Genomic DNA, 57,671 nt, shown 5'->3' with positions numbered 1-57,671 from the left:
GTTCCGAGGTGACTGTATTCGCATTCTCTGATCCTGTCTTTTATCAAAACAAACAATATGCTCTGTTTGCGAAATCAGAAACCACGACTAAAAAACAGTTTATTAAACCTATTTCCATAGTAATTATGAAAGCGGAAAAAGGTAAATGGATATATGTCAAAGAAATAAACGATGGAAATTATTATTGATAAGGAGAATTTTATACAGATCAGATTAAAAAGAATAGTTTTTAGATTGATAAAAAAATTGTTCAAACTCGATCAATAACAATTAAAAATGACTTCTCTTAATTCCCAGCTTCTGCATTCTTGAAGCCAATGTAGTAGGAGGCAAGCCCAATATTTCTGACGCTCCGCCAGCGCCTCTGATTCTTCCATTGCATTTTTCTAGTACATTGATAATGTGTTCTCTTTCGTTTTCCTGAATGGTCTTAAAAAACCATTCGTTGGAGTTATTGGTAATCCTATTTTCTTCAAAAGAAGGAAGCGGAATATGTTCAATCGTATCGGTTTTTGCTAAAAGAATGCTTCTTTCGATAAGATTTTCAAGTTCACGAATATTTCCAGGCCATTGATATGATAAAAGACTTTTTAAGGCATCTTCGGCAATTTCCGTTACATTTTTTCCCGTTTTAGAGCTATAAACAGCAATAAAGTGACGCGCTAGTAGTCCGATATCTTCTTTACGCTCTCTTAAAGGTGGTAATTGAATTGGAAAAACGTTAAGTCTATAATACAAATCGAGTCTAAAACGACCTTCTGCGACCTCTTTTTCTAGTTTGCAGTTTGTCGCGGCAATGATTCTCACATTTACTTTGATTGGAAGATTTCCTCCAACACGTTCAATTTCTTTTTCCTGAATGGCGCGAAGTAATTTTGCCTGCATTTCCAGAGGCATATCACCAATTTCGTCCAGGAAAAGAGTTCCGTTGTTGGCTTGTTCAAATTTACCAATTCGTTTTTCTGTGGCGCCTGTAAACGAACCTTTTTCGTGTCCAAACAACTCAGATTCGATAAGACTTGGAGGTAATGCCGAGCAGTTAATTTTTACAAACGGCTGATCTTTTCGATCCGACAATTGCTGAATGCTATTGGCAATACTTTCTTTTCCTGTACCACTTTCTCCAGTAATCAGAACGGTTGTATCGGCAGGAGCGACTTGCAAAATATGGTCAAATAATTTTAATAAAGCGGGACTTTTACCAACAATCGATTCAAAGCCAGAAAATTTTGTATTTTTTCCGTTATTAGATTTTGCAGCTGTATTCGTTTTAGTATCTAATTTTTTATCAGCATTAACTAAATTTTGAATAGCATAAATCAAAGGTTCCTGAAGTCTTTCACACAAGGTAATATGGTTTTTGTTGTAATTATCAGCTTGTCTGCTAAAAAAAGACAAATAGAGACCACCATTTTCATATAAGGTTAAAGGAACTGGCAACATCAGATTCGATTTCATATTCATCGAATTAGCAATCATTTTTTTGATCGGTGTTTTATCACAAATTTTAATAAAATCCTGACCGTTATAAAAAGTAGCTTCTTTTTCTACTTTGCTTCTGTTTCTTAATTCGTTAATTTCAGATTCTTTTAAAGCGGTAATATTTTGTAATTCTTCGACTCCAATTTTCTGATATTCATGCAAACCTGTTCTGGCATAACCAAGAACTCTGTTGGTCAGTTTGTTGTCCATGTAAAACACAGCCATAACCAGATCGAAAGAAATGAGCGATTGTAAAGAAGTAATAATATTCAAGACTCTGTCATCCCAATTACCGCTTTTTTTAACGATTGTTTTCAGTTGTTTTTGAAACAAAAGTTCTTTTCTAATAGAAGATTCAATACCGTGCTCCTGATGGTATCTGGCAATTTCGATGGTAACCAATAAATCCTGTTCTCTAAAAGGCTTCACTAAAAAACCGTACGGATGCGTTAATTTGGCTTTATTAAGCACTTGTTCATTAGAATTGGCAGAAAGATAAATAAAAGGAATGTTGTCTTCTTTTAATATTTCGGCAAGATCGATTCCGGTTTCTTTTCCCGAAAGGAAAATATCCAATAAAACCAGTTCTGGTCTTTCTTGTGCAATATAATATTTGGCATCTGGAACAGAACGCGCCATTCCCGTAACAGTATGACCGGCTTTTTTGAGCATCAGCCGCAAATGATTTGCTTCTACAAATTGATCTTCAACTATCAGAATTTTTAATGATTTTGACATTTTGTGCAATTAAATTAATTGAGATTATTTTCGATGAAAGTAAATTCCAAAGTTATTTTGGTTCCATTTACATTCGTAATTAAAAACTTTCCTTCTATATCGGCAGATAAGCCGTGCATTAATTTTACACCTAATGAAGGATTGTTATAAGGATCAAAATCGGGTGGAAGTCCAACACCGTTATCATGAATGATTAGTTTGTATTTTTGATTTTCAGCTGTTTTAAGCGAAATAGTGATAATTCCTTTTGCATCATTTGGGAAAGCATATTTTATGGCATTGGTAACAGCTTCATTGAAAATTAACCCAATCGGAATAGAATGCGATAGCGGTAGATTAAAACTGTCAATATCGAGTACGAAGCGAATTCTATTTCTGATTTCGAAAGAATCCTTTAAATATTCGGTCAATTCAAAAATATAGGAAGGCATATCAATAAGCGATAAACTTTCAGACTGATACAACTTTTGATGAATCAAGGACATAGATTGGATTCTGTTCTGGCTGTTGTTAATAGCCTGAACAGCTTCTTCATTTTTTAAAAATTCAACCTGACTTGCCAATAAACCAACAACCATATGCAGATTGTTTTTTACTCGATGATGAATTTCACGAAGCAGCCATTCTTTTTCGATTACTAGATTTTGAAGTGCATTGTTTTTTTTATTGATTTCATTTTGCTGCATTTCAAGCATCTTATTTATTTTTTTCTTGAAAATAAAACTTTTATAAAGCAGTGCCAGAATAATAAGTAACAGCACTACAAATGTGATCATTGAATTACGCAAAAACACTTCGTTTTTGAGTTTGCTTTGTTGAAAAAGCGTTTTGTTTTTAAGTTGGATAATATCCTTATTTCTTTTTTCAGCTTCATAAATAATATGAAGTCGGGAAGAAATAGGTAAAATAGAGGTTTCATCCAGATTGGCAGCTTTATAATAAAAGAGAGCTTTTTTTAGAAAGTCCAAAGCATTTTTAAAATCGGATTGAGAAAAATACAGTTCACTAATTTGGCTGTAGCAGTCGCCAATTCTTTTGTTGTTTTTTGTTTTTTCGAATAAAGATGCGGCTTTAAAAATTGGTGACAATTTTTCGTTTATTGGCGCTCCAGTTCTCATTTTTGCCGACCAGATCATGACCCAAGATTCTGCCAGATCATCGATCTGATCGGTTCCTGTCAATGCGGTGATGGCTCTTCTGGCGCAGATTTCGATCATCGGATTATTATCTTTCAGCTGATAAACCATGGAAAGCTGTAGATAAGATTTACCAACATAAATATTAGAATGCAAAATCTCGCTTATTCTAAGGGCATCGTGACCATATTTACAAGCCTTTTCTAATGTGGTCGGATTCTCATAGGAGATCTCGTACCAGTTGCTTACCTTTAATAGAATTTTGATTTTATCGATGTTTTCCGGTAATGATGCCAATGTCTGCTCTGCTTTTTTGACCTCTTGAGCGGTATAAGGAGTATCATCATCACTATTTTTTTTAGGAATAGACAGGCTTTTTTCTACCGTCTCAATCTGATCTTTATTTTTAAAGGAGACGAAAGCATTTAAGTCTCCAATTGTAAATAATACAAGGAGAAACAAAATGATCTTTGTTTGCTTAGAAAACATTTTTTGGTATGGTTAAACTGGCAATACGAAGGTATTGATAATTATGCATCTAACTTTAAAATAAAGCAAAATTGATTGCCAACGATATATCGTTGGTATATTTTATTGTTTGAAATATATAAAAAATGCTAACCGTTTGAGGTTAGCATTATTATGAGTGAAATTTTAAAAGTTATAAAGCTTCATACCAGTTCAAAATATAATCTGCTACACTTTCCCAACCTGGTTCTCCGCAAATAAAATGACTTTTTCCGTCGAATATTTTAAGGTCGACACGGCCAGCATTGGCTCTATATTTTCGAGCGATTGTTTCTGTCAGATTAGGAGGAAAGATATGATCGTTGCCACCGCCAATAAAAAGAATCGGTTCGTGAGGCTTTTTGAAATTAATGTTAGAAAAAGAATTTAGAACTAATTCACGACTGACTTTATAACTTTCTGGAACTGCAAATTTTTCAAAGGCAATTTTTTTCTGTGTTTCAGGAATAGTATTGAAAAAGGCATAGTCGTACCATTCGCGACTTCCCATAAAATATTTTTTAGAAGAAAAGAAACCAAAAGCAGGCAATACCGTTTTTAAAGTCTGAAATGGCGGAAAAACATTTTTCGGCGGAGCGCCATCAATACTTACTCCTGCAGCTGCTTTTCCTAATTCTACCAATTTTAAAGCAGCCATACCCGCCATCGAATGACCAATTACCAAAGGTTTTTCAGGTAAAGAATCAATTAGCTTGGCAATATTATGAACAATAGCTATAAATCCGGTTGTAGTTAGTTCTGGATGCACTTTTGCTCTTAAATCAGCTGGATTTCCGTCGTGTCCGGGATTTGCCGGAGCGTAAACAGTATATCCTTTTCTTTCATAGTACTCTTTCCATTCTGCCCAAGTTTTTTCGTTGACAAAATTTCCATGAATGAGCACAATATTTTTTGATTTTGACATGTTTTTTTTATTTGATTAATGTTAGAATTTCTTTGAAGATGTCTCGTCTAGAATCTTTTACAAGTTCATAAAGACACATTTCAAGACTAGTTAAATAGGCTCCTTTATTCTGAAGTTTTTGCAAAGCAATAGCAACACTTTCTTTTGCTCTTGAAGAAACACAATCCGCTACAATTTCAACGTCGAAATTATTTAACAAAAGTCCCATAACGGTTTGATAAACACAAATATGAGCTTCTATACCGCATATTAACCATTGTTTCCTCCCAGAATCTAAAACTGTTTGTTTGAAAGTTTCATCATCAAAAGCATTAAAAGAATATTTTTCTATTGGTTTTTGATGCACTAATAACTTTTCCAGTTCCGGTATTGTCGAACCAAGACCTTTCGGATTTTGTTCTGCCCAAATTATCGGAATTGAAAGTATTTGACAGCCTCGAATTAATTTTTCCAAATTTGTGGCTAATTTTTCGCTTTCATTTACAATCCGAGCCAATTTGCCTTGAACGTCAATTAGAATTAATCCAGTATTTTCTTGTATTAACATAGTTCTAAATTTGAAATTAAATTTACAAATTTATTTTTGTAAAATACTGTTTGTTAGTGTGTTGTGTTCTTTTGTCTTTCAAAGAATGAGAATTATTTCAAATATTTTTTAAGTTCCGCAGCAGCCTGAAGAAACAACGCTTTAGTTTGCGGAATTTCAGCAAGACCATTCAATAACCCAAAATCGTGAATGACATCATTGTATCGAACTGTTGTTACCACAACTCCCGCATCGCTTAATTTTCGTCCGTACGCTTCTCCTTCGTCTCTTAAAATATCATTTTCAGCGACTTGAATTAAAGTAGGAGGTAAACCTTTCAATTGAGATAAACTGGCTTGTAACGGAGAAGCATAAATTTCTTTTCTTTTAGATGGATCAACGTATTGATTCCACATCCATTGCATTAAAGTATCAGTAAGGAAACGTTGTTTACCGTACTTTTTATACGATTCTGTTTCAAAATTGGCATCGGTTACAGGCCAAAATAAAATCTGGACTTTATACAATGGAGTTCCTTTTTCTTTCGCCATTAAAGCGCTTGCCGTTGCCAGATTTCCGCCGGCACTGTTTCCTACAATTCCTAGTTTGCTTCCGTCTACATTGATTTCGTTTCCATGTGCTGCAATCCATTTTGCGGCAGCATAAACCTCATTTACAGGTTGCGGATATTTGGTTTCTGGAGCTAAAGAATAATTAACAAAAACACCAACATAACCTGTAAGTACAGTTAAATCGCGAACCATGCGTTTGTGTGTTGGATAATCTCCTAAAACCCAACCACCGCCGTGAATGAACATAAAAACAGGCAGTTTTCCTTTTGCACCTGCCGGACGAACAATATTGAGTATAATTTTATAACCGTCTGCTGTGATTTCTTTTTCAGATTCCTCAATTCCTGATAAATCTACTTTAAAAGCATTTTGAGCACCAACCAAGACGTTGCGTGCATCTGCAACGGGAAGTGATTCTAATGGAGCTCCACCAGCATTTAGTGGTTTCAAAAATGCTTTAACAGCCGGAGTCAAATGTGGATCTGTGGCGTAGTCTGCCTGTGCGTAACTTTTCATTGTCATATTGGTTAGAATTATATAAGGAATCAGGATCATTTTTAAGAAAGTTGATTTTTTCATGATGTTTAAACTTTAGGATTAATTACTTTACAGAATAGGGTAATGAAAGATTACCACTCGCGACTGTATAAACTTTGTAAACGCCAAGCATTGGTTTTGAACCTTCAGCATCATGCGAACCTCCTGCACCAGTGCTAACCTCCATATAACAGCTAACAGCATCAAACTTAAAATTGGTTTTATTGTTGATTCTAAAATCGGGTACAATTACTTTTATGGAGTTTCCTTTGGCGACGATATTAAAACCAGGGCTGTCCATATACATTGCCATTCCTGGATTTGTTGGTGGTAAAACTACTTTTGGATCACCTTTCGTAAATTCTTTCACAGAAAGTCCGCCCGCTACACGTTGGTCTTCAACTAATAAAACCCAGTGGGCATGCCAGATTAAACCGTCATTTAGATAGTTTCCATCTAGATTTTCATCCCAAAGTGGAGTGTCTTCAAAATCAGGGTGAGAAGTTAGGGCCAATGCCACAATTCCTTCGGCTTGACCGAAACCAATATCAGAAGATTTTAAGGTTGTTGGAAAAACATAAGCTAAAACGGGAGCACCATTTAACTGTCCGACTGGTTTGGGCATTGTTTTTCCGGCTGTTCCTTCTACTTTTATATCCCACACCGTTAAGCCCAAATCTGCTTTATGCGTAATTGAGGCAGACTTTATTTTAAAATCGGAATTGTTGTAAGTACTGCATTTATCGCAAGCTTTTATGATACTGTAGTTTAAGAATAAAAGTACTGATAATACTATTGACTTTTTCATAAAAAAAATGGTTTTAAAGATTAGTATTTCTTTAAAACCAATTTATATGCCATGCCAAAAAAGCACCTGTTTATAGTGTTTTTAGCGTTTTTTATGCATTTAAAAGTGCTATATTTCGCTAAATGGATTTAGATTAGTGAGATTTCGCCATTTCGATTATCTTCTTTTTTCGCTGATTGGAAATTCTTTAGAAAATTCAATTTTCAAGATGGTTCCGTCTTTATTTTCCATTGAAAAAGTAGCATCTAAGTCGTCGCTTAAACCTTTGATCAGGCTTAAGCCAAACGAATTGATTTTCTTGGCACTAATATCAGTATCAAACCCAACTCCATTATCAGCAATTGTCAATAGATATTTGTATTCAGAAGTTGCTTGTAGAGTCACGTAAATCATTCCGGTTCTATCTTCCGGAAAAGCGTATTTAATTGAATTGGTAATCGATTCATTTAAAATAAGTCCAAGTGGAACAGCCTGCGCAACGTCCAATTCTAACGGATCAATTTTTAAGTCAAAACGAATTCTTTGACCAAGTGAGAAAGATTCTCTTAAATATTCCACCAATTCTTTGATATAATTGGGCATATTGATTGTCGAAATATTTTCTGAATTGTATAATTTCTGATGAATCAGTGACATAGAATGAATGCGATGCTGACTGTTTTTAATGGCCGACAATGCCATGTCATTTTCCAAATAAGCCGATTGCGAATTTAAAAGACTAATAACGGTCTGAAGATTGTTTTTTACACGATGATGAATCTCTTTTAAAAGCCATTCTTTTTCATCCAGTAAATGTCTAAGATTGATATTCTTTTGATTGATTTCTTTTTCTTTTAGTTCTAGTTCAGCATTGTTTTTTTGTTTTAAACGGTATCTGTTGTACAACAAAGCAATTGTAATTAGCAATAAAACCAAACTCCAAATAGAAACGGTATTCAATAATTTTGATTTTTTTAAAGCACTTTCCTTTAAACCAGATTCGTGGTTTAAAAGTTTGATTTTTTGCTCTTTGTTTACGGTTTCATATTGAATTTGAAGTTCTTCGATTTGTTTGTTTTTAGCATAATTCATCAAAGAGTCACTTAACTTCTTATACAATTTATGATGTGCTAAAGCAGATTTAAAATCGCCCTTTAAAGAATCCATTTTATATAAAGATACCTGTAGCGCTTCAGAATTGTATACTTTATTATACTTTTTTGAAAGTGCTTCTATTTTATCGACATATAATTTTGTCTTTGCCAGATTTTTGCGATTACCATAAAACAAAGCGATAGAAGCGTATGTGTTACAGACATCACGATACGTGATAGGAGAATCCAAAGCATCTGCAGCAATTCCTGATTTAACGAAATAGTTCTCCGCATTTCCATAATTTTTTAGTCTCCAGTAACAATTCGCGTAAGCAAAATTAATTAGCATTAAATCTAATGTATTAGAAGGTGCATATTTACTGGTAACAGTGTTCATGTAGGCAATGGCTTCTTTATTTTTTCCTTTCATCGACAATGCTGCTGCAGCTGTTATAAAGCTTTTGTACCAACTACCGCTGTTATAAGTATCTTGTCCATGTTTTATACTTTTTTCGGCCATTTTTGATGCCTCGTCAAGATGTCCCATTTGGAGATACACTAACCCTAATCGCATATAAAAAATATCTGCAAAAGTATAATCTTTAGTGTTTTCCATGGTTTCTACACTTTTTAAAGCATAGTAAAACGCACTTTTCATATTAAATTGAACACCTTCTACATAAGAAATCGTGGTTTCGCCATATTGCTGCTGTCTAAAACCAATTTTACGCATGGCAGCAATATTTTGATACAGAATTTTTTTAGCATCGTTTATTTTTCCATGCCAGAAGTAAATTGTGCCTATTTTCATTTTGGCTTCAATCCTTTTTTCTTCCATGCCGAGCGCTGCGTATAAAGATTCTGCTTCTTTGAGGATTTTTTCTTTTTCAGGATCTAAATCATACTGGTAACTCGCCTGATTCAGCAAAGCATAAGCGAGTGCCGCTTTATCATCTTGTTTTCTGCATTGTGCCACAACTTGTGAAAAACAGTTTTTACTTTCTGGATACTTATTGATTTGAAAATTAAACTTCCCTAAAAGCATTAAACTTTCATCCTGCCACTTTTTGATTTTTAACTGATTGCTGATTTTTATTGCTTCCTGGATATAAAAATCAGCATTTTTTAAATCATCAGGTTTGGCAAAAGATTTGAATAAATAATGATTTGCTAACTGAAAAGCCAATTTCAATTTATTCAAATCTTTTGATTTTGCAAAAAGTTGTTTCGCAGCCTCAATATTTCCTTTTTCTATTAAATCACTTCCAATTAAATAAGATCCGTCATTAAAACCTTCGTCGTAAGCTAAAGAAACGGGAAGTTTATAAGCTTTGCAGGTTAAAACTACAGAACTGTCAGCATCGATTTGTCCTTGATTGGAATTGTATAAATAAGTAGAACAGGTCTGAATTAATAAACGTTTCTTCTTTAAATCATAATTTGCAGTCGCAGGATGATTTTGTGCTTCAGAATTAAGTACAATAAAGAATAGCAGACAAAAAGAGTAAAATAATTTCATTGGTTATTAAAATTAAATTTTAGTAAGTTTTGGATGAACAAATATAAAAACAAACAATTTTGATTCGTTGATAAATTAATATGAAAATTAATATTAAATGTGATTTTTATTTAGCTATTTTTGAAAAATGATAATTTTAAATATTATAATTAACTATTTTTGTATCAATAAATTAAGTGCAATATAAGATAAAAATTACTCACTTATGAAAAACTCTGCCGATAACGGATATGATGTTGCCCCTCCAGTTTTGAAGAAACGAATTTTAATTGTAGAAGATCAGTTTATTGAAGCGCACGATTTGCAGTTAATTCTCGAAAAAGCGAATTATGAAGTAACAGGAATTGCACGTTCGGTAGAGCAAGCATTGGAACAGATTGAGATCGAAAAGCCAGATTTGGTCTTCCTCGATATCATGCTGAGAGGCACGCGAAACGGAATTGAACTCGCGCATTATCTTAAAGAAAAATATATTGGTTTTATATTTATTTCGGCAAACTCAAGTAAAAGTATTTTAGATCAAGCCAAAACGACTCATCCTTATGGGTTTATCGTGAAACCATTTCGAGATCAGGATGTTTTAACAACCTTGGAAATTGCATTTTACCGTCAGCAATACAGTTTAGAATCGCAGCTGATACAGCAATTTCAGCTTCAAAAAGAAATTACAGAAATCATCAATTCTAATTTAAAAACGGATGAGGCATTACTGGCATTTGCCAAAACAATTCAGACTTATATTCCGTTTGATTATTTGGAAGTTGGTTTTGCAACGTCAACTCATTACGACAAAATTGGAATTATCCGTAAAAAGATAGATTTGTATCAAATTATTGATTCTAAAAAGCTTTCTCAAATTGCGGTAGTTTCTGAAAAAGAACTGAATGAAACCTACAGAAAATCGAAACTGGATAAAGAACCTGTTATTTACAGTGAGGAATCCTTAATCAAGAATCTTCAGGAGTCACCAATAAAAGCTTTAATTACGCATAACTTTGGTATAAAATCTTATCTGGTTTTTCCGATTTCTGTAGCAACGATTCAGAGCTATCATTTTACTTTTTATAATCGAAATCTAAATGTTTATTCTCAGGAAAATTTAAAATTAGTTCGTTCACTCGAGCATATTTTTTCTCAGTTTATCAATAAAATTTATTCCAAACAAGATGTTAGTTTACCCGTTGAGAAAGTAGAAATTAAAAGTAAAAAAACAGTAAGTAATACAGAAGATTTCGAAGGAATTATCGGTAACAGTTCGCAAATGATTTCGGTCTTCAATTATATCCGAAAAGTGGCGCCATCAGACACTTCTGTTTTGGTTTTAGGAGAAAGCGGAACAGGAAAAGAAAAAATCGCCCAAAGCATTCATGCTTTATCACCAAGAAAAGACAAACCTTTGGTAATCATAAATTGCGGAGCTATTCCTGAAAATCTGGCGGAATCTTTACTTTTTGGTCATGAAAAAGGCGCTTTTACAGGAGCAATGGACAGAAGAATCGGTAAGTTTGAACTCGCAGATGGTGGCACTATTTTTTTAGATGAAATTGGAGAAATGTCGCTGGAACTTCAAGTAAAGTTATTGCGTGTTTTACAGGAAAGAGAAATTGAACGCGTCGGCGGAATGTCGTCTTTAAAAATAGATGTTAGAATTATTGCCGCTACGAACAAAAATCTCGAAGAAGAAGTGGCTGCAGGAAGATTTAGAATGGACTTGTATTATCGTTTGCACGTTTTCCCAATTATGGTTCCGTCATTAAAAAAACGAAAAGAAGATATTCCGGATCTAGCGCATCATTTTATAAAGGTGTACAGTGAAAAAATGGGCAGAAAAGCACCAAATCTTTCTGATTTTGCTTTACAGCAAATTATGAATTACAATTGGCCTGGAAATATAAGAGAACTTGAACATGTCATGCAACGTGCTATTTTGCTGACCGACGGCAACACTATCAAAGAAATAGAGCTTTCGATGTCTTCCAAAATGCATCCGGAGCAGGTTTCCGAGTCCTTTTCAATCAAAACAATTTTGGAAAACGAAAGAGATTATATACTTTATATCCTAAAAAAATGCAACGGAAAAATCTCAGGAGCAGGTGGTGCAGCTGAGATTTTAGATATTCATCCTTCTACATTGAATTCTAAAATTAAAAAGCTCGAAATCAAAAGAGAGATCAGTTAACCTATTTTGTCTAGACAATTTGCAATAAAATCGGCAATACATTCCCAGTTGTATTGCTTTAAAACCAAATGATTGTTGTCTCGAAATTCTTTGTAACACGTTATAGAATGAACATTTTTATATTTTTTAAAGTTAGAATATTGAATGTCGGCCGATACAAAATGATCTTCTGAGCCAGATAAAAATAAAAGTGGAGCATGTTTTTTCTTAAAATTGATTTTAGCAGCAGCAGAAAAAATATCACGAATAACTAATTGCGATTCTGGAATTACAAAGAGTTCATAAGTCTCTTTTTGACTTTCAAAACACATTTGATTGGTAAAACAATCCTGCCATTTTTTAAAAGGTAGTAAAGTGATTTTTTTTCTAGCATTAAAGTAGCCAAAAGTGTTTAAAATCTTTCTGTAGAAAGAAAAATTAAAATAAACGAGGTTGGCAGGCGGAATTGAATGTATACAAATTCCAGCATGTGCGAGATCTTTTTGAAGCAATAACTGCGTTAGAAGACCTCCATAAGAATGTCCGATAAGAATAGGTTTTTCGGGAAGTTTTTGGATAATTTCAGTATAATAATCCAATAAATGAGTTAGCCGTATGGTGGCGATTTTTGGATTGGGTTGCTGTCGCAAAGTTTCAGTTGTTTCATTTTTATAGGGCCAGGGCGGTGCTACAGTTTTATATCCTTTATTTTCGAAAAAAACAATCCATTCGTCCCAGCAAGAATGACTCATAAATGCCCCTGTAATAAATATAATCGTTTTATTATTAGATAAATACATACTATTTCATCTTTAAGATTATTTTTCAGAAAAGCGGAAGTGGTTAGAAAAGTAAAAACAAAAGGAATGCCCTTTTTGTAATGTATTGATTATAAAAGCATTCTTTTACTTAAAGATTTTATAATTATTAAATATCGTTAAAAACAAGTTCTAATTATTGAAATATCATAATCTAGAACAAAGATTAAAGGAGAAATGCTTTGTTTTTCAGTGTTTTATGTTTTGGTTTAATCTTTGTCTCCCTCAATCTAAAGAAAGTAGTTGAAACCAATCTTTTAAATTATAGTTATGAAAAAAATTTATGATGCAGAGACACGTTTTGCCGATGTAGGTGATCGTAAAATTGCGTATCGTTCTTATGGGAAAGGAAAGGCAATATTTTTTGTGAATCGTTTTAGAGGAACTCTTGATACCTGGGATCCGCTATTTGTTGCCTTAATGGCTAAAAAGTTCAATGTTATCGTATTTGATTATTCAGGAATTGGTTCTTCTACAGGTAACTTAGTGCCAGATATTATAATTGTAGCCAAGGATGTCAAAGACCTTGCAGATGCTTTAAAAATAGATTCAATTGTAGTTTTAGGTTGGTCTTATGGGGGATTGGTGGCACAGGCAGCCACTTTGTTGTATCCTAATCTAGTAACACACGCTATTTTGGTCGGAACAAATCCTCCGGGAAAAAATGAGATTCCGATCGAGCAGGCTTTTTATGATGCCGCTTTGAAACCGGTAAATGATTTTGAAGATGAAATCGTTCTTTTTTTCGAACCTAAATCGGAGTCTAGTAAAATTGCCGCAAAAGCTTCTCATGAGAGAATTCATAAAAAAATAGATGTGAAAAAGATTCCTTCAACGATGGATGTTTTTCAATTGTATTTTGGAGGAGGCGACGGTTTTAGAGAAGATATTTTAAATTTTAGAGAACAGATTAAAAAAACTAAAACACCTATTCTGATTATTTCAGGAGATCACGATATTAGTTTTGCTGTCGAAAATTGGTACTCTTTTTTCAATCAGATGACCAATGCGCAAATGGTCGTTTATTCTGGAACTGGGCATGCACCGCAACATCAATATCCTGAACTTACTTCAAGACATATTATCAATTTTGTAAAATACACATACTAGAATTTAGAATTTTAATCACGCATAGTAATTTTCTAAAAAGATATTATGTGTTAAAAGGAATAGTGTCAGCAGCTATTCCTTTTTTTATGAAAAAAAAATTAGCGATTGGTGTTTTTAATTTTGGGCATAATGATATTTCGCTAAAAGATTTTTTTTAGCGAAATACAACGATAAAAAGGCTCAAAATTATAAGTCGATTGTCGTATTTATTTTGGGCAGATAAAGCTCAAGATTTGCATTTTTGAAGGTATCAAAAGCTTTTTGATGATCCATAACAATGAATCCGAAAGTATCATAATGAACACCCAATATTTTGTTTACACCAACGAGTTTAGAAGCTTCCACAGCCTCTTCAATTCCCATCGTAAGTCCGTCACCAATTGGGAAAACTGCAAAATCAAGTTTGGTAAATTTTAGAATAATCTGCATGTCTAAAGTAAGAGCCGTATCTCCGCTGTAATAAAAATTTCCTTCAGGAGTTGTAAGCACAAAACCGCAGGCAATTCCGCCGTAGGATCCATCCATAAAACTGCTTGGGTGCTGCGCTATAACGCATTTGACAGTTCCAAAATCAAAATCAAATTTTCCTCCTGGATTTATCGGATGCGCATTTTCAATTCCTTGTTTTAATAACCAGTTGTAGATTTCAAAATTCCCAAGCACTTTAGCTCCGGTGTTTTTTGCAATTCTTTCTACATCCAGAATATGATCGTAATGGGCATGAGAAATAAAAATATAATCTGCTTTTATTGCATCAACATCGACTTCTTTTGCCAATTCGTTTGGAGTGATAAAAGGATCGAAAAGAAGATGTTTTCCATTTGTAAAAACAGAAAAACAAGAATGTCCGTAATAAGTAACTTTCATGATTTATAAGTTTTAATTAGTTAATATTTAGTATTATTTTTCAAGAAATATGCCACTCGATTTTTATTCTTAAAAGTGATAAGAATAGAAAATTATTTTATTTTTTTCTCTTCAGACAACGTCCTCTAGGTTCATTTCCTTCATAAAGTACGATTTCAGAGTGAAGAAACTCCGCCGCATCTGCTGAATCTTTTACTTTCACGGCACTACGTTTGAGCATTTCGGCTTCAAATTCTGTGAGAACGCTTTCTCTTATCCCAACTTTTTTCCAATGCGTTACGGACTTGCAACCTTTAAAAATTTTTCGTGCCAGAGAAAGGGCGTCTAGTAAAGCCTGATTAGCACCTTGTCCTTTAAACGGACTCATAGGGTGTGCGGCATCTCCAATTAAAGTAATTTGTTTTCCTTTCGAAAGCAATTCCGAACTCAATAATTCTCGATCATAAACAGGATAACCAGAGATTTTATTTTCTTCGGTTGCCATCAAAATCTGAGGAATCGGATCGTGCCATTTTGTTCTGCGGACAGCTTCTTCTTTTAATGCTTTAGAGCCTTTAGAACTCAATAGTTTTGCTTCATCTTCTAACATTGGAAAACTAAGCTGCCACATGACAGAATCTGCGTCATAAGGCATAATGTATATTCGCTCGTGTCCGTTTGCTGTCTGAAAAACAGTTGCAGAATCGAGTAGGGGATTATCCAGATTCGTTAAAGCACTTAGTGGACAAATTCCTAGTATAACAATACAGTCCAAATAGCGTAAAGGAGTATTGTCATCGCCAATTAATAATCTTCGAACGGAACTTCGAATACCATCTGCACCAACAACAAGATCCGCTTTTGTGGTTTTAATTTCTCCATTTACATGGAAAGTTAAATCGACACCTTCGTTTTCAGATTCCTTAAAATCTATTAATTGATGTCTCCACTGAATTTTTTCTTGTCCTAATTGTTGCAGTAATGCCAATCGTAATGCCTGACGGGCAATATGAATGTTGGTGCGTTTTACGGCTTTGCTTTCTTCCGATTCGAGCCATTTTCTAATTCCCCATTCCCCAATTACTTTTCCTTCAACGGTATGAACCAAATGTCTGGTTGAAACTACGCCATCTAAAGAAAAAATCCCAAGACCTTCTATTGCTTTGCTAGCTTGTTGCAACGTAAGTCCGTAACCTTGAGAACGCGATTCAAAATTGTCATCACGTTCATAAATTGTAAAAGGAATTCCACGATGTAGGCAAGCCACTGCTAAAGCAACTCCACCAATACCAGCGCCAACGATGGCAACATGAGGATAAGTTTCAGTATTGGGAACTGGTAGGATATCAGATTGAACCAAACCAGATCCAGAACAAGTTAGGCAGTTTTTTTTATGTGCTTTCGGGCGAATTGGAGGTGTGCCTTCGCTATTGTTTTTTTCAAATTGCTCTAATGCCATTTGGTATTGAAGCCTCACTTTTTTTGTAAGTCTCTGGCTTTTCTTACCCTGTCCTTGACATTCCTGGCAAATAGTCCACATATTGTATTGGTATAATTTTTTACTGATACAAAATTAGAACTATTTTTAAGAAGAAGTCAAACATTTATGTAGAGTGATATTTTATAATTTTAAAAAAGGATTGTATAAGTATGAAGAGGCGTATTTGAAGTAATTTTAAAAAACATTTTAAAACTTAAAGTTATGAAGACGAATAATCAAACTCCGGCTAACAATAATAAAAGTGATTCTAATAATCGAAGTGATACAAGAAAACATCAATACAAAGATCATGAAGAAGTTTTGACAAATGATGAAAACTACGATGTAGACAGCAAAAAGTTTAAAGGCGAAGAACCAGATTTCGACGATAAGCTGAATAACGAAGAAAAAAAATAAAATCATAAAACGTCTCGATCCAATTTGAGGCGTTTTTCTTTTTGAACTATGTTAAAATTTGTTTTTTTTGATAAAAATCAAAAAGTCAAAAAAAATATAAACTTGATTTTTATAGATTTGTAGAATCTCCCAAAGCTAAACTGGGAAACAATTATAAATTTTTACTACAATGAAATCTGTTGCCTCTCTCTTTCTACTTTTTGTCTTTATTTCAACAAATGTATATTCTCAATTGAGTTCAGATAAAATATTTGAAAGTTTTAAACAGGGTGAGCGAACAAATTGTTCTTCGATTGCTTTTATTAAAGCTTCTTTAAACGTTTATGGATTGGATAATCTTTTTGAAAGCGAAAAATTAAATGACAACTCCTACAAGATTACATTAAAAAACAATGCATCATTCAGTCTGAATAATGATGAATTGAATAAAGCCAAAATATCTGCCGATTTTGTTTTTATAAAAGACAATGAACTAAGCGAAAAGATTGTTGATTATGCAGTTTTGACTTATGCTGTAATGGCAAAATACAAACAAATTATTGATAAAGAATCTACTTTTGACAGCGCATTAGAAGATTTGGAAGATGGTTCTGTTTACACACCGACAATCTATAAATACTTAGGATTCAAGATAGGCAAGCAGGTTGAAAAACTAAAAAGAGAATCAGGAAGTGAATTCTGCGGAGTTGTAGCCTGGTCAACAGCACATGCCGTTTTTGTTTGCGAAGATTTTATGGATTATTACGGAAACAGAAAAAGTATTTATATCAAATATCCAGGGCGTTTTAGAATAATAAAATAAAAGTAAGTTCACAAAAATTGCAATTAAAAAAGTTTGCAAAAAATCGTACTTATTTTTTTGTATTTTGTTATAGAACTAGTTACAATGAACTTTAAACTAGAAAAATCAAATAATAACTTGTATTTTCAGTTAAATTATATATTTTTGCCCTGATTCAATAACCAAATCTACTAGAAAATGAAGAGTAAAATTATTTTACTAAGTTTCCTTTGCTTTTTAACGACTGTGGCTGTTTCAGCACAAGCAAAGAATGCTCCGAGAAGTATTATCAGTACAACAGCCATAATCCGTAAATACCACGATCAAAAAGAATTAGCTGGTATGCAAAAAGGAGAACTTTTAGAATTATACATCGAGCGTATTAAAGTTTTAGTAAAAACTCTTCCTTATATCGCTTTGGTTACTAAACCAGGTGTTACAATGGCAGATCTAGGTATTCCAGACGATAATGAGCACAAAAAAGTTTTAGATGGTCAGGCAGTTGGTACAACATCTTTCTTAGAAACTACTGTAGAGTTCCAAAGAAAAATGATGCCTTATTCTGATAAAGGAAATTTAATTGCTGCAATTTTATTCTACGAAAGCACATTAAAATCTTTACATGAGTTTAATGAATTAAACGAAATGTAATTTTCTATATAAAAATAGTAAAACCTCCAAAGTCATTTGATTTTGGAGGTTTTTTTATGAAGATTTTTTTAGGAATTAAATCTTTAAAACAACGAATTTCAATCATTTTGCAATCTTCTCAAATGATTGTTGTTTTGTTTTTTAAACGTTTTCCTTTTCTGTATTGCTTTGAAGATAGGTAATGAACGTTAGTGGAGAAACACCTGTTTTTTTTTTAAACGTAATAGTAAATCTGCTATGAGAGGCAAAACCTGCCTGATCGGCAAGATAACTGATTTTATATTTTAAGTAAGAATCATCATTTTTTAATCGATCAATAATATAATTTACTCTTAACTCATTGATATAGCTCGCAAAATCTTTTGATTTATGTTTATTGATAACGTAAGATAAATAACGATGATTTACATTTAATTCTGCAGCCACAGAATTTAATGACAATGTTTTATTGAGAAAAGAAAGTGATTTCTCGAATTCTTTTATACTTTGCAAAATGCTGTTTTCAGTAGCTTCAGACATATATTCTTTGGCGATTTCCTTTTTTTGCTCGGTATCGTTCTCCGTATTTTCTACAGGTTTAGTATTGTGAATAAAGTCCCTGATTTTTTTATAGTCCTGTTTTCTCTTAAAAATATAAATGGCTATAGTGCAAAAAATCGCAAAAAGACAAATGGCTATAATTACAAGTTTGTTTTTTTCATATTGGTTCTGGCTATCTAAATGTTTCTTTTGAAGCGTTTTGATTAAATCGTCTGCAATAACTTTTTTATTGTCATTTTCGGCTTTGCTTAATTGTAGGTTCTTTTCATTGTAAATAATATATTTTTTAGTGTCGGTACCTTTGTAAAACTCCATTAGAGAATTGTAAACTTCTTGTTTTAATGCAGCGTAATCTGATTTGTCTGCAATTTCTTCTGCTTTTTTGAAATTGAGTCTAGCTTTTTTATGATCTTTTAATGACACGTAAACATTTGCAATACCAGTATATATAAATCCTCTTAGCGGACTATCATAAGACAGCGATGTCTGAAGTTCTTTCTCTGCTTTGACATAATGAAACAAAGCAGAATCGGCTTTTTTCAATTCCAGATAATTTCGGGCAATAAGTTCATCATTGATTGCAATTTGATAATTTTTATCACTGGTACTTTCTGCTTTTTCAAACAATTGAATCCCTTTTTTAAGATGTTTGATTGCTTTTGTATAATTAGAATCGAGCAATTCGTAACAAGCCAGTTCCTGAGATAAATTTCCCTGAAATCGGTACATTTCGCTTTTATCTTTTATTTTTTTACTAATCAAAACAGCTTTGTTGAGATATGTTTTGCCGACATGAAATATTTCGCTTTCGCGATAAAGTGAAGCTAGAAAACCATAAATCTTAGATTGTACAGCATAATCCTTGTCTATTAAAGCAAATTTTTCTGCTTCTTTTAAAGCTGTTATAGCTTCGTTGTTAAGACCATATTGATACAAAATATGAGCTTTTAGCATACGGGTTTTTATCTTGTCTGAATTGATTTTTGCAATTCCGAACAAATAATCTGTGTTACTGAGCGCTTTTTTAGGATTTGAACTTAGTAAAACCTGATACGTTTCAGTATAAATCTGATCAAATGTTTTTTGTGAATAACATAAATAATTAGATAAAAAAAAGAGAATAAAGGTAAGAGTAGTTTTTAAGTGCATGTAATATTGGTTATAATTGAATCGATTTTAAATCAAAATTAAAGACTCAATTGTGGTGGGATACAATTTGTTTTGAAAGGGGTAATGTAACTAATATTTTTCAAAATGAAGCTAACTCATATTTTTCTTAACAACATTAAATTTTAATGTTTAATATAAATTTTCTTCTTTTTTTTAGACAACTGTAGTCTATTGGTTTTTTATTGCGTTTAAATCAGTTCAAACTTCCTACATATGTGTCATAAGTTGCAATTCTAGTTTTTTTAGATTTTATTCTTTGAATTCTTATGTGTTTGTAAAATAGTGACTTATGTTTTTTATTTGGTTAAATTTTTTATCTATTACGTAATTGATAAAGAAACGTACCATTTTTACCTCCTTCTGATTAGTAGTTTCGCAATCAAATTTTTTATTGAAGTAAAAGATTATTTTTTTGTTTAGTACTAGTTTTTGTTGAACTGCTGGTTTCGTAAAAAGATACAAAGTTTACTCTAAACAGTTTACCTCTTTCTGCCAATCTGCAGTTGCAGGCTTTAGAGGGGTCCGGAGTTATTTGGTTTGAGGTATGCGATAGATTGGATTAAATGATGTACCTGAAACCGGCAGTTTTCAATAAATATATTGAAGATGAAAAGAAAATACACCAAGTCAGCATTATTATTAATCGATATACAAAACGATTATTTCTATAAAGGAAAAATGGAATTAAGCGAAAGTTATGAAATAGCTTCAATCGCTAAAAAGATGCTGCACGATTTTAGAAAAAAAAGAAAAACTGTAATCCATATACAACATATTGCATTGCATAAAGGTGCTTCATTTTTTGTTTCAGGAACTCATGGCGCTCAAATTTATGAAGAAGTTGCTCCTTTGGAGGGAGAAACAATCATTATAAAAAATACCACTAATAGTTTTTCAGGAACAGATTTATTCGATTATTTAAATACGAAAAAAATTGAGCATCTAACAATCGTCGGAATGATGAATAATATGCTTAATGATTCAACGGTGCGAACTGCTAAAGATTTAGGTTTTAAAGTAGAAGTAGTTTGTAATGAATATGCCTCTAATAATCAGTTTGTTTTTTAAAAAGTAACTTTCTTAAATAAGTTTTCAAGAAGGCCAAATCACTGTCATAGTTGCTATGATAATGATTTGGTCTTTTTCGTTTTCACTATTTTAAAACCTCTTTTGAGAAGTTTTATCCTATTCTTTTTAGTAAAATACTTACTTAGTGAAGTTTTGGTTTAAGTGCTCAAGTATCTCGTTTTTAATAATTTAAATTTATTTTTAAAATTCATTAACATTTTTTTTGCAAAAATATTGCAGAAAATTTTCATGTTCAAATTTTTAATTTACCTTTGTTCTATCAAATTAGTAGAATTTAAAAAATAATGAACACTTTAAGATTACAGCACATCGACTATACTTCCCGAATGACAACTTTTGGCACTTCTTGCCTTATGTGTTGGTGTCATTAAAATTCTTCCGCTAAATAAAATCACAAAAATTTTCTAGCAAGAGGAAACCTTCTAAAAGGTGGAATCATTTATAAATGCCAACTCAACTAATACTAATCCAAAAAGAAAAAAAAAATGAAAAAACGAATGTGTAGATAAAAGAAAAACCATTCCTGCTGGAACAGAAATGGTGAAGCTTAAAAGAAATTGTACATCTCTGAAAGGAAGCAAAAGTGGAGTAATCCGTTTTCTGCTCACTTCATTTATTAAACTAAAACAAAGTAATGAAAAAAAAATTAGAAAGATATACATGGTTATGTATTTTGTTGATTTCCATAGGAGTTAACGCGCAGCAAACTACACCGTTAATCCAATCAAAACTTGAAGGGACAGTTGTAGATGCTGTTACAAAAGAGCCCGTAATTGGTGCTTCGGTTATTATAAAAGGAACTACACACGGGGTTCAAACAGATTTTGACGGAAAGTTTTATTTCCAAACAGGACAAAAGTTTCCGTACACCTTAGTAGTAAGTTATCTTGGATATAAAAGGGCAGAAGTGATAGTTGATAAAAATGCCGTAGTGATTGATCTTACTGAGGAACAAAATCAATTATCAGAAGTTGTAGTTACGGCTTTGGGTATTTCAAAAGAAAAAAAATCTTTAGGATATACTACGCAAGCACTTAAAAACAAAGATATTGCAGACACAAAAGAAACCAACTTTTTAAACAGTCTTAGCGGAAAATTAGCGGGTGTTCGTATTACAAATTCTCAGGGAGATATGGGATCTTCTCGTATTATCATTCGTGGAGAAACTTCTATTGCAGGAAACAATCAGCCTTTATTTGTAGTAGATGGTGTTCCGGTAGATAACTCTCAATTAGGAAGTGTTGGAGGAGCAACTCGTGATTTTAAGAATGCAATTGCCGATTTGAATCCACAGGATATTGAAACTTTGACGGTATTAAAAGGACCAAACGCGGCAGCACTTTACGGATCTCGTGCGGCTCACGGTGTTGTTTTGATTACAACAAAATCGGGTAAAAGTCAGAAAGGATTAGGAATTTCTGTAAATTCTGGAATAACAATCTCCCAAGTAGCAACATTGCCAAGTTTTCAAAATACATTCGGACAAGGTTCAAACGGAAGATTCAGCTTTGTAGATGGTAAAGGAGGCGGAATTAATGATGGGGTTGATGAAAGCTGGGGACCAAAAATGGATGGACGTCTGATTCCTCAATTTTTCTCAAACGGAGAAGCAGTACCTTTTGTAGCGCATCCTAATAATGTGAAGGATTTCTTTAATACAGGAGTAACTTATGATAACAGTGTTTCTATCGCAAGATCTGACGATAAATCGGATTTCCGTTTAGGGGTAAACAACCAAAAACAATTGGGAACAGTTCCTAACAGTGAGGTAAACAAAACAAACTTTACTATTAATACCAATTACAAGATTTCAGAAAATATAAAAGTAGGAGTAACGGCAAATTATATTACAACCAATGCTCCAACTTTACCAGGTGGTCCGTCAGGTAATCGTGCTGCTGGTGTAATGCTTCAGTTTCTTTGGTTTGGACGCCAAGTTGATATCAACGAGCTTCAAAACAATAGAGATGTGAACTGGAACAACAGCTACTATAGCAATCCTTATTGGAATGCTTATTACAATACGACAAGTCAACAGAGAAATCGTATAATTGGTGACGTGCATTTGGATGCAAAATTGGCTGAGGGACTTAATTTTAAATTCCGTACAGGAGTTGATTATTATAATGACAGAAGAAAATATACCATTAAATATGGTACAAACGGAACTCCATTCGGATCTTATGCTGAGGATGCTTACACAGTAAACGAACAAAATACGGAAGGTATTTTTACATACACTAAAAAATTAAGCGATGATTTTAGTTTAGACGCTCTTGCCGGATTTAATATTCGTAATCATAGCGATGCAAACAATTATCAAAAAGCACCACGTTTGGCAGTACCTGATTTGTATACTTTGACGAATTCTAGAGATCCGTTGACATCATCGAATACTTTGTCAAGATTGAGAGTATATAGTGCTTATGCTTCAGCACAATTTGGATATAAAAACTATGCTTATCTAAACCTTACAGCACGTAACGACTGGTCATCGACACTGCCAAGCAGTAATCGTTCTTATTTTTATCCGTCTATTAACGGAAGTTTAATCTTGTCTGAAGCCTTAAAATTGAAAAGCAATACTTTAGATTTCTTAAAATTACGTGGAGGTTGGTCTGAAGTTGGTAATGATGCAGATCCTTATCAGTTGTCAACGATTTATAATTTCCAAACGGCATTTGATGGAAATCCAATTCAGACTTCTTCTCAAAAGAAATTAAATGAGAATTTGAAACCAGAAACCACGCGCTCAACCGAAGTTGGTTTAGAAGCCTCTTTCTGGAAAAATAGACTTCATTTTGATGTTGCTTATTATAACACGAATAGTTTTGATCAGATTCTGGAGATTAAAACAACAGCGTCAAGCGGTTATAATTCACAGTTGATCAATGCTGGAAAAATAAACAACAGAGGTTTGGAACTTCAATTGGACGGAAGCCCAATTCAAACAGAAAACTTCAGATGGAATATTGGAGCCAATTACTCTAGAAATAGAAGTAAAGTTGAAATTTTGGATTATGATAAACAGATTCAAAACTATACAATTGGTTCTTCAGGAGGTGTTGACGTTTTGGCGTCTGTAGGACAAGCTTACGGAGCACTTTATGGAACTGCTTATTTGCGTGATGCCAGCGGAAACATCGTAGTTGGTGCGAATGGTTTACCAAAAGCAGATCCTCAAAAGAAAGTTTTAGGACATTATACTCCTGATTATTTAGCAGGTGTAACGAATACATTAACGTATAAAAACATTGAATTATCATTTCTTGTAGATGCTAGTGTGGGAGGAGAAATTTTCTCGGGAACAAACAGAACAGGTACTTATACAGGAGTTTTGGCTCAAACACTTCCAGGACGTGATGCTGAAAATGGAGGTTTAAATTACTATATAAATGGTAGTACAAAAACGTTAGTAAACGGAACGGCGCCAGCAGGAACAACAGTTTATGATGATGGTATGATTTTTAACGGAGTATACGAAAATGGAGCTCCAAATACTCAGGTTATCAGTGCGCAGGAGTATTACAAAGCTTCTTACAATATCAGCGAAGCGTATATCTATAGCTCTACTTTTGTAAAAATGAGAGAAATAAAACTGGCTTACAATTTCAATAAATCATTTGTAAAGAAATTAGGTTTAGAAGGAGCAAGTATTACTGCTGTTGGACGTAACCTGTTTTTTATCTACAAAGATGCGCCAAATATTGATCCTGAAACGGCTTTCAATACAGGAAATGCACAAGGTTTGGAGAGTTTATCTTTACCAACAACCAGAAATTTCAGTCTTAATGTTAATCTTAAATTCTAAAAACACGAAATCATGCTAAAAAAGCTATCATATATAATCTTATTCGGATTGACACTGACCTCATGCAGTGATGTTTTGGATGACATTAATAAAAATCCAAATGCAACAGAAACTCCATTAGCGCCTTACTTATTAACAGGAACTTTGAAACAAGGCGCCGATTTATATTGGGGAGATGCAAACAACTTTAATTCATCTTTACTTTTTGTACAACATTGGGCTAAAATTCAGTACACTGAGCCAGATAGATACGACGTTTCTAATACTTCGTTCACTTCTTTGTGGAATACAGGTTACGCAACATTGATTACAGACCTGAATACTATTATCAATTTTCCGGATGTACAGGCAAATTCAAATTATAAAGGAATTGCCTTAAGCTTACGTTCATGGACATTTTTGCTCTTGACAGATGCTTATGGAAGTATTCCGTATAAAGAAGCAGGACAAAAAGTAACTCCAGCGTACAATACTCAAAAAGAAGTGTACACAGGCTTATTGGAAGACCTAAAACAAGCGCAATCTTTGTTAAGTACTACAAATGGTACGGTGACGGGAGATTTGGTCTATAAAGGAGATATTTTGAAATGGAAAAGATTTGTAAACTCACTTCGTTTGAGAATTGCGTTACGAATTTCAGACAAAGAACCAGCTTTAGCCAAACAGGCAGCAATCGATGCTACTAGTGATGCTGCAGGAGTGATTAGCAGTGAAAGTGAAACGTTTAAATTTACTTATATTAGTTCGCCTCAACAAAATCCAGCTTCGGCTTGGTTTGAAACACGTGACGATTTCCGTATTTCTAAAACAATGGTCGATAAATTAAATGAGTTTTCAGATCCGCGTTTGCCAGTATTTGCTCAATTGCCATCTGATGCAACGGTTGGTAAATATGTTGGAGGCGCTAACGGACTATCAAACAGTGACGCTAATAGCCAAGGTTTTGCCAAGACCTCAAAACCAGGAACATATTTCCTGACTTCTTCGTCGCCAGCCGTTATAGCTTCTTATTCAGAAACGTTGTTTAACCTTGCTGAAGCTGCCGCACGTGGTTTTATTGCAGGAGATGCAGAACAGTATTATAAAAACGCTATTACGGCATCATTTAATCAGTTCGGAATTACCAATGCAACAACTATTTCGACTTATCTAAATCAAGCTGCTGTAAAATACGATGCAGCAAATTATGCAAAATCAATTGGTACGCAAAAGTGGATTGCCTTTTTTGGGCAAGGCTTAGATGCATTTACAGAATGGAGAAGATTAGATTATCCGGTTCTAACTGCCGGTCCAAATACTGTTTTGGATGGAAAAATACCTTCTCGTTTCTTTTATCCAGGTACGGAGCAGTCTTTAAATGGTGTTAGTTATCAAGCTGCTATAGCTGTACAAGGAAAAGATTTGTTGACTACAAAATTATGGTTTGATGCCAAATAAAATGAATTTTTAAACCTTTATTAAGCTTAAAATAACCTTGAAAGCCCCGGTTCAAATTTGAATGCAGGGCTTTTTTATTACGATTTCATTTCTTGTTAAAAAAGAAAATTACCTTTGTTTGAGAAAACTTTAACAGTTAAGTGTCATATTTTCAGATATTTATTATATCTTTAACATTGGAATGTGGGAATTGTATAAACTTTCTATATAATTTTGCAACTTCAAAATATGATTTGTCGCCCCAATCATTTACTAACTTAAACTTATTGCCTTCATATGAGAGTATTTTTTATGGCACTTCTTTTTTCTTTGACTTCCTTTACAACCTACAATGTGACGGATAAGAAAGAAATATTAAATGAACTTGAATTTGCAAGACTTAACGAGCACGTAAATCAAATTAAAGAATTTACAGCAACCAATCGCAATTACAATCGTAAAATTGCTTTTTTTGTAGACATGAAAATCAAATCTGGAAGAAATCGCTTTTTTGTGTATGACCTTGAAAAGAACGAAATTATCGATCAAGGATTAGTTGCACACGGATCAGGTTCTGAGACAGGAATTAAAGGAGATATTTTGCAATTCAGTAATACTCCTAATTCTAATTGCACTTCTTTAGGAAGATATTCTGTTGAGAAATCTTATAACGGTGTATTCGGAAAAGCTTTCAGACTTGCAGGAATGGATGAAACGAATAGCAATGCTATGAAAAGAGCTATTGTATTGCATAAATACAGGGAGGTTCCTACAGATGAGCAAGGATATTACATCATCAATAGCCATGGTTGTCCAATGGTTAGTGAATTGTTTTTCAAAAGATTAGAAAAAATAATCGATAGCTCAAATTCAAAAATTATGCTTTCTGTTTATTACTAACATTTCGAAAAAAATATAAAAAAAAGAGCTTTACGGCTCTTTTTTGTTTTTATATAAGTTTTGATTCTTAAAGTCGGTTAGAAAATCAAACGGGCTGTTTTAATGTCTTTTTTGAAGTTTTAGTTGATAACCAACATAAAATAGATCCAGCGCAAACCATTGATGATCCCTGCCAGAAAGAAAAACCTAAAGCGGTTGCCAAAAGAGCAGAAGAAAGGGCAGAGGAAAAAATCGGAATTAAATAGGATGCTCCGGTAAGAATAGTGACATTTCCTTTGATTATGCCAATATTCCACGCTGCATACCCAAATCCCATCGCTGCGGCTACTAAGATGAGATATAAAACAGAGGATACGCTTACAAGAGGAATAGTATTTTCACCGGTCAAGAGATATTTTATCCATAATATAACAGCTGTAAGCATAAAGAAAAAGGTAATACCGTTTGTTCCTTTAGAAATTTTAATAGTTGCCACACAATAGGCAGACCATAAACAAGCACCTAAAAATGCAAGTCCGTAGCTTAGTGGATTGATGCTGATATTATGAAGCATTTGAGCTGGATTGAATCCTGCATCGCCTCCTAAGACCCAAACGATTCCCAACATAGATAATGCTATTCCGGGAAAAATTAACCAGCTGGATTTCCTATCAGTAAAAAGTATCGTTGAAACTAAGGTAAAAGAAGGCCAAAGATAATTTACCATTCCAATTTCGATTGCTTGTTTGCTATTTTGTGAATAAGCTATAGAAAGACTCAAACACAATTCATACGAAACCATCAACAAACCTCCCCAAATTAAATATTTACGGGGGAATTTTCTCAGCGGTACCCAGCCAATTGTAGATAAAAGAAAGAGAAAAGCAATAGAATACATTAAAGCAGAGCCAAAAAGAGGACCAAAAGAATGAGTTACTTCTTTGATAAGTCCGACAATTGAACTCCATAAAATTACCGCGCCGAACCCAATCAAAGTTGCTTTTGATGATGTAGTCATGAAAACATTGATTTAAAAATGAAGAATTTTATCAAATAAATTATGACTTCTGTTGGCAAAAAGCGCTTTGATACTCATAATTTTTTTGATTTACTTTATGAATACAAAGTTTTTGATAAAAATTGTATTGTCAAATGATGTAGATCACGTTTTAAGTGTGATGTAAATCAAATTTAAAGATTAGATATACGACTCAACGTTTCTCTTGTAATGCCGAGATAAGATGCAATTATCGATTTTGAAACTCTTTTGTGCAACATTGGATATTGCTGTAGAAAGAAATCATATCGTTCTTTAGCATCACTGGAAAGTAGAGAAATTAGTCTTTTTTGAAAAGCAGCATAAGCACCTTCAATTTTTTTTCTGAAGAAATACTCCATTTCAGGAAGTTCTTTGCAGAGTTTTTCACGATCATCGAAAGAAAGTACTAACACTTCACAATCTTCCAGACATTCAATATGCAGCGTAGCAGGATTTTTTTTGAAATAAGCATCATAATCACTAATCCACCAATCTTCCATGGCAAATCGTATTATGCGTTCCTTTCCATCTTGCAATACATATGAAGCTTTTAAACAACCTTTTGCCACCCAATATTCATAAGAAACAGTATCTCCTTCGCTAATTAAAATACTATGCTTTTTTAATTTTTTAGGTTTGAAAAAAGATAAAATATAGTCAAATTGCTCGTCGTTTATAGTCGATAATTTTTCAATATGAGCTCTAAATTGTTCATTCATAAAGAATGTTTTTTATAAAATTAAGAAAAAATCTAGATGAAACTTCTCTAAATTTTGCAAACCATTGTAAGTATAGAGGCGTGTTCTTCTACAATATTAGGATAATCTAAATCGTATTGATCGATTTGAACAAAACCTGCTTTTTCGTAAACAAATTTTGCCGGACTGCTTTCCATAACCTTCAGCGATATTGCAGCATAGTTTTTTTCTTTTGAAAAGGAGATTACAAAGTTCATTGTACTTTTTCCAATTCCTTTTCCTATGGCTTCTTTCAAAAGATAAAGTTTATCCAGTTCGATGCATTTTGATGGTGCATACGATTCTATGGTGTTTTCTTTCAGTTTTACAAAACCAACAGCATTTTCTCCATTATAAATCAGAAAGTAAAAGATATCAGCTGCAGAAAGCTCTTCTTTGAAAATTTCTTTTTTATAAAATCGCTCCAAATATGATTTTCCTTTGTCTTTCCAAAGGTATTGATACGTATCATTATAAGACTGTATGGCGATTTTATGTAATAAATCAAGGTCGATTTGCTCACACTTTTTAAAAGTAATCAATTTGATGTTTTTTAATTATTGAAGAAAAACAAAAATAAGTGAATATTTTGAAAAAATAGCAATCTCTAATTTGAACATACAAGATATTAAAGTCTGAATTCGCTGAAGTACCAAAACTAATTTCAAGTTTATATTCTTTACTGAAAAAGTTTATCCCAAGGATTATCGGTTCGGAAAGGAACGGCCGGTAATCCTTCTTTGTTGATGAAATTCGATTGCGTACCTTCATTCCACCCAAAACGAGCGACAACAGGATTTGGAATTTCAGCAGCAGAAAGAATTACGGTATTGTCTTTTATTATTGCATTTGCGGGTACAAATTTTCCATCTTTACCTGCTATAGTAAACCAAGTCAGTGGTTTTCCGTCACGGCTTGTCAACCCGCTTCCTGTTTCTGAAAAGGTGATTTCGATAGTATTATGGACTATTCTCATTTTTTTATAAACTGGGCCAGACCAAACGACATTTTTTTTCCCGTACGTTTTATTGGAGGCCAAAAGACTTAATCGTCGCCCAATTTCCCATTTATATCCAGGATGCAGATCGGCGATACTATCAACCAAATCGGTTATGGCAATGGTATTTGTGTTTTTTAAATGAAGCGCAAGTTTTTGCGCCTCCCAGAATTCAGGAAGTTGTTCTGCACTGTGTGGGCGTTCGTCTTTTGTAGTAGAATAAGCGTATGGTGCCAGTTGAACAAAATAGAAAGGCATTGTTTTGTTGTTCCATTCATTTCTCCAGCTTTCGATCAATGTTTTAAATTTGTACGCATAGCGAATATTTTCATTCAAAAAGCAATTTGATTCTCCCTGATACCATAATATTCCTTTCATTGTATACGGAATTAAAGGTTGAATCATGGTATCGTAAAATTTACCAGACTCTCCGCCGTCAGCACTTAGTTTTTCAAGTGTTTTTCCGTTTTTCAATATAGGGGCAAAATCCATTTTAGAGGCCTGGATCCAAGGTTCGATTCTGCTTCCCGGAACAGCTGCAGAAATCATTCCGATTGGTACATTTAATTTCGAATACAGGTCTTTTGCAAAATAATATCCAACAGCAGAAAAATCAACTAATGGTTTTCCCATTGCGGCATCCCATCCGAGATGTTCCGGACTTGGATCCATATATTTCCTGCGATCTAAAAAAATGCGAATATTAGTGTTGTTTGCTTTATTTAAGTCATCTTCTGGCGGTTTATATCCTTTTACGGCAGTCTCAAATTTGCTGTACTTTCTCATGGCATATTCCATATTAGATTGACCAGAACAAAGCCAGACTTCTCCAACCAGTATATTTTTGAGAACAATTGTAGTGTTTCCTTTTATGGTCATTTCACGTGGCGTAAAAGAGGCATCCATACGGTTTAATTGAATCGACCATTTACCAGCTTTATCAGCGGTTGTTTTTTTATTTTGTCCGGCAAATGCAACCGAAATTTTTTCGTTTGGACTAGCTGTTCCCCAAATAGAAACTTTTTGCTTTTGTTGTAAAACCATATTGTGGCCGATTATTTTAGGAAGTACAATTTGGCTGGAAACCTTGAATGTGAATAAAAGCAAAATACTTAAAAACGAGAAAATCAATTTATTGGAATGCATTTTTTTCTTTTTGAATTATTTCAAAAATAAAGAAATAAAGCTTCTTGTCTGTCCTGTAGCATCCTGAGAGATTTTTTTGATTTTAATAAGCATCAAAACTGGACTACCTAATTATATTAAAACTGTATCATTTTGATGTTCCAATGTTGAGATATTTTTGTCACGCAATAATGCAAGAACTAAAATTAGAATTACAATGGAAACGAACGAAAAAAAATTCTCATCAAAAGATTTTCATCAGACTTTTGCACGACCAAGCTTTATTATGCCCGACAAATTAATTCACAGAAATGTCGAAAACGCAGGCGAACACAATCAGTTTTCTACAGAAAGAAAACATCCAGTGTTTTTTGTAGATCTGCCAAGTAAAAATGTAAGTATGACAATTGGTGGGTTACTTCCTGGACAATTAACCAACAGACACAGACATACTTATGAAACACTTTTGTATGTAATTGAAGGAACTGGTTTTACAGAAATCGAAGATCAAAAGGTAGAGTGGAAAGCAGGTGACGCAGTTTATATTCCGGCTTGGACTTGGCACAGACATCAAAACTTAAGCGACATGGAAAATGCAAAATATATTGCTACAGAAAATGCACCTCAATTGCAAAATTTAGGTGTTGCATTAAGAGAAGAAGAAGGAAGAGATTTGTAACAGAAAACAGAAAATTAAATGAAAGACATCAAATTTAAAGGAATAATTGCCTATCCGATCACTCCGTTTGACGAAAATGAAAAAGTAGATATTCCGTTGTACAAAGAGTTATTAGAACGATTAATTGTTGCGGGTTCACATGCTGTCGCTCCGCTGGGAAGCACAGGAGTTATGCCTTATCTGAACGATGAAGAGAAACTAGCAATAACTAAAGCAACTGTTGAACAAGTAAAAGGGAGGGTTCCGATCTTGGTTGGCGTATCCAATCTGACTACAGAAAGAACTATTTATCACGCCAAAGCAGCTGAAAAAGAAGGAGCAGACGCTGTAATGATTATTCCGATGAGTTACTGGAAATTGAGTGATGATGAAATTGTAAAACATTATGAAGCTGTAGCAAACGAAATATCGATTCCGATTATGGCGTACAATAATCCAGCAACGGCAGGAATTGATATGTCGCCGAAATTATTAAAACGTCTTCTTGAAATTCCGAATGTTACTATGATCAAAGAAAGTACGGGAGATGTTCAGAGAATGCATTATTTAAAAAAGGAATTAGGAGATGATGTTGCTTTTTACAACGGATCAAATCCTTTGGCATTATCTGCTTTTGCCGCGGGCGCTACAGGTTGGTGTACCGCTGCGCCTAATTTGATTCCGGAGCTGAATATAGCTTTGTATGATGCAGTTCAGAAAAATGATCTTAACGAAGCGCAGAAACTATTTTACAAACAAATCAATTTATTGAAATTTATTGTAGAAAAAGGATTACCACGAGCTATAAAAGCCGGTTTGAATTTTCAAGGCATAAATGGAGGACAATTGAGAAAACCTCTTCAGCCTCTAGCTTCAGAAGAGGTTAAACAGCTTGAAGAAATTTTGAGTTCTCTTCAATAATTAATTTTCAAAAAAACGAAAGCCTGCAAAGTCAATATTTGCAGGCTTTTTGTAGTTTTTAAAATATCTCGATTTTAAAGAAATTCCTTGCCAGATTTAACTAATGCAATTCTCGAACTTTCTATAAATTCTACAAGTTCAAATTCTTTCAATTCTCGAATTAAATTAGGACTGTCTATTTCTTGGAAAGTACATTCAAATATGGTAAAAGTACTTTGGACGGAAAGATGCTTCGCATTGTGTTTTCGTAAAAGTTCGTTTAATTTTTCATTTATCATAATTTGTGACGTAGGAATTTTAAATAAAACAACTTTTGTCCAGACAATCTCTTCATTGGTATAGTAACAACATTTAAAAACTTCTATGATTTTTTCGATCTGAAGCGCCATATTTCGAACCGTTTCTAAAGATTCAGTTATAAGAATGGTGTATTTGTAAACAGTATCAATTTCACAAATCGAGATAGAAAGACCTTCAATTTTAATATTTCTTCGAGTAAACACAAGACTTATTTTATGAATTAAATCGAAGCGATCTTCTGTGTGAATTGTTAAGGTGTACTGCTGTTTCATTTGTTGTTGTTTTTCAATTTTGTTTTAAGGTTTATTTGATTTTGAGATAAAAAAAAACCTTTCTCGTTTTGACTGAGAAAGGTTGATTATAAAGCATATAATTCCGACTCGTCAAAAGAGACAGGTAATAATAATTGCGCTAATAATAATGGATATTCTGTTTTTCAAGTTGATGTAAAATAAAAAAGCCTCCCGTTTAAAGGAGGCTTTTAATTATATAATTGACGTTTACTTAATTAAAAAGACACTCCCCACAGTTATCGATGATAATTGTGTGAATGTTGCTAATTGTAATTACGTTTTTCATTGCTTTTATTGTTGAACGACAAATGTAGAAAATTTTATGAAACGGAAAACTTTTAGTGTTGTTTGATTTATTAAATTTGTAGAAAGGACCACTAAAAAAACTTTTTGTTATGCCAATAATTGAACAATCAGAATATAATTTTCCTTCCATAATACATAGAAACAGACATGTTTCTACTATTTATGCTGCGTTGTTTAAAAAGTTTGAAGTTCCTGGATATACAAGGGAAAAACACGAACTGAATGATGGCGATTTTATCAATATTGATTTTGTGGTAAATGATTCCAAAAAAGCAGTTATTCTTTGTCATGGTTTAGAAGGAGATTCCCGCAGAACTTATAATAATAGTTGTGCGACCTATTTTCAGCAGAAAGGATTTTCTGTTTTTGCTTGGAACAATAGAACTTGCGGAGGAGAAATGAATCGTCTTCCGAGACTGTATCATCATGGTGCGGTTGATGATTTGGACGAGGTTGTCCAATTTGTTTTCAAAAAAGGATTTGAAGATGTTTATCTGATCGGATATTCGATGGGAGGCGTTCAGCTTTTAAACTATTTAGGCTGGACAAAAATAGATGAACGCATAAAGGCAGCAGTTTCTATTTCGGTTCCAACGCATATTGCAACAAGTGCACAAGTTTTGAAACAAGGTTTTAATCGAGTTTATCTAAAGAATTTTACAATTGATATTAAAAGAAAATTGAAATACAAGGCAGCACAATTTCCTGATTTTATAAATCGTGACCAGATTGATAAAATTACCTCTTTTGATGAAGTCGACCAGTATTTTACGGCACCGCTTCATGGTTTTGCAAGCCGAGATGATTATTACGAACGTGTTTCTCCTGAATTTTCTCTTAAAGATATCAGTACTCCTGTTTTAATAATCAATTCACTCGATGATCCTTTTTTGGGTGAAAGATGTTATCCTCGTACTATTGCACGAGATAGTGCATACGTTTACTTGGAAACTCCAAAGTATGGCGGACACTGTGCTTTTCCTTTACGAAATTCTACGTATTCTTATGCAGAGAAAAGAGCTTTTGATTTTTTTGAGTCTTGTAAGTCTGCTTAATTGTTATTCGGCTACTTTTTTATTCTCAAGCTCGACCTTAAATTTACCCCAAAACGGATTATCAGCCATTTGCGAATGTCCAATTACTAAAATGTAACTTCCTTTTTGTTTCAATGGAATTTTCATATCCATTCCGAATGGGCCATCTGAGGTTTTATCTGGAAAAATAATCTGATTGAATCGAATATTTCCTTTTCCAGTCGGTGGCATAATCTTAGCATTCAACTCGCCAGATTCCTCATTTTTAAACTTGACATATATTCTAGAATGGATGGAATCTACTGTCCCTTCAGCGATATAGATGTTTTGTTCGTTCTTAAAATTCATAAAAATTGTATCGCCTGTCTGTTTGTTTTCAGTACGATTTTCAATTTTACTTTCTTCTGCATTTTGTGTTACCTGAATCGAGTCTGAAGACGATACAGTAGTACTCTTATTTTCTTTCTGCTGACAAGAAAAAAGAAGAAAAGGCAATGTAACCATTAAAAAATTTTTCATAAAAGTATTTTTAATAAGAACTTCAAATTTAATTTTTAGGAAGGGAATTTTGTTATAGATAAAACTTTCGATTTTGTAAAATATGAATATGAAATGAGAATGTTATCAATAAATTAAATTTTGGTTAACTGGTTCTTTGTGTTTCTATTTTAAAATAATTATTGTTGAAATTTACAAATGTGTACACAAATCAGAAATCAATATTTTCTTTCATAAAACTAGTCAACTAACGTGCAAAACTATCTTATACCTTCAGAAATCTCTTGGCTCTCTTTCAATAATTGTATTTTGGATGAAGCAGAAGATTTAAATAATTCAGTATACGAAAGAATTAAATTTTTAGCCATACATTCTTCTAATCTGGATGAATTTTTTAGAGTGAAAGTCAAAAAACTGTTGGTTAAGAATTCAAAGAAAAATAAAGAGTTGTTAACCCAAATTTTAAATGAGGTCAATCTCCAGCAAAATAGATTTGGGTCGATTTGGAAATATTCGATACTGCCAGAATTAAAAGAACATCATATTGTTTATTACGAAAATCAAGAACTTTCAAAAGAACATTTGAATGAAATAGAATATTACTTTAAAAGTATTATTTTATCTTATATTCAGGTAATTTATATTTCTGTAAATCAGCCCAAAACGTACTTTTTAAACAATCGAGGCTTATATTTATTAGTCAAATTAAAAGACACTTCTGGAAATTATAATTATGCTTATTTGAATATTCCTTCAGATAAATTGGATCGATATAAAAGACTGCAAAGTCAGGGAGATACACATTATATTATTTCGATTGATACTATAATTAAAAAATGCCTGTCTTTTATTTTTACTTCTGGGAAAATAGTTTCCTCTTATGCCATTAAATTAAACCGAGACGAAAATTATCTAATTGAAGATGAGAATTCGGGCGATTTAATAGCAAAAATTGAAGCAAAAGTAGCAGAACGAAAACGAGGCTCATCAACAAGATTTTTGTATGATTCTAATATGGATTCTGATACTATTTCAGTTTGTAAAAATGCTTTCCGTCTTAAAAGTAATGAGATGATAAAGGGAGGAAGCCATCATAATTTGTACGATTTGTTTCATTTTCCTAATCCACTCAAACCAAAACTTCAGGGCGCAAATTATCCGAGTTTGAAACATTTGCCATTTGAAAGCAGCAAATCAATTTTTGAAATTATTGACAAGCGAAATCAATTACTACATTTTCCTTATCAGTCTTATTATTATGTACTTCAGTTTTTTAATCAGGCGGCAATTAATAGAAATGTTCTAGAGATCAAGATTACTTTATATCGAATTTCCTCGCAATCGTTAATTGCAAATGCTTTAATAAGTGCTGCTAAAAACGGAAAAAAAGTAACTGTTTTTGTAGAAGTAAAAGCGAGGTTTGACGAATACAATAATCTGTTTTGGTCACGCGAGATGAAAAATGCCGGAATAAAAATCATTCAAAGTATGCCAAATTTAAAAGTTCATGCAAAAATTGCGATGGTTACGATGAAAGACAAATACGGTAATAAAAAGAACTACAGTTATTTGTCAACAGGAAATTTTAACGAAAACACAGCCAACGTTTATTCTGATTTTGGATTCTTTACTTCAGAAAAAAAATATACAGATGATCTAAAAAAGGTTTTTACTTTTTTAAAGACAAAGAAAAAGACTGGTATGCCAAAAGAAATTCTGGCAGCAGGTTTTAATATGAAAGAGAAATTAATTGAGTTTATCGATAATGAAATTAAGAATAAAAAAGCAGGTAAAGAGGCTTTTATATTTTTGAAAGTAAATGGTGTCGACGAAAAAGATATTATTGAGAAGCTTATTGAAGCAAGCAAAGCAGGTGTTGATGTAACGATGATTGTACGCGGAATATGCACATTGTTGCCAGGAATAAAAAACGTTTCTGAAAACATAAAAATCTACCGCATTGTTGGAAAGTTTTTAGAACATTCTAGAATTTACAAATTTGCCAATAAAGGCAACGAAAAAATCTATTTATCGTCTGCAGATATGTTGAGTCGAAATTTAAATAGAAGAATAGAAGTTGCTTTTCCAATTCACGACGAAAAAAACAGGGGAGAGATTAATAAAATTATTCAGTTGCAATTAGAGGATAACACCAAAAGAAGAACCATCAACAGTGAGGGAAACAACGAATTGGACACCTTAAATGAAATTGTGCCAAGATGCGCCCAAACCGAAATTTACGACTGGATTGAAATGACTAATAAATCAGATACGGAATAGATTTTACATCTTCTTAATAAAGAGGTGTCATTAGTTCTAAAAATGTAGTTTTTTCCTGTAATTATTTGTGTTTTTTGCATTAATAGTAATAATAGGTTAAATCGTATTTAAAATAAAAAGAGGTTTAATTGGATATATTTGATAGAATGTAAAAGACCTGATGGATTTACATTTACCGCCCCAAATATCTTATTTATATGAAAACGATTCAGTTTAGAACCGATGATCTCACGCAGTATACCGTTAATGTTTCTCAGATTACCTGCATGTTTGCTGCAGAAGAATCTCTTGGAACATGGATTTATTTAAGCTGCGGCACTCGTTTGAAAACACTTATGACGCTTGATCTTATTTGGGAGATGATTAACAGCAACTCAAATTAATATCTTATGAGAAAGGTCTTCTTATTCTGATTAAGAATACGTATTTTTACAATTATAAATTGCTCGTTTTATCTAGTGCAAGCAATCAAATAATTCGATATGAAGACCCGAAAAAGATTTTTGACGCATTTACCACTACTTTCTTTTTTAATTTTTGGAACAATAAATGCCCAGCAGAAATTTACAATTGTTGCCGCAGCCAATCTTAAAGTTGCTTTAGATTCTGTAAATACGGTTTTTAAGAATCAAAATCCAGGTATAAATCCACAGATTACTTATGGAGCTTCGGGGAAATTCTACGAGCAAATTTCAAGTGGAGCTCCATTTGATTTGTTTTTTTCAGCAGATATGGATTATCCCAATCAATTGGAAAAAAATAAATTGACGTCTTCTAAAATAAAAATGTATGCTGTCGGTAAATTGGTTATCTGGAGTAAAAAAACGGATCCAAACAAAGCAAAGATAAATAGTCTTTTAGACGCATCTGTTAAAAAAATCGCTATCGGAAATCCTGCAACTGCTCCTTATGGAGAAAAGGCGGTCGAAAGTTTGAAATTCTACAAAGTATACGATAAAATAAAAAATAAGTTGGTTTTTGGTGAAAACATTACACAAGCCGCTCAGTTTGTAACAACCGGAAATGCAGATATCGGAATTACGGCTTTATCTCTTGTGCTTACTCCAAATATGAAGAAAGAAGGTGGTAAATATTATATTATTCCTCAAAAAAGTCATTCGCCCTTAGAACAAGGATGTGTGGTATTGAAACATGGAAAAAACAATGCAAACGTTTTGAAATTCTACAACTTTATTTCCTCTAAAAAAGCAATTGCGATTTTAAAATATTACGGATACGATACGGCAACAAAATGAATGTACTAAACGGAATTATAACTGAAATCAGATCGAATGAAGGCATTTCGCTAGTCAAAGTAAAATCGAATACTTTTACTTTTTCTTCGATAGTTTTAGATACACCAGAAACAGTAAACTATTTAGTAAAAGATAATGTTGTTCAAATTATTTTTAAAGAAACAGAAGTCATTATTGCTAAAGATTTAAATCTGGCAATCAGCATTCAAAACCAGATTCCTTGTCGTATTGCATCTTTAAAAAAAGGAATAATTTTAAGTCAGATCAATTTGGTCATACAAGATTCCGATCAAAGTATACAATCCATTATTACAACAAATGCTTGTGAACAATTGGATTTAAAAGAAAACGACAAAGTATTGGCTTTAATAAAAACAAACGAAGTAAGCTTATCTGCCCATGATTAATCTAGATCCTTTATGGCTTACTGCAAAATTGGCTTTGATAACCACAGTAATTCTTTTAGTGGTTTCAATTCCCTTATCTTATTGGCTCTGCTACAGTAGATTTCGATTAAAAGCCGTTGTTGAAGCTTTGATAAGCCTACCTTTAGTTTTGCCGCCATCAGTTTTGGGTTTTTATCTTTTAATTGCTTTTAGTCCAGAAAATGCTTTCGGGAAATTTTTATCTGATTATTTTGATGTAAGACTGGTTTTTACTTTTCAAGGCTTAATTGTGGCTTCGGTTTTATACAGTCTGCCATTTATGGTAAATCCGATTTTATCGGGATTAAAAAATCTGCCACCCGCTTTGCAGGAAGCCTCTTTTACTTTAGGAAAATCGAGATTGACAACGCTTACTAAAATTTTGCTTCCCAATATTAGTGCTTCCTTATTTACGGGTATTATTATGACTTTTGCTCACACTTTAGGAGAGTTTGGCGTAGTTCTTATGGTTGGAGGAAGTATTCCAGAAGAAACAAAAGTAGTTTCGATAGCCATTTACGAAGAAGTAGAATCTATGAATTATGACAATGCCAATATTTATGCAGGAATATTGTTTTTGTTTTCATTTTCGATTCTTCTGGTAGTTCATTTAATCAATAATAAATCACAAAAAACTACTCTTTATTAATGATACAAATTGATGCTTATAAAATGCTCCAGACAGCAGATGGCGAGTTGCCATTGGCTATTTCTCTGACTATTGAAAAAGGACAGTTTGTTGCTATTTACGGAAATTCGGGAGCTGGTAAAACCACAATCCTTCGTATTTTATCAGGTCTAACCGATGCAGAAAAAGTTAATATAAAAGTAGGTGAATCCATTTGGGACGATTCTGAGAAAAAGGTTCATCTTCCTGTTCAAAAACGTTCTATTGGATTTGTATTTCAGGATTTTGCCTTATTTCCAAATTTAACCGTAAAAGAAAATCTGGAATTTGCCTTATCAAAAAATGATTCTAAAGAAATTGTCGAAGAACTTATTGACTTAATGGAATTACAATCGCTGCAGAATAGTAAACCTCAGAATTTATCAGGTGGACAAAAGCAGCGTGTAGCCTTGGCAAGAGCTATTGTCCGCAAACCTGAAATTCTTTTATTAGACGAACCATTATCGGCCCTGGATGATGATATGCGATTTAAACTGCAGGATTATATCTTAAAAATTCATCAAAAATACCAATTGACTACCTTGATGATTAGTCATTCCATTGCAGAGATTTTTAAACTTTCAGATCAGGTAATCGTACTTGATAAAGGAAAAATTATAAAAGAAGGAACTCCTGCAACCGTTTTTTCAGAGCAAAAAATAAGTAGTAAATTTCAATTGACAGGAGAAATAATAAGTATTACTAAAAGCGATGTCGTTTATATCGTTCAGATTTCGTCAGGAAATAATATTGTGAAAGTAATTGCAACAGAGGAAGATGCAAAAGAATATAGAATTGGACAAAAAGTCTTAGTGGCTTCAAAAGCATTTAATCCGATTATACAGGTTTTGATTTAGATTTGAAAAATTTTTATATTCTTGTTTTTAATTAAGTATAAATACTTATTTTTGAAATGTAAAAACTAAGTATTTCGAGGTTTGAACAATTTGGTAATGCAAATTGTAATTTTTAAGCTATTATTTAGGTTAATTTTTTTTTTTTATAATATGACCAAAATCATAATTTAAACTTGAAAAAGGTACTTTTTTTGAAAAAAAATAATTATTGACCAATCAAATATTTTTTTAATCATCAGTATTCATTTAAAAACATACTGAAAACATCGTAAACCATGAAATTAAAATTTGCAGTATTGATGCTCTTTCCGTTAATCGGATTTTCGCAGCAAAATAAAACAACCGAGGCCGATTCTTTAAAAACATCAAATATCTTTATGCTTGGAGAGGTCGTTATCACTCACAGTCAGAATAAAGATACTTTGAACAGGGTAACTTCTGCAAAGATGGAATCTCAAAACAAAATAGAAGTTTCGAGAGCTTTAAATCTGCTTCCCGGAGTAACTTTGACAGCTTCAGGTCCAAGAAACGAATCAATGGTTTCTATAAGAGGTTTTGATTTGAGACAAGTTCCGGTTTATATGGATGGTATTCCGGTTTACGTTCCTTATGATGGTTATGTAGATCTTGCCAGATTTACGACATTCGATTTGGCGGCGGTCGATGTTTCAAAAGGATTTTCTTCTGTGCTTTATGGACCGAATTCTTTAGGTGGCGCGATTAATCTTATTTCGAGAAAACCTTCCAAAAAGCTAGAATATGATGGTGCTTTAGGAGCAATAAATGAAAATGGCTATCGCGGAAACATCAACATCGGATCTAATTTAGGCAAATTTTATGTTCAAGGTGGTTATTCGTATTTGGACCGAAATTCAACCAGAATGTCTTCTGATTTTGTTCCAATGAAAAATGAAGATGGGGGACAAAGAGATAATTCATACCGAAAAGACCAGAAAATTAGTTTTAAAGTAGGGTGGACTCCAAACAAGAAAAGCGAATATGCGTTGGGTTACATTAATCAACAAGGAGAAAAAGGAAATCCTGTTTATGCAGGAAGCGATACTAAAAATTCACTTTTGAACAATCCGCGTTTTTGGCAGTGGCCGGTTTGGAATAAAGAGAGTTATTACTTTATTTCCAATTCAAATCTGGACGATCAAAACAGTTTGAAAACGAGAATATATTATGACAAATTCAAAAATACGCTGAACAGTTATGATGATAAAACGTATTCAACAATGACCAAAGGATACGCTTTTCAAAGTCTTTACGACGACTATACGTATGGTGGAAATGTAGAATACAACACGAAAATTATTCCAAAAAATGAGTTTAAAGCAGCAGTTCATTTTAAAGAAGACGTACACCGTGAAAATAATTTAGGAGAGCCTGTACGTCATTTTATCGACAATACAATTTTGTTCGGAATTGAAGATGTTTTTAAAGTTTCCAATAAATTTACTGTGATTCCGGGAGCGAGTTATAACATTAGAAAAAATATTCAGGCTCAGGATTATAACAGTACAACGAAAGTTATATCAGATTATCCAGCAGCAGATGCCAGTGATGCTTACAATTTGCAAATCGGACTTTTCTATCAATTAAATGAAGCTCAGAAGTTAGGTGCTACAGTTTCTCAAAAAACAAGATTTGCAACCATTAAAGACCGTTATTCTTATAGAATGGGAACTGCAATTCCGAATCCGACATTAAAACCGGAAACAGCATTAAATTATGAAGTGAATTATACAGCAACGTTATTTGAGAAAATGACATTTCAAACTGCCTTATTTTACAGTTCGATCACAGATGCTATTTTGAGTGTGAGCAATGTACAGCCTGGCAGATCGCAAATGCAGAATTTTGGTGAGGCAGAATACCGTGGAGTTGAAGCGCAGATTAATTATTCGATCTTGAAAAATCTTATTTTCAATGCCAATTATACGTATCTGGAAAGAAAAAATATAACGAGTCCAACCATTTATTTTACAGATGTGCCCAACACAAAAGTAATGGGAACAGTAGAGTATGAACCAATTAAGGTTTTACGATTAATTGCAAATGCAGACTTTAATTCGTCTCGATTCAGTACAAGTTATGGTACACGAGTTCCAGATTATACACTTTTAAATTTTTACGCTTCAGGAAAAATATTGAAAAATTTTAGTCTTGATGCCGGAATAAGCAATATATTCGATAGAAATTACAGTCTTGTTGAAGGATTTCCAGAAGAAGGACGAAATTTCTTTGTAACGCTTCGTTTTTTCAATCAATAAAAGGTTTTAAAACAAGATATTTTCAATGTTTCTGATATTATAATAATGCAAATCGAATCACATTATAAAAAACTAACTTTACTACTTGTGTTGGTAGCAGCCGGAATTTTCACGGCTGCTACTGACATAAGTCCTTTATATGTTGATCCTTACAAGTTAGAATATCCGGATTATTTTGGAAACAGAATCAGTATACCAGAAGATAACCCGACTACCAAGCAAGGAGTTTATTTGGGCAGAATGTTATTTTACGAAACAAAATTATCTTCGAGCCAAACCATTTCTTGTGCAAGTTGTCATCAACAGAAATTTGCTTTTACAGATGGAAAAGCATTTAGTTCAGGAATAGATAATATGCGCACTAAACGCAATTCGATGTCATTGGCCAATTTGCTTTGGGTTCGGAATTTCTTTTGGGACGGAAGAGCAAAAGGTTTGGAAGACCAAGCAAAATTTCCGCTTAATGATCCTCATGAAATGGGAGGTTATCTTGAAAAAGCGGTTAAAATATTGCAGCAGACTAAGGAATATCCGCCACTTTTTAGAGAAGCTTTTGGAACGGCTGAAATAACATCAGATAAAATAACCAAAGCCATTGCACAATTTGAACGTACTTTAATTTCTGCCAATTCGAATTATGATAAATATCTGAGAGGCGAATATAATCCGACGGAACAAGAATTGAATGGCATGGAATTGTTTATGAATTCGCCTCGACCAGAAAAGAATATTAGAGGTGCTAATTGTGCCCAATGCCACGGAACGCCAAAAATGTATATGGAATTATTTCACAACAATGGTCTTGATACAGAACCTAAAGATATAGGTCGGGAAGAATTTACAGGAATGGAAAATGATCGAGGAAGATTTCGTGTAGCAACACTTCGAAACATTGCACTTACTGCACCTTACATGCATGACGGTAGATTCAAAAATTTGGATGAAGTATTGGATCATTATAATGAACATATTAAACCAAGCAAATCTTTGAGTATTTCTCTAAAAAACGTCTCAAACAATTTAGATGGAGAAAAATTAGGTTTAACAGCCAATGAAAAATCAGATATAATCAGTTTTTTAAAAATGCTAACTGATTCGACATTTATAACCGATCCAAAATTTTCTGATCCGCATTTGAAAAAAGTAACTACTAATTAAAAACATAAAAATGAAAAAGCACTTTTTATTACTAGGTTTTCTAATCGCATCCTTTACTGCTGGTTTTACAACTAGTTTATCAGCACAAACTCCTTCAAAAGAAGCCGTACTAAAAGTAGAAGGTGAGGTTTTAAAAACACTTTCGATCAGTATTTCTGATTTTGCAAAAATGCCTCATGTAGAAGCTAATATGAAAGATCGCGATGGTAAAATACAGCAATATTCTGGAGTTCCTGTTATCGAAATTTTAAAACAGGCAGGAGTAACTTTAGGAAAAGATCTAAAAGGGGAAAACCTAACAAAATACATGTTGGTAAGAGCAAGTGATGGTTATGAAGTTCTCTTTTCATTAGCAGAACTAGATCCAGTTTTTACAAACAGGGTAATTATTTTAGCTGATAAAAAAGATGGAAAACCATTAGAAAATGGAATAGGTCCATTCCGTTTAGTTGTTCCTGACGAAAATAGACCTGCTCGTTCTGTTCATGAAGTTTCTCATTTTATTATTCGATTTGCGAAGGAATAATTTGATTTTCTATCTGCGTGTTAAACTTTCTCTAATACGGTAAACAACATAAAAATTTCTCCGTTTTGATGCGTATATTTGAAAGACAAAAAAAATTAAATCATTTATGAAGAATATAGGATTTTTATCATTTGGACATTGGTCAAATAATCCATCCTATGGGACTCGTACAGCGGGAGATACACTTCTTCAATCTATCGATTTAGCTGTAGCTGCAGAAGAACTAGGTCTCGACGGAGCTTATTTTCGTGTACACCATTTTGCTCAACAGCTAGCATCGCCTTTCCCTTTACTTTCGGCTATTGGAGCCAAAACGAGTAAAATTGAAATCGGAACAGGTGTAATTGATATGAGGTATGAAAATCCATTGTACATGTTGGAAGATGCCAGTGCAGCCGATTTGATATCGGGTGGACGCTTACAGTTAGGAATAAGCAGAGGATCACCAGAACAAGTTATAGACGGTTGGCGTTACTTTGGCTATGAACCGAATGAAAATGAAACAGATGCCGATATGGGGCGTCAGAAAGCCTTGCAATTTTTAGAAGGACTAAAAGGCGAAGGATTTGCAGAGCCAAATCCGTACCCGATGTTTCCAAATCCTCCGGGTTTACTTCGTATCGAACCACATTCTGAAGGATTGAGAGAACGTATTTGGTGGGGAGCTTCCTCTAATGCGACTGCGATTTGGGCCGCTGAAAATGGCATGAACCTACAAAGTTCAACGCTAAAGAATGACGAAAACGGAAAACCATTTCATATTCAACAAGCAGAGCAAATTAGGTTATATAAAGAGGCTTGGAAAAAAGCAGGTCATGATCGTGAACCAAGAGTTTCGGTTAGTCGTTCGATTTTTGCCTTAATGAACGATCAGGACAAATATTACTTTGGCGCACAAGGTAAAGGATCTGATAGTTTTGGTTATATCGAACGTGATCAAAGAGCGGTTTTCGGTAAAAGTTATGCTGCAGAACCAGATAAACTGATTGCTGATCTGGCTCAAGACGAAGCCATTCAGGAAGCAGATACAGTGTTATTGACTATTCCAAACACTTTGGGTGTAGATTATAATGTACATGTTTTGTCTTCTATCTTAGAACATGTTGCGCCCGGATTAGGCTGGCGATAAAATTTTTATAAAAATAGAAAAAAAGCCCTCTGATTCCTATCGAGGGCTTTTTTAATAAAACTTCATTAATTGAAAAGGCTTGAAATAAAAAAAAATAATAAGAAAAAAGAAGATGAAAGTCTTTCTTTTCGAGTGTACGATCTTACAAGAGAAAATTTAAATAATTATTCTGAACCTCATAAAAAAGACCATTTTTGCATTATCATTGTGGAGCAGGGAGAAGTTCAGATCCATTTAGAAGAAGAAATTATACATCTCAAACCGGGAAAAATCTCGATGATATTTCCAGAACAAATTTCTTCTGTTTCCTTAATTTCTAAAGAATTGTCGGGAAAAATAATTTTGTTCGAAGAAATTTTATTTTGTTCTGATATTTTAAAAAACGAATTACTTTCTTATAATGTTAATCTTTCTTCACATTTAAAATGCATTTTTTTGTCGCCCTTAGAATTTACGCATGCAAAGACTATGGCTACATTTATAGAAGATATTTACTCAGATCCAAGTCTTATTCGTAAAGAACAAGGAAGGTTTTATATCAAAATCTTACTTTTAGGTTTGATTGAATCTGTTCATGGCCAGCATCCTGTTTTTCACCACGAAAGTGATAAAACGCTTTATATTCGTTTCAAAAAGATGCTTAATGAGCGTTATAAAGAAGAAAAAACAGTTCAATATTATGCTTCAAATCTTGCAGTGACAACCAAAAAGCTGAATAGTATAACCAAAAAACATTGTGGTGAAACGGTCAGTAATGCGATTCAAAATCGTATTCTTCAGGAAATTAAAAGATTATTATTGTTTTCTGATCTTTCTCATAAACAAATTTCTCTCGAATTAGGTTTTAGTTCGCCTTCAGCATTGAATAAATTTGTGAAAAGCAAACTGGACGAAACTCCAACGGAACTTCAGAAAGAACTGGCTCAAATTTATATCAAATAGACCCGTTTGTATAACACTGCCCGTACTGCCGACTATACTTTTGTACTTGTATTAAAACATTAAAATAAAGTATAAAAATGAGCAAGTTATTTATTGCGGGAGAAGTTTTCCATGGTGCGGGAAGTCTTGAAGAATTAAAAAACATTAAAGGAAATAAAGCTGTAATCGTTACAGGAGGAAGCTCAATGAAAAACAGTGGGTCTTTGGATAAAGCTGTTGCTTATCTTAACGAAGCTGGATTAGAAACAAAAATTTTTGAAGGAGTAGAAGAAGATCCATCATCTGCAACTTGTTTTAAAGGAGCGGAATTAATGAAAAGCTTTGAACCGGACTGGATTATTGGTTTAGGCGGATGTTCTGCAATTGATGCGGCAAAAATGATGTGGGTTTTTTACGAATATCCAGATGCTGATTTTGAAGCTATGATTAAGCCTTTTAACGTACCAGTTTTACGTAAAAAAGCAAAATTTATCGCGATTCCATCGACTAGTGGAACAGGAACCGAAACTACTGGTTTAGCAGTTATTACAGATCGTGAAAAAGGAGTGAAATATCCAATCGTTTCGTACGAACTTACTCCAGATATCGCAATAGTTGATGGGGAAATCTGTGCTTCAATGCCAGCACATGTAACTTCAAATACAGGATTAGATGCATTGACGCATTGTGTAGAAGCTTATGTTTCTAATATCGAAAATAATTATGCAGATGTACTTTCTAAAGGAGGTTTAGAAATTGTTTTCAATAACTTAAAAGAAGCAGTTCAAAATCCGTCTAATATTCAGGCTCGTCAAAATATGCATGATGCTTCTTTTATGGCTGGTCTTGCCTTTAATAATGCTTGGCTTGGAATTGTACATTCATTATCACATCAAGTTGGGGCATTGTATGGAATTCCTCATGGTGCTTCAAATGCGATTTTTTTACCAAATGTTATTCGTTTTAACTCAAAAGAAAGCAGTCGTTTTCCTGACCTAGCAAAAGTGATTGGAAAAGAAACAGCTGAAGATTTGGCTCAGGCTGTAGAAACTTTAAGATCTGAGGTAAATAATCAGGCAGCAATTAAAGAATTTGGTATTTCTCGTGAAGACTGGGATAAAAATCTAGATTTTATTGCTAACAACGCGTTTTTAGATCCTTGTACAGGCTTTAATCCTAGAAAACCAACTGTTGAGGAATTGAAAGAGATATACAATGCTTGTTATGAGGGAATTGTTTATAATGGATAATTATAAAATCTAATTTGTTTTTAAAAAAGCTGTCAAATCTTGACAGCTTTTTTTTACTCATTCTTTATATTGTAATAAGGCAGAATTAATCTTCTTCTTCCCAGTCGTTTTCATCATATTCTGAATCAAAATCGTCTTCTAAGTATTCATCTTGTAAATCACTTAATTCAAGTCCGTAATGACTGTCGGATAAGGAAAAATCAGGAGAATTGCCTTCTAAATAATTGTCGTAATTTAATAACAGTTGTTCTTCGTACGAAGTTAAATCACTGTCATGTTGATGGTTTAAAAAGTAGTTATCGGATATCATATAAAATTACTTTAAATTAATACAAATTCATTTTGCCGCTTTAAGGTAATCCTAATTTAGAACTTTAATTAAAGTATCGTTTTATACAATTTTAGAACGATCTTACTAAATTATAATATTTGGCTTTTATTCTTTTAATGTTTTATTAAGTAAGAATAAAGTAGCACCAATAGTCAATCCCGTTAATAAAGGTAAAGCAAGATTGTGTCTTTTCTTTGATGGCAGATTTCCATACACGCGCAGTGGTTCTTTAGAATTGGTTAATACATTTCCGGCGTCACCTTCTTTGTCCTGATTCATTTTCATTTTTAACCGAAGAACCGTAGAGGCTGCATTAATAATTGGTTTCGGAAATAATTTGTAAGTTTTAGTGATTGCAGCGGCACGAAAATCAGGAAACGCATCTTTTTTCGGATGTTTTGCCAACTTCACTATAGCGGCTGCAGTATCTCTCGGATCTGAAGCTATAGGCGAAATTTTCATGTCGAAACCAGAATATTTGGCCGAATGCAGATTACCAGTAGAATTTTGCAATTGCGGATATAAATTGCAAACATGAATATGTTTGTGATTAGAAATTTCGCCCTGAAGACATTCCATCATTCCTTTAATTCCGTATTTGGTTGCCGAATACACAGCGCTGTAAGGTGCAGGCATAAATCCGCCAATTGAAACGTTATTGATTAGAATTCCTTGATTTTGTTCTTTAAAAACCTGAATAGCATTATAAGCTCCATGCAGGTATCCAAATAAATTGGTTTTAATAACCTGTTCGTGAATCTCCATCGGAATTTCTTCAAATTTTCCACTTGCCATAACTCCGGCATTGTTGACCCAGATATCAATTTTTCCGGTTGTTGAAAGGGCTTTTTCTGTTATTTTGTTTACATCTTCGGCAACAGACATATCTGCATAAACGCCTACAGCCAAGACATTAAATCCTTGACAATATTCGACAACTTCATCGATACCTTTTTTTCCTCTGGCAGCCAGTATTAAATTGCATCCTTCTGCGGCAAAAGCTTCAGCCGCAGCGCGACCAACACCGCTGCTTGCACCAGTTATGACAACAGTTTTTCCTTTGAGGTTGTTTTTGCATGTTGCTGTATCTTTCATAATTTTTAATTTTTAAAAGTAATACTAAGTGAATCAAAGCGTCTTTTTCAGCATTACACCATTATTTTTTTCATTGGTTCTACTTGAAGTGCTTTTTGAAATGTATTTTTTCTCAGAAGTTCTAGTGCTTGATATTCTGTTTTTTTGATTTGAAAAATTCATACGAACTGTTTTAGCATTGAGTTTTTTTTCTCAATAATGAAAAGTAAAATTATACTAAACTATTAGCAAACAGTTACATAATTACATTTGGTAATTGTTTAATTAAAGGATAATTGTTTTTGAAGAAATTAGAGAAGTGTTTAACTAAATTAAAATGAAACGTTTTAGAAAAAATAAAAAGACATTTTATAATTATGTTTTCTATGTGAAATATTCAAAAGAATAAGTTTTGAATTATTTCAAAAGTTTTAAAAAGCCAGAAATTATTTCTGGCTTTTTTACATGAATACATTATTTCGAAGAATTGTTTTAAAAATTCTTATTTTAGATTTATTAAATTAAAACATATGAGAATATTTTTTGCTGCTGTTGGTTTGATATTATTTTTTAGTTGCCAGAATAAAAGTGTTCCCGTCGTAAAAGAACCTGAAAACAACAAAAAAGTTGTGCCCCAAAAGCCAGTAAAAAAGGTGAAAACTGCATTGGTAGATAATAGCAAAATATTTAATACAATAGATGTTGATGTTAAACCCGATTTTAAAGGAGGAATAAATAAATTTTATGCTTTTTTAAAGAAAAATTACATTGTACCAAAAGATCCAGATGATAATGGTTCACTTCAAGGCGGTATTTTTACCAAATTTATAATTGAAAAAGATGGGAGTATTTCTAATATAGAAGTTATTCGTGATATTGGATATGGAACTGGAGAAGAACTAGAACGGGTTTTGAAATTATGTCCAGACTGGAATCCGGCTATGAAAGATGGAAAACCGGTACGATGTCTGTATAGTTTTCCGTATTATATTCAACAAAAATAGGTACAGAACAATTAACAATTATCAATTAACAATTATCAATTATCAATTATCAATTATCAATTATCAATTATCAATTAACCATTAACCATTAACCATTAACAATTACCCCTAATCATCTCCCGAAATTCCAAAGGAGCCATTTGTGTTCGTTTTTTAAAAAGCGTGCTAAACGACTGCGGATGTTCAAAACCAAGATGGTAAGCGATTTCACTGACAGATAATTCTGTTGTCGATAGTTTTTCTTTGGCTTTATTAATCAACCTTTCATAAATATGCTCTTTTGTATTGCGTCCGGTATGTATTTTAAGGAAATCGCTGAGATAGTTTGGAGAAAGATGTAAAGCTTCGGCAATTAAACTCACACTTAAAAGACCTTTTTCTGCTTTGTCATCATTATAATAATCATTAATAAATCTTTCAAATTTTGTAAGTAGCGCATGACTGTTGTTTTTTCTTGTAATGAATTGTCTTTCATAAAACCGACTGGAATAGTTTAAAAGCAAATCAATCTGCGATAGAATAATATCCTGTGTATGATGATCGATATGCTGACATTCTTTATCAATTCGATCCAAGATTTCAATCAGATAATTTTCTTCTTGTTCAGATAAATGTAAAGCTTCATTTACGGCGTAAGAGAAAAAACCAAAATCAAATATTCGTTGTGCTAACGGATGTTTTAAAAGAAAATCTTCATGAAATATCAGCAAATAGCCCGCTCCGCATTCCATATTATGATAATCCAAATACTGCACCTGATTAGGTGCAGTAAAACTTAAAACGCCTTTATCGTAATCGTAATGACCTTGACCGTATCTGATTTTTCCTTTAGCATCTCTCTTTAAAGCAACACAATAAAATTTATTGACAAATCCTTTCCAGATTTCATCGTCCAGAAAAATACTTTCAGCTAAATTGATCACACTAACCATCGGATGTTTAGGTTCTGGAAGAGAAAGCAAACGGTGAAAAGCAGATACAGATGCAATAGTATTCATAACAGCGTTTTTTTTAAGTTAGTCCAAAAGTCCCATACTAAATTCATCGTATGGCGCTCCGGTATCTGTTCCCAAAGGTACGATACTTTCAAGTTTCAGAAGATCACTTTGACTTAATTCTATATCTGCCGAAGCGATATTCTGTTCCAGATATTTTCTGCGTTTGGTTCCAGGAATAGGAACAATACCTTTACTGATAATCCACGCTAAAGCAAGTTGAGAAGAAGTCACATTTTTTTCTTCTGCCATTTTCTCAATCGCTTTTACGAGTTCAATGTTTTTATGGAAATAGTTTTCCTGAAAACGCGGAATAGCCCTGCGGAAATCATTTTCAGGGAGATCATCAATAGATCGAATTTGCCCTGATAAAAATCCGCGGCCAAGAGGAGAATAAGCTACAAAACCTATTCCGAGTTCTTCCATAGTTTTAAGTACGCCTCTTTCTTCTACGGTTCTTTCAAATAAAGAATATTCGCTTTGAACGGCTGTTATTGGATGAACGCTATGTGCCTTTTTGATCGTTTCAGAAGATACTTCCGAAAGTCCGATATATTTCACTTTTCCCTCTTTTACAAGGTCGCTCATAGCGTCGACAGTTTCTTCAATCGGCGTATTTTTATCTAGACGATGCATATAATAAAGATCAATATAATCGGTATTCAAATTTTTGAGAGAACGTTCTACCGCTTTTTTGATATATTTTCTGCTGCCGTTTATAGCCCAAGTTACTTTGTTGTTATCATCGATTTCCCAGCCAAATTTTGTAGCTAAAATATATTGGTCTCTTTGATTTCCTATAGCTTTAGCGATCAGTTGTTCATTTTTTAAGGGTCCGTATAAATCTGCTGTGTCCAGAAAATTACCTCCCAGTTCAAGTGAGCGATGAATGGTTTGAATCGCTTCTTTTTCATCTGCGGGACCGTACATATTTCCTTCTTCAAAACCTGTCATTCCCATACATCCCAAACCAAGTTGCGGAATAAGCAAGCCTTGGTTTCCTAATTTAATCTGTTTCATCTTTTATAATTTTAGTTGAATACAAATTTCGAAAGAAACGACAGGAGTAAAAGTTTGCAGATTACGGAAGTTTGTATTCAAATTACGGTTACTTAACAAAAGCCACTTTAATTTGTTTTTTATCAAAATTTGGTATGAATAATTTTTGTAGATAAGAATATCACAATAGGTAAGCAGGTTTTTCAGTAATCTTTTACTTTTTGTAGTAAAAATACAGCTCTTTGATTTATCAATTACAATAAAAATAGATTTAATCCATAAATTTAAAAATACCTGAAATCAGGTATATCGTCGATAATTTTAATCACTTTGTCGATTATCTCATTTTTAAAACTAAAATTAATACATATATTCGCAAAAAAATTTGTGAATGAAAGTAATATTACACTTAATAATATTTTGTTGTTTTTTTAATGCCTCAATTTACGCTCAGCATGAAAGTAATATAACCTACGGGTTAAAACTTGGTGGATTGCACTCAACGATTAGCAATATTCCAGAAAGTATCAAAGGAAGAGACAATACCTTTGATAACAGCGTAATGGAAAGCAAAGGGAAATTCGGACTAGAAGGTGGTTTCTTTTTGAACTGCAAGCTTTATGATACGCGTGTTGCCATTCAGCCTGAAATTTTATTCAGACAAATGGGAGAAACCATTACCTATCACGATGCAGTTGGAAAAGAATTTGAACTTGGTCTTAATTATTCTTTTTTACAGATTGGAGCTTTGTACAAAGTGTATCCTTACGAAGGGCTAAACTTCGGGGTTGGTGCTTTTTACGGAATCAATCTGTCGCCCAATGACGTGACTTATACGTCTAACGAAGCCGGCGGAATGTACGATGTGGCAACCAGACAGTTTTATATTGACGGTTTAGACGGTGGCGACGATTTTTCGTTATGTTTTGCATTAGGTTATGAACTTCATAAAAGCATTCACTTTGATTTTCGCTATTATTTGGGCGTAAAAGACATGATTAAAAGTAATGCATCTTCTTTTCAGTTTATCGAAAACCAAAACAAAAGCAGTGTGTTTAGTTTCTCGTTAGGCTATAGTTTTCATCAATGGTAATTTATTAAAAAATGAAAAAAATTATTTTGCTTCTAGTATTAGTAAGCACAAAATCTTTATTTGCTCAAGGCGATCGTGAAATTACTTATGGTCTATTTGGCGGAGGTATTTATTCGAAAATGTCGAATCTTCCAGATGTGATAGTGCCTAAAGGTATTTACGAGGGGTATACTTTAAAAGAAGAAGGAAAGTTTGGAGGAACTGGAGGGTTTTTTATCAATTGGAAATATCCTTATGCAAAAGTGGCTATTCAGACCGAGGTTTCTTATTCTGGACAAGGAACTGATCTGAATTACGAAGACGAAAAGGGACTGAAATATAAAATGACTTTTGGCTACAGTTATGTTAATCTTGGGGCTCAATTTAAATTTTATCCAGCTGAAGGATTCTATCTAGGTATTGGACCTTATGTCGGATTTAATATTGCTTCTGATAATATAAAATATACTTCGAATGCACAGGAAATATTTGCAGATTCAGGTGTTTATTTTGAACCTGATGCCAATGTTCAGAAGGTTTTGAAAGAATCGCTGTCAGGGAAAAACTATTTCTACGGAATGCTTTCTGCTGGTTATGAGTTTAGCAATAATCTTTCTGTTGGAGCACGATATACTATAGGCCTAACAGATGCATTAAGAACCGAAGAAAATGGACATCGCTACAGCGAAAACAAAAATAAAATCAACAGCATTTCGCTCATTATTGGTTATTCTTTCGACTTTGATGATTTAGGGAATTTCTAGAAAACATCATTTTTAAATCAGTTTAAATTATGAATAAAAGGATTTTTTTACTGGTAAATGCAGTGGTAATCTGTGCTGTAAATTTGGGTTTTTCGCAGCAAAAGATACTTCCTGGAGCAGTTTCTGAGCCTTATTTTTGGATCAAATCCAGAAATGCGGGCGATAATTACTATTGGGAAACTCTTATAAATAATAAAGAAGCAAAGGTATCGGCCAAAAGGCATGGAGGTGCTGATTTTAATTTTAATCCGAGTATTGTTTTTGACACTACTCAGGATTCTCTTATTGTGCCTTTAGGTTTAGAGAGCAAAAGACGCCAGACCTTATTTATGGTTTATAAAGTAAAAGACAGTTTGAAAGAACAGTTTTTATGGACTATAAATGATCCGCAGAAAATAATTTCAGCAGCTACAAACAAACGTCTGGTCGATTTAAACAAATATTCTTATCAGTCGTACCAGGAAAAAATCAAACCTCATAAAGCTAATATTCACTTTTTTCAGCAGAATGTTACAGACAGTATCGCAAAGCTATCTTCGTTGACTATTGGACAAAAATCTAAAAATGAAAAGCTTCCACCAGAGGAATTTAAAGGAAGTATTAGCGAAATCTTAATTTACAACCGTGTTTTATCTGGGATAGAAACTCAAAAAGCAGCCAGTTATTTAGCTATTAAATACGGAATATCTCTTTCTCAATTTGACAATAAAAATTACGTCAACAGTTTAGGCGAAACCATTTGGAATGCAGAGAAGCACAAAGGATATACCTCATCGATTACTGCAGTTGGGCGCGACGATGCCAGCGGATTATTGCAAACTAAAAGTAATAATATGATCGATGAAGGATTGATGTCGTTTGAACTAAAAAGCAAATCGAATGCAATTCCGAATAATTATTTTGCTTTTTGGAGCGATAACGGAAAAAATCTACTAGTTAAAAAACAAAAGCAAGGTGAGCCAATTGGTGTTTCTAGAGAATGGCAATTGGATTTTGCAAATCCGTCAGATTTAAGTTTAGATTGGAATTTCAATCCAGCATTCATAAAAGGAACTTTGCCAAAAGATACCTATTACTGGCTTTTGGTAGATTATTCTGGAAAAGGAACTTATGACGAAGCAGATTCTGAATACATTCGATTAGGAAGCACTTCAAGTTCAGAGAAATTATCTTTAAAAGATTTTGATTGGAATAAACACAAATCAGGAACAGCCAAATTTACTTTGAAAGTGGCACCTCAAATGTTCAGTAGAGTTTGGATTACTGATGCAGTTTGCGGTGTAGCAAGCTCAGGAGAATTAAATTATACTATTGAAGGAGGAGAAGCGCCATTTACTGTTACAGTAAAAAAAGAAGGTAGCGAAACGGTTGTAAAACAATGGAGTCAGGCCGCAAAAAGCAATTCTGGAGTAAAATTGGCATCGGGAACGTATGATTATATTGTAAAAGACGGAAAAGGAAATTTATACTCTGAAACCGTTTTTGTGGCCGATAAAGAAGGCACTTTTCCTAATTTGAAATCAGAATATTTACTTACTGATGGAAATGCATTGCTTTTGGACGCAAGTAAAGATCTTCCTGCTGGAAACTACGAATATCAATGGTTTTATGAAGGAAATTTTATTGATGACAATCCGAAAATATTAGTGGATCAGGCGGGTAATTATGAGCTTCGATTACTGAATGCGCAGGAATGTAAAACGTCTAAGAAAATTGCCATAACTACAGACGGAAAAGAAATTACAGATTCAAGCGTCTTGATTTTATATCCAAACCCAACAGTAGACGGAAAATTTGCTATCGCGATGCAGTTTCCTAAAAAGACCGACGCCACAATCGGAATTTACGCTGTGACAGGTTCGCTTTTAAAAGAAAAGAAATACAGCCAAGTTGAAACCTATTTGCACGAAGACCAAATAAAAGGAGCTTCGGGCATGTATCTGGTAAAAATAACATCAGATTTTGGCACTAAAACTTTTAAAGTTATTGTGAAATAATACACCGCAGAAGTTTTTCTTCTTTCGGATACTAAAATATACTATAAACCGACCCCCAATCGATTATTGTGCTTTATGAAAAATAAAACGATATTATTACTGTTCTTAATAGGTACTTTTTTGTTCGCCGCTAATTTTAGCGAATACAGATTGCCTTCTTTTTTCAATGAAAATAAGGAAGAAAAAGAAATTGCCGATTCTAAAAGTGGTCAGTTGACTATTGAAGATCCTGAAAGTAAAACAACCAAATTATTTACGGCAGATATAAAAGAAGGTGTTATCGGTGTTCAGAATGCTGATGATATAGACGATGCGTATGACAACGTTTTTCATCTTAAAATTGATGAACTTCCAACTTCAGACGAAAATGTCTATCTAGAATACGAGCTTTATGGTTACGATCAGGCAGCTTCTATTTCAAGAAGTTTAAACAATCAACCCAGTATTGGAGGTCAGTTTGTATCAGAAAATAAAGCTTGGACGAAACAGTCAGAGTTATTATCTGAGAAATCTTTAAGATCAGGAGATAATGTTTTATTATTTACAGCACCAGAAGGAATCTCCAATTCGTATAAAATTAAAAATGTACGAATTGTATATAAAAAGACTTTCGAAACGGCAGAGCTTACACTTCTAAAAGCAGCAAATAAATTGTACATCAAAGGAACTAATTTTCCTTCAAAAGTTAAAAAAATGACCATTGCTGGAATTAGTATCGATGTTAATCAACCTGAATTTGAATTGGTTTTGGATGCAGAAAATATCGGAAAATCAATTTCAGTAATCAAAGAAACGGTAAGTGGTGTTACTTCAAACGAAAAAATAGAATTAAGTAAGTTTTTAAAAGCAGAAAGTTATAGATCTATTGAAAATGCCAAAGAACGCGTTTTTAAAACCATCAATTTTGAAACCGCAAATGCATTAGCATACAAAGACTTTAACGCTTCTTTTCCAGAAGGAGCCTTAAAAAAGAACATAACTGTTTCGGTAAGCGGACTAAGAAAAATTGATATTGCGCCTTTAAACGCAGCAATGGTCAATGTTACCGATGGAAACGCAGGATTTAGATTATTGCCTCACGGAACCATTTTCGATAAAGCAGTTACGCTTTCGTTGCCTTTTAACAAAAAAGCAATCCCAGAAGGTTATACCGAAAAAGATATTAATGTATTTTATTTTGATGAAAACAAGCGTCTTTGGCAGGAAGTTTCCAAAGATTCTTTAGACATCAAACAAGGTATAATTAAAGCCAAAACAACTCATTTTACCGATTTTATTGCTGGAATTATAAAAATGCCTGAATCGCCAGAAACTTCAGGTTACACGCCAACCAGCATAAAAGATTTAAAAGCGGCGAGTCCGTTAGTTGGAATTCAATCCATAGCTCCACCTTCAGCAAACGGAAGAGGAACAGCAAGCACAGGATTTTCTATCGCCATTCCGAGTGGAAGAGGAGGAATGCAGCCATCGTTTACCTTGCAGTATGACAGTGATGGCGGACACAGCTGGGCAGGAACAGGTTGGGATCTTTCTGCGCCTTCTGTCAATATTGAAACTCGTTGGGGAGCGCCGAGATACGATGCAAACAATGAAACAGAAAGTTATAGTATTGCGGGAGAAGCGCTAATTCCGAATTCGCATAGAGTCGAATGGATTGGCAGAACTTCTGACAAGCAATTTTTTCCAAGAAGAGAAGGCGCTTTTCAGCAGATTATTCGTAAAGGATCGTCTCCTAAAAATTATTATTGGGTTGTAAAAGACAAAAGCGGTGTAACGAGTTATTATGGAGGAAC

General features: G+C 33.4%; 51 protein-coding genes (2 of these 51 running past the window's edge). 30 read left to right on the top strand and 21 right to left on the bottom strand.

The features are described 5' to 3' along the window. On the top strand, window positions 1–188 hold the final stretch of the coding sequence (locus K6T82_RS11810) for a hypothetical protein (protein WP_223706074.1). The gene continues 421 nt to the left of window position 1, outside the view; only the last 188 of its 609 coding nucleotides appear in the window; its start codon lies beyond the left edge, outside the window; its stop codon occupies window positions 186–188. An 82-nt stretch (window positions 189–270) separates the two neighbouring features. Here the strand turns inward: K6T82_RS11810 and K6T82_RS11805 are convergent, their stop codons facing one another. The 7 genes from K6T82_RS11805 to K6T82_RS11775 form a co-directional block, all read right to left on the bottom strand. Beyond that, window positions 271–2,220, bottom strand: a complete 1,950-nt coding sequence (locus K6T82_RS11805; protein WP_223706073.1) for a sigma 54-interacting response regulator — start codon at window positions 2,218–2,220, stop codon at window positions 271–273. Window positions 2,221–2,234: 14 nt separating this feature from the next. After that, entirely contained in the window at window positions 2,235–3,845 is a 1,611-nt protein-coding gene (locus K6T82_RS11800) for a sensor histidine kinase (protein ID WP_223706072.1), read from the bottom strand. A 172-nt stretch (window positions 3,846–4,017) separates the two neighbouring features. Further along, window positions 4,018–4,788 (bottom strand): alpha/beta hydrolase, encoded by a 771-nt coding sequence (locus K6T82_RS11795; protein ID WP_223706071.1) that lies wholly within the window; start codon window positions 4,786–4,788, stop codon window positions 4,018–4,020. A gap of 7 nt (window positions 4,789–4,795) precedes the next feature. Further along, on the bottom strand, window positions 4,796–5,335 hold the full coding sequence (locus tag K6T82_RS11790; protein ID WP_223706070.1) for a hydrolase: 540 nt from the start codon (window positions 5,333–5,335) through the stop codon (window positions 4,796–4,798). A 92-nt stretch (window positions 5,336–5,427) separates the two neighbouring features. Continuing rightward, window positions 5,428–6,465: an alpha/beta hydrolase gene (locus K6T82_RS11785; protein ID WP_223706069.1), complete on the bottom strand. Its 1,038-nt coding sequence runs from the start codon at window positions 6,463–6,465 to the stop codon at window positions 5,428–5,430. Window positions 6,466–6,487: 22 nt separating this feature from the next. Further along, window positions 6,488–7,231: a hypothetical protein gene (locus K6T82_RS11780; protein WP_223706068.1), complete on the bottom strand. Its 744-nt coding sequence runs from the start codon at window positions 7,229–7,231 to the stop codon at window positions 6,488–6,490. A gap of 156 nt (window positions 7,232–7,387) precedes the next feature. Further along, window positions 7,388–9,823 (bottom strand): sensor histidine kinase, encoded by a 2,436-nt coding sequence (locus tag K6T82_RS11775; protein ID WP_223706067.1) that lies wholly within the window; start codon window positions 9,821–9,823, stop codon window positions 7,388–7,390. A gap of 205 nt (window positions 9,824–10,028) precedes the next feature. On the opposite strand from K6T82_RS11775, the gene K6T82_RS11770 reads away from it, so the two are divergent. Then, on the top strand, window positions 10,029–12,002 hold the full coding sequence (locus tag K6T82_RS11770) for a sigma 54-interacting transcriptional regulator (RefSeq protein WP_223706066.1): 1,974 nt from the start codon (window positions 10,029–10,031) through the stop codon (window positions 12,000–12,002). Here K6T82_RS11770 and K6T82_RS11765 read toward each other — a convergent pair. Then, window positions 11,999–12,781, bottom strand: a complete 783-nt coding sequence (locus K6T82_RS11765) for an alpha/beta fold hydrolase (RefSeq protein ID WP_223706065.1) — start codon at window positions 12,779–12,781, stop codon at window positions 11,999–12,001. The two genes, K6T82_RS11770 and K6T82_RS11765, sit on opposite strands and share 4 nt — an antisense overlap. Window positions 12,782–13,069: 288 nt before the next feature. On the opposite strand from K6T82_RS11765, the gene K6T82_RS11760 reads away from it, so the two are divergent. Next, the gene (locus K6T82_RS11760; protein WP_223706064.1) at window positions 13,070–13,909 is read left to right on the top strand and encodes an alpha/beta fold hydrolase; all 840 of its coding nucleotides are present in this window, start codon (window positions 13,070–13,072) and stop codon (window positions 13,907–13,909) included. 186 nt (window positions 13,910–14,095) lie between these two features. Here the strand turns inward: K6T82_RS11760 and K6T82_RS11755 are convergent, their stop codons facing one another. Together K6T82_RS11755 and K6T82_RS11750 are read right to left on the bottom strand one after the other, a co-directional pair. After that, on the bottom strand, window positions 14,096–14,776 hold the full coding sequence (locus tag K6T82_RS11755) for a metal-dependent hydrolase (RefSeq protein WP_223706063.1): 681 nt from the start codon (window positions 14,774–14,776) through the stop codon (window positions 14,096–14,098). Between the two features lie 97 nt (window positions 14,777–14,873). Next, the gene (locus K6T82_RS11750) at window positions 14,874–16,295 is read right to left on the bottom strand and encodes an FAD-dependent oxidoreductase (RefSeq protein ID WP_223706062.1); all 1,422 of its coding nucleotides are present in this window, start codon (window positions 16,293–16,295) and stop codon (window positions 14,874–14,876) included. Window positions 16,296–16,457: 162 nt separating this feature from the next. On the opposite strand from K6T82_RS11750, the gene K6T82_RS11745 reads away from it, so the two are divergent. The 3 genes from K6T82_RS11745 (at window position 16,458) to K6T82_RS11735 (ending at window position 18,084) form a co-directional block, all read left to right on the top strand. Next, window positions 16,458–16,652 carry a hypothetical protein gene (locus tag K6T82_RS11745; RefSeq protein ID WP_223706061.1) on the top strand — a complete coding sequence of 65 codons (195 nt, stop codon included), beginning with the start codon at window positions 16,458–16,460 and terminating at the stop codon, window positions 16,650–16,652. Window positions 16,653–16,821: 169 nt separating this feature from the next. Continuing rightward, the gene (locus tag K6T82_RS11740; RefSeq protein ID WP_223706060.1) at window positions 16,822–17,454 is read left to right on the top strand and encodes a hypothetical protein; all 633 of its coding nucleotides are present in this window, start codon (window positions 16,822–16,824) and stop codon (window positions 17,452–17,454) included. A gap of 177 nt (window positions 17,455–17,631) precedes the next feature. Then, window positions 17,632–18,084 carry a hypothetical protein gene (locus K6T82_RS11735; protein WP_223706059.1) on the top strand — a complete coding sequence of 151 codons (453 nt, stop codon included), beginning with the start codon at window positions 17,632–17,634 and terminating at the stop codon, window positions 18,082–18,084. 141 nt (window positions 18,085–18,225) lie between these two features. Here K6T82_RS11735 and K6T82_RS11730 read toward each other — a convergent pair whose 3' ends face one another. Then, window positions 18,226–19,773: an AraC family transcriptional regulator gene (locus K6T82_RS11730; RefSeq protein ID WP_223706058.1), complete on the bottom strand. Its 1,548-nt coding sequence runs from the start codon at window positions 19,771–19,773 to the stop codon at window positions 18,226–18,228. A 627-nt stretch (window positions 19,774–20,400) separates the two neighbouring features. Between K6T82_RS11730 and K6T82_RS11725 the strand changes: the two genes are divergently transcribed. The 4 genes from K6T82_RS11725 (at window position 20,401) to K6T82_RS11710 (ending at window position 27,010) form a co-directional block, all read left to right on the top strand. Then, window positions 20,401–20,862, top strand: a complete 462-nt coding sequence (locus tag K6T82_RS11725; RefSeq protein ID WP_223706057.1) for an isochorismatase family protein — start codon at window positions 20,401–20,403, stop codon at window positions 20,860–20,862. 655 nt (window positions 20,863–21,517) lie between these two features. Then, the gene (locus K6T82_RS11720; RefSeq protein ID WP_223706056.1) at window positions 21,518–24,694 is read left to right on the top strand and encodes a SusC/RagA family TonB-linked outer membrane protein; all 3,177 of its coding nucleotides are present in this window, start codon (window positions 21,518–21,520) and stop codon (window positions 24,692–24,694) included. A 12-nt stretch (window positions 24,695–24,706) separates the two neighbouring features. Continuing rightward, window positions 24,707–26,131, top strand: a complete 1,425-nt coding sequence (locus tag K6T82_RS11715; RefSeq protein WP_223706055.1) for a SusD/RagB family nutrient-binding outer membrane lipoprotein — start codon at window positions 24,707–24,709, stop codon at window positions 26,129–26,131. Window positions 26,132–26,407: 276 nt separating this feature from the next. Beyond that, complete coding sequence (locus tag K6T82_RS11710) at window positions 26,408–27,010, top strand: murein L,D-transpeptidase catalytic domain-containing protein (RefSeq protein ID WP_223706054.1); 603 nt, start codon at window positions 26,408–26,410, stop codon at window positions 27,008–27,010. 85 nt (window positions 27,011–27,095) lie between these two features. Here K6T82_RS11710 and yddG read toward each other — a convergent pair whose 3' ends face one another. The 4 genes from yddG to K6T82_RS11690 all read right to left on the bottom strand — a co-directional run bounded on the left by yddG (window position 27,096) and on the right by K6T82_RS11690 (window position 30,908). Further along, window positions 27,096–28,007, bottom strand: a complete 912-nt coding sequence (gene yddG / locus K6T82_RS11705) for an aromatic amino acid DMT transporter YddG (RefSeq protein ID WP_223706053.1) — start codon at window positions 28,005–28,007, stop codon at window positions 27,096–27,098. A 173-nt stretch (window positions 28,008–28,180) separates the two neighbouring features. Beyond that, window positions 28,181–28,747: a Crp/Fnr family transcriptional regulator gene (locus K6T82_RS11700; protein ID WP_223706052.1), complete on the bottom strand. Its 567-nt coding sequence runs from the start codon at window positions 28,745–28,747 to the stop codon at window positions 28,181–28,183. 47 nt (window positions 28,748–28,794) lie between these two features. Beyond that, a complete protein-coding gene (locus K6T82_RS11695) occupies window positions 28,795–29,307 on the bottom strand; it encodes a GNAT family N-acetyltransferase (RefSeq protein WP_223706051.1) in 513 nt (170 codons plus the stop codon). A gap of 137 nt (window positions 29,308–29,444) precedes the next feature. Next, a complete protein-coding gene (locus tag K6T82_RS11690) occupies window positions 29,445–30,908 on the bottom strand; it encodes a sialate O-acetylesterase (RefSeq protein WP_223706050.1) in 1,464 nt (487 codons plus the stop codon). A gap of 196 nt (window positions 30,909–31,104) precedes the next feature. Between K6T82_RS11690 and K6T82_RS11685 the strand changes: the two genes are divergently transcribed. Together K6T82_RS11685 and K6T82_RS11680 are read left to right on the top strand one after the other, a co-directional pair. After that, window positions 31,105–31,566, top strand: coding sequence for a cupin domain-containing protein (locus K6T82_RS11685; protein ID WP_223706049.1), 462 nt, complete (start codon window positions 31,105–31,107; stop codon window positions 31,564–31,566). An 18-nt stretch (window positions 31,567–31,584) separates the two neighbouring features. Further along, window positions 31,585–32,466, top strand: coding sequence for a dihydrodipicolinate synthase family protein (locus tag K6T82_RS11680; RefSeq protein WP_223706048.1), 882 nt, complete (start codon window positions 31,585–31,587; stop codon window positions 32,464–32,466). 74 nt (window positions 32,467–32,540) lie between these two features. On the opposite strand, the gene K6T82_RS11675 is transcribed toward K6T82_RS11680, so the two are convergent. Next, the gene (locus K6T82_RS11675; RefSeq protein ID WP_223706047.1) at window positions 32,541–33,038 is read right to left on the bottom strand and encodes an acetolactate synthase small subunit; all 498 of its coding nucleotides are present in this window, start codon (window positions 33,036–33,038) and stop codon (window positions 32,541–32,543) included. A gap of 416 nt (window positions 33,039–33,454) precedes the next feature. On the opposite strand from K6T82_RS11675, the gene K6T82_RS11670 reads away from it, so the two are divergent. Continuing rightward, a complete protein-coding gene (locus K6T82_RS11670) occupies window positions 33,455–34,420 on the top strand; it encodes a YheT family hydrolase (RefSeq protein WP_223706046.1) in 966 nt (321 codons plus the stop codon). 3 nt (window positions 34,421–34,423) lie between these two features. Here K6T82_RS11670 and K6T82_RS11665 read toward each other — a convergent pair whose 3' ends face one another. Continuing rightward, on the bottom strand, window positions 34,424–34,918 hold the full coding sequence (locus K6T82_RS11665; protein ID WP_223706045.1) for a hypothetical protein: 495 nt from the start codon (window positions 34,916–34,918) through the stop codon (window positions 34,424–34,426). A 231-nt stretch (window positions 34,919–35,149) separates the two neighbouring features. Here K6T82_RS11665 and ppk1 point away from each other — a divergent pair, with 231 nt between their 5' ends. From ppk1 to K6T82_RS11605, 12 genes are all read left to right on the top strand, one after another. Next, window positions 35,150–37,177: a polyphosphate kinase 1 gene (gene ppk1, locus K6T82_RS11660; protein ID WP_223706044.1), complete on the top strand. Its 2,028-nt coding sequence runs from the start codon at window positions 35,150–35,152 to the stop codon at window positions 37,175–37,177. Window positions 37,178–37,374: 197 nt separating this feature from the next. Beyond that, window positions 37,375–37,560 carry a hypothetical protein gene (locus tag K6T82_RS11655; protein ID WP_223706043.1) on the top strand — a complete coding sequence of 62 codons (186 nt, stop codon included), beginning with the start codon at window positions 37,375–37,377 and terminating at the stop codon, window positions 37,558–37,560. A 99-nt stretch (window positions 37,561–37,659) separates the two neighbouring features. Continuing rightward, on the top strand, window positions 37,660–38,433 hold the full coding sequence (gene modA, locus K6T82_RS11650; protein WP_223706042.1) for a molybdate ABC transporter substrate-binding protein: 774 nt from the start codon (window positions 37,660–37,662) through the stop codon (window positions 38,431–38,433). After that, window positions 38,430–38,840, top strand: coding sequence for a TOBE domain-containing protein (locus tag K6T82_RS11645; RefSeq protein ID WP_223706041.1), 411 nt, complete (start codon window positions 38,430–38,432; stop codon window positions 38,838–38,840). The genes modA and K6T82_RS11645 overlap by 4 nt, the downstream gene beginning before the upstream one ends. Next, window positions 38,833–39,507 (top strand): molybdate ABC transporter permease subunit, encoded by a 675-nt coding sequence (modB, locus tag K6T82_RS11640; protein ID WP_223706040.1) that lies wholly within the window; start codon window positions 38,833–38,835, stop codon window positions 39,505–39,507. Before K6T82_RS11645 ends, modB begins: the two co-directional genes overlap by 8 nt. Beyond that, entirely contained in the window at window positions 39,507–40,382 is an 876-nt protein-coding gene (locus tag K6T82_RS11635; RefSeq protein WP_223706039.1) for an ABC transporter ATP-binding protein, read from the top strand. The genes modB and K6T82_RS11635 overlap by 1 nt, the downstream gene beginning before the upstream one ends. A gap of 275 nt (window positions 40,383–40,657) precedes the next feature. Further along, window positions 40,658–42,658 carry a TonB-dependent receptor plug domain-containing protein gene (locus tag K6T82_RS11630; protein WP_223706038.1) on the top strand — a complete coding sequence of 667 codons (2,001 nt, stop codon included), beginning with the start codon at window positions 40,658–40,660 and terminating at the stop codon, window positions 42,656–42,658. Window positions 42,659–42,703: 45 nt separating this feature from the next. Next, a complete protein-coding gene (locus K6T82_RS11625; protein WP_223706037.1) occupies window positions 42,704–43,816 on the top strand; it encodes a cytochrome-c peroxidase in 1,113 nt (370 codons plus the stop codon). Between the two features lie 10 nt (window positions 43,817–43,826). Further along, window positions 43,827–44,342 carry a molybdopterin-dependent oxidoreductase gene (locus K6T82_RS11620; protein ID WP_223706036.1) on the top strand — a complete coding sequence of 172 codons (516 nt, stop codon included), beginning with the start codon at window positions 43,827–43,829 and terminating at the stop codon, window positions 44,340–44,342. 106 nt (window positions 44,343–44,448) lie between these two features. Further along, window positions 44,449–45,471, top strand: a complete 1,023-nt coding sequence (locus K6T82_RS11615) for an LLM class flavin-dependent oxidoreductase (protein WP_223706035.1) — start codon at window positions 44,449–44,451, stop codon at window positions 45,469–45,471. 69 nt (window positions 45,472–45,540) lie between these two features. Further along, window positions 45,541–46,413 carry an AraC family transcriptional regulator gene (locus tag K6T82_RS11610; RefSeq protein ID WP_223706034.1) on the top strand — a complete coding sequence of 291 codons (873 nt, stop codon included), beginning with the start codon at window positions 45,541–45,543 and terminating at the stop codon, window positions 46,411–46,413. Between the two features lie 77 nt (window positions 46,414–46,490). Beyond that, on the top strand, window positions 46,491–47,642 hold the full coding sequence (locus K6T82_RS11605) for an iron-containing alcohol dehydrogenase (protein ID WP_223706033.1): 1,152 nt from the start codon (window positions 46,491–46,493) through the stop codon (window positions 47,640–47,642). A gap of 85 nt (window positions 47,643–47,727) precedes the next feature. Here the strand turns inward: K6T82_RS11605 and K6T82_RS11600 are convergent, their stop codons facing one another. Further along, complete coding sequence (locus tag K6T82_RS11600) at window positions 47,728–47,952, bottom strand: hypothetical protein (RefSeq protein ID WP_223706032.1); 225 nt, start codon at window positions 47,950–47,952, stop codon at window positions 47,728–47,730. A gap of 126 nt (window positions 47,953–48,078) precedes the next feature. Beyond that, a complete protein-coding gene (locus K6T82_RS11595) occupies window positions 48,079–49,068 on the bottom strand; it encodes an SDR family NAD(P)-dependent oxidoreductase (protein WP_223706031.1) in 990 nt (329 codons plus the stop codon). Between the two features lie 509 nt (window positions 49,069–49,577). Here K6T82_RS11595 and K6T82_RS11590 point away from each other — a divergent pair. Continuing rightward, window positions 49,578–50,051 (top strand): energy transducer TonB, encoded by a 474-nt coding sequence (locus tag K6T82_RS11590; RefSeq protein ID WP_223706030.1) that lies wholly within the window; start codon window positions 49,578–49,580, stop codon window positions 50,049–50,051. 95 nt (window positions 50,052–50,146) lie between these two features. Here K6T82_RS11590 and K6T82_RS11585 read toward each other — a convergent pair whose 3' ends face one another. Then, entirely contained in the window at window positions 50,147–51,049 is a 903-nt protein-coding gene (locus K6T82_RS11585; RefSeq protein WP_223706029.1) for a helix-turn-helix domain-containing protein, read from the bottom strand. A gap of 18 nt (window positions 51,050–51,067) precedes the next feature. Then, window positions 51,068–52,066, bottom strand: coding sequence for an aldo/keto reductase (locus K6T82_RS11580; RefSeq protein WP_223706028.1), 999 nt, complete (start codon window positions 52,064–52,066; stop codon window positions 51,068–51,070). Between the two features lie 370 nt (window positions 52,067–52,436). Between K6T82_RS11580 and K6T82_RS11575 the strand changes: the two genes are divergently transcribed. The 4 genes from K6T82_RS11575 to K6T82_RS11560 form a co-directional block, all read left to right on the top strand. Beyond that, entirely contained in the window at window positions 52,437–53,138 is a 702-nt protein-coding gene (locus K6T82_RS11575) for an outer membrane beta-barrel protein (RefSeq protein ID WP_223706027.1), read from the top strand. A gap of 11 nt (window positions 53,139–53,149) precedes the next feature. After that, window positions 53,150–53,881, top strand: coding sequence for an outer membrane beta-barrel protein (locus tag K6T82_RS11570; protein ID WP_223706026.1), 732 nt, complete (start codon window positions 53,150–53,152; stop codon window positions 53,879–53,881). Window positions 53,882–53,910: 29 nt separating this feature from the next. After that, complete coding sequence (locus K6T82_RS11565; RefSeq protein WP_223706025.1) at window positions 53,911–55,878, top strand: T9SS type A sorting domain-containing protein; 1,968 nt, start codon at window positions 53,911–53,913, stop codon at window positions 55,876–55,878. A 75-nt stretch (window positions 55,879–55,953) separates the two neighbouring features. Further along, window positions 55,954–57,671, top strand: the 5' portion of a protein-coding gene (locus K6T82_RS11560) for a SpvB/TcaC N-terminal domain-containing protein (RefSeq protein ID WP_223706024.1). It continues 8,167 nt past the right edge of the window; only the first 1,718 of its 9,885 coding nucleotides appear in the window; it begins with the start codon at window positions 55,954–55,956; its stop codon lies off the right edge, out of view.

It is taken from the genome of Flavobacterium potami, from assembly GCF_020026915.1.
Lineage (GTDB): Bacteria > Bacteroidota > Bacteroidia > Flavobacteriales > Flavobacteriaceae > Flavobacterium > Flavobacterium potami.
The sequence above is the reverse complement of the archived record's forward strand: the minus strand, read 5'-3'. Positions and strand labels throughout refer to the sequence as shown.

Excerpts from the sequence above, each read along its gene's own strand:
- K6T82_RS11645 (WP_223706041.1), top strand. The coding sequence starts at position 38,430 with ATGAATGTACTAAACGGAATTATAACTGAAATCAGATCGAATGAAGGC.
- K6T82_RS11735 (WP_223706059.1), top strand. The coding sequence starts at position 17,632 with ATGAAGAGTAAAATTATTTTACTAAGTTTCCTTTGCTTTTTAACGACT.
- K6T82_RS11570 (WP_223706026.1), top strand. The coding sequence starts at position 53,150 with ATGAAAAAAATTATTTTGCTTCTAGTATTAGTAAGCACAAAATCTTTA.
- K6T82_RS11590 (WP_223706030.1), top strand. The coding sequence starts at position 49,578 with ATGAGAATATTTTTTGCTGCTGTTGGTTTGATATTATTTTTTAGTTGC.
- K6T82_RS11725 (WP_223706057.1), top strand. The coding sequence starts at position 20,401 with ATGAAAAGAAAATACACCAAGTCAGCATTATTATTAATCGATATACAA.
- K6T82_RS11765 (WP_223706065.1), bottom strand. The coding sequence starts at position 12,781 with ATGTATTTATCTAATAATAAAACGATTATATTTATTACAGGGGCATTT.
- K6T82_RS11565 (WP_223706025.1), top strand. The coding sequence starts at position 53,911 with ATGAATAAAAGGATTTTTTTACTGGTAAATGCAGTGGTAATCTGTGCT.
- K6T82_RS11615 (WP_223706035.1), top strand. The coding sequence starts at position 44,449 with ATGAAGAATATAGGATTTTTATCATTTGGACATTGGTCAAATAATCCA.
- K6T82_RS11670 (WP_223706046.1), top strand. The coding sequence starts at position 33,455 with ATGCCAATAATTGAACAATCAGAATATAATTTTCCTTCCATAATACAT.
- K6T82_RS11710 (WP_223706054.1), top strand. The coding sequence starts at position 26,408 with ATGAGAGTATTTTTTATGGCACTTCTTTTTTCTTTGACTTCCTTTACA.
- K6T82_RS11665 (WP_223706045.1), bottom strand. The coding sequence starts at position 34,918 with ATGAAAAATTTTTTAATGGTTACATTGCCTTTTCTTCTTTTTTCTTGT.
- K6T82_RS11770 (WP_223706066.1), top strand. The coding sequence starts at position 10,029 with ATGAAAAACTCTGCCGATAACGGATATGATGTTGCCCCTCCAGTTTTG.
- K6T82_RS11685 (WP_223706049.1), top strand. The coding sequence starts at position 31,105 with ATGGAAACGAACGAAAAAAAATTCTCATCAAAAGATTTTCATCAGACT.
- K6T82_RS11755 (WP_223706063.1), bottom strand. The coding sequence starts at position 14,776 with ATGAAAGTTACTTATTACGGACATTCTTGTTTTTCTGTTTTTACAAAT.
- K6T82_RS11730 (WP_223706058.1), bottom strand. The coding sequence starts at position 19,773 with ATGCACTTAAAAACTACTCTTACCTTTATTCTCTTTTTTTTATCTAAT.
- K6T82_RS11595 (WP_223706031.1), bottom strand. The coding sequence starts at position 49,068 with ATGAAAGATACAGCAACATGCAAAAACAACCTCAAAGGAAAAACTGTT.
- K6T82_RS11585 (WP_223706029.1), bottom strand. The coding sequence starts at position 51,049 with ATGAATACTATTGCATCTGTATCTGCTTTTCACCGTTTGCTTTCTCTT.
- K6T82_RS11580 (WP_223706028.1), bottom strand. The coding sequence starts at position 52,066 with ATGAAACAGATTAAATTAGGAAACCAAGGCTTGCTTATTCCGCAACTT.
- K6T82_RS11750 (WP_223706062.1), bottom strand. The coding sequence starts at position 16,295 with ATGTGGACTATTTGCCAGGAATGTCAAGGACAGGGTAAGAAAAGCCAG.
- K6T82_RS11745 (WP_223706061.1), top strand. The coding sequence starts at position 16,458 with ATGAAGACGAATAATCAAACTCCGGCTAACAATAATAAAAGTGATTCT.
- K6T82_RS11720 (WP_223706056.1), top strand. The coding sequence starts at position 21,518 with ATGAAAAAAAAATTAGAAAGATATACATGGTTATGTATTTTGTTGATT.
- K6T82_RS11760 (WP_223706064.1), top strand. The coding sequence starts at position 13,070 with ATGAAAAAAATTTATGATGCAGAGACACGTTTTGCCGATGTAGGTGAT.
- modA (WP_223706042.1), top strand. The coding sequence starts at position 37,660 with ATGAAGACCCGAAAAAGATTTTTGACGCATTTACCACTACTTTCTTTT.
- K6T82_RS11675 (WP_223706047.1), bottom strand. The coding sequence starts at position 33,038 with ATGAAACAGCAGTACACCTTAACAATTCACACAGAAGATCGCTTCGAT.
- K6T82_RS11795 (WP_223706071.1), bottom strand. The coding sequence starts at position 4,788 with ATGTCAAAATCAAAAAATATTGTGCTCATTCATGGAAATTTTGTCAAC.
- K6T82_RS11625 (WP_223706037.1), top strand. The coding sequence starts at position 42,704 with ATGCAAATCGAATCACATTATAAAAAACTAACTTTACTACTTGTGTTG.
- K6T82_RS11785 (WP_223706069.1), bottom strand. The coding sequence starts at position 6,465 with ATGAAAAAATCAACTTTCTTAAAAATGATCCTGATTCCTTATATAATT.
- K6T82_RS11775 (WP_223706067.1), bottom strand. The coding sequence starts at position 9,823 with ATGAAATTATTTTACTCTTTTTGTCTGCTATTCTTTATTGTACTTAAT.
- K6T82_RS11635 (WP_223706039.1), top strand. The coding sequence starts at position 39,507 with ATGATACAAATTGATGCTTATAAAATGCTCCAGACAGCAGATGGCGAG.
- K6T82_RS11620 (WP_223706036.1), top strand. The coding sequence starts at position 43,827 with ATGAAAAAGCACTTTTTATTACTAGGTTTTCTAATCGCATCCTTTACT.
- K6T82_RS11700 (WP_223706052.1), bottom strand. The coding sequence starts at position 28,747 with ATGAATGAACAATTTAGAGCTCATATTGAAAAATTATCGACTATAAAC.
- K6T82_RS11605 (WP_223706033.1), top strand. The coding sequence starts at position 46,491 with ATGAGCAAGTTATTTATTGCGGGAGAAGTTTTCCATGGTGCGGGAAGT.
- yddG (WP_223706053.1), bottom strand. The coding sequence starts at position 28,007 with ATGACTACATCATCAAAAGCAACTTTGATTGGGTTCGGCGCGGTAATT.
- K6T82_RS11600 (WP_223706032.1), bottom strand. The coding sequence starts at position 47,952 with ATGATATCCGATAACTACTTTTTAAACCATCAACATGACAGTGATTTA.
- K6T82_RS11575 (WP_223706027.1), top strand. The coding sequence starts at position 52,437 with ATGAAAGTAATATTACACTTAATAATATTTTGTTGTTTTTTTAATGCC.
- modB (WP_223706040.1), top strand. The coding sequence starts at position 38,833 with ATGATTAATCTAGATCCTTTATGGCTTACTGCAAAATTGGCTTTGATA.
- K6T82_RS11630 (WP_223706038.1), top strand. The coding sequence starts at position 40,658 with ATGAAATTAAAATTTGCAGTATTGATGCTCTTTCCGTTAATCGGATTT.
- K6T82_RS11800 (WP_223706072.1), bottom strand. The coding sequence starts at position 3,845 with ATGTTTTCTAAGCAAACAAAGATCATTTTGTTTCTCCTTGTATTATTT.
- K6T82_RS11805 (WP_223706073.1), bottom strand. The coding sequence starts at position 2,220 with ATGTCAAAATCATTAAAAATTCTGATAGTTGAAGATCAATTTGTAGAA.
- K6T82_RS11680 (WP_223706048.1), top strand. The coding sequence starts at position 31,585 with ATGAAAGACATCAAATTTAAAGGAATAATTGCCTATCCGATCACTCCG.
- K6T82_RS11715 (WP_223706055.1), top strand. The coding sequence starts at position 24,707 with ATGCTAAAAAAGCTATCATATATAATCTTATTCGGATTGACACTGACC.
- K6T82_RS11655 (WP_223706043.1), top strand. The coding sequence starts at position 37,375 with ATGAAAACGATTCAGTTTAGAACCGATGATCTCACGCAGTATACCGTT.
- K6T82_RS11790 (WP_223706070.1), bottom strand. The coding sequence starts at position 5,335 with ATGTTAATACAAGAAAATACTGGATTAATTCTAATTGACGTTCAAGGC.
- K6T82_RS11780 (WP_223706068.1), bottom strand. The coding sequence starts at position 7,231 with ATGAAAAAGTCAATAGTATTATCAGTACTTTTATTCTTAAACTACAGT.
- K6T82_RS11690 (WP_223706050.1), bottom strand. The coding sequence starts at position 30,908 with ATGCATTCCAATAAATTGATTTTCTCGTTTTTAAGTATTTTGCTTTTA.
- K6T82_RS11740 (WP_223706060.1), top strand. The coding sequence starts at position 16,822 with ATGAAATCTGTTGCCTCTCTCTTTCTACTTTTTGTCTTTATTTCAACA.